62 protein-coding genes and 1 other RNA gene (1 of these 63 running past the window's edge) are annotated in these 54730 nt (G+C 63.5%); 39 read left to right on the forward strand and 24 right to left on the reverse strand.

Features of this window, described 5'->3' with window-relative positions; genetic code table 11:
- The first annotated feature begins 64 nt into the window (after positions 1-64).
- The 9 genes from FJ417_RS07005 (at position 65) to FJ417_RS07045 (ending at position 11043) form a co-directional block, all read left to right on the forward strand.
- The gene (locus FJ417_RS07005) at positions 65-967 is read left to right on the forward strand and encodes a branched-chain amino acid ABC transporter permease LivH (protein ID WP_140646539.1); all 903 of its coding nucleotides are present in this window, start codon (positions 65-67) and stop codon (positions 965-967) included.
- Positions 968-971: 4 nt separating this feature from the next.
- Entirely contained in the window at positions 972-2567 is a 1596-nt protein-coding gene (gene livM / locus FJ417_RS07010; protein ID WP_140782956.1) for a high-affinity branched-chain amino acid ABC transporter permease LivM, read from the forward strand.
- A complete protein-coding gene (locus FJ417_RS07015; RefSeq protein ID WP_140782957.1) occupies positions 2567-3976 on the forward strand; it encodes an ATP-binding cassette domain-containing protein in 1410 nt (469 codons plus the stop codon). The genes livM and FJ417_RS07015 overlap by 1 nt, the downstream gene beginning before the upstream one ends.
- Positions 3976-4704, forward strand: coding sequence for an ABC transporter ATP-binding protein (locus FJ417_RS07020; protein WP_140646542.1), 729 nt, complete (start codon positions 3976-3978; stop codon positions 4702-4704). Before FJ417_RS07015 ends, FJ417_RS07020 begins: the two co-directional genes overlap by 1 nt.
- A gap of 17 nt (positions 4705-4721) precedes the next feature.
- Positions 4722-5069, forward strand: a complete 348-nt coding sequence (locus FJ417_RS07025; RefSeq protein ID WP_140646543.1) for a DUF6867 family protein — start codon at positions 4722-4724, stop codon at positions 5067-5069.
- A 136-nt stretch (positions 5070-5205) separates the two neighbouring features.
- Entirely contained in the window at positions 5206-6324 is a 1119-nt protein-coding gene (locus FJ417_RS07030) for a branched-chain amino acid ABC transporter substrate-binding protein (RefSeq protein WP_140646544.1), read from the forward strand.
- A gap of 295 nt (positions 6325-6619) precedes the next feature.
- Positions 6620-10078, forward strand: coding sequence for a pyruvate carboxylase (gene pyc, locus FJ417_RS07035; protein WP_140782958.1), 3459 nt, complete (start codon positions 6620-6622; stop codon positions 10076-10078).
- 232 nt (positions 10079-10310) lie between these two features.
- Complete coding sequence (locus FJ417_RS07040) at positions 10311-10571, forward strand: DUF2312 domain-containing protein (protein ID WP_095767239.1); 261 nt, start codon at positions 10311-10313, stop codon at positions 10569-10571.
- Positions 10572-10593: 22 nt separating this feature from the next.
- Entirely contained in the window at positions 10594-11043 is a 450-nt protein-coding gene (locus FJ417_RS07045) for a hypothetical protein (protein ID WP_140704496.1), read from the forward strand.
- Positions 11044-11065: 22 nt separating this feature from the next.
- Here the strand turns inward: FJ417_RS07045 and FJ417_RS07050 are convergent, their stop codons facing one another.
- Positions 11066-11584, reverse strand: coding sequence for an arsenate reductase ArsC (locus tag FJ417_RS07050; RefSeq protein WP_140654823.1), 519 nt, complete (start codon positions 11582-11584; stop codon positions 11066-11068).
- 160 nt (positions 11585-11744) lie between these two features.
- On the opposite strand from FJ417_RS07050, the gene FJ417_RS07055 reads away from it, so the two are divergent.
- Positions 11745-12086 carry a hypothetical protein gene (locus FJ417_RS07055; RefSeq protein WP_140782959.1) on the forward strand — a complete coding sequence of 114 codons (342 nt, stop codon included), beginning with the start codon at positions 11745-11747 and terminating at the stop codon, positions 12084-12086.
- A 113-nt stretch (positions 12087-12199) separates the two neighbouring features.
- Here FJ417_RS07055 and msrB read toward each other — a convergent pair whose 3' ends face one another.
- From msrB to FJ417_RS07075, 4 genes are all read right to left on the reverse strand, one after another.
- On the reverse strand, positions 12200-12604 hold the full coding sequence (msrB, locus tag FJ417_RS07060; protein WP_140646549.1) for a peptide-methionine (R)-S-oxide reductase MsrB: 405 nt from the start codon (positions 12602-12604) through the stop codon (positions 12200-12202).
- Positions 12605-12697: 93 nt separating this feature from the next.
- On the reverse strand, positions 12698-13888 hold the full coding sequence (locus FJ417_RS07065; protein ID WP_140782960.1) for a VWA domain-containing protein: 1191 nt from the start codon (positions 13886-13888) through the stop codon (positions 12698-12700).
- 7 nt (positions 13889-13895) lie between these two features.
- Entirely contained in the window at positions 13896-14342 is a 447-nt protein-coding gene (locus tag FJ417_RS07070) for a GNAT family N-acetyltransferase (RefSeq protein WP_140782961.1), read from the reverse strand.
- A gap of 88 nt (positions 14343-14430) precedes the next feature.
- Complete coding sequence (locus tag FJ417_RS07075) at positions 14431-15270, reverse strand: MoxR family ATPase (RefSeq protein ID WP_140646552.1); 840 nt, start codon at positions 15268-15270, stop codon at positions 14431-14433.
- 162 nt (positions 15271-15432) lie between these two features.
- Between FJ417_RS07075 and ssrS the strand changes: the two genes are divergently transcribed.
- The 5 genes from ssrS to FJ417_RS07100 all read left to right on the forward strand — a co-directional run bounded on the left by ssrS (position 15433) and on the right by FJ417_RS07100 (position 18657).
- Positions 15433-15588, forward strand: a non-coding RNA gene (ssrS, locus tag FJ417_RS07080) — 6S RNA.
- A gap of 82 nt (positions 15589-15670) precedes the next feature.
- Entirely contained in the window at positions 15671-16255 is a 585-nt protein-coding gene (locus tag FJ417_RS07085) for a 5-formyltetrahydrofolate cyclo-ligase (RefSeq protein ID WP_140782962.1), read from the forward strand.
- Positions 16256-16423: 168 nt separating this feature from the next.
- Positions 16424-16948 (forward strand): DUF3592 domain-containing protein, encoded by a 525-nt coding sequence (locus tag FJ417_RS07090; RefSeq protein WP_140782963.1) that lies wholly within the window; start codon positions 16424-16426, stop codon positions 16946-16948.
- Between the two features lie 49 nt (positions 16949-16997).
- Positions 16998-17822 carry a YmdB family metallophosphoesterase gene (locus FJ417_RS07095; RefSeq protein ID WP_140646555.1) on the forward strand — a complete coding sequence of 275 codons (825 nt, stop codon included), beginning with the start codon at positions 16998-17000 and terminating at the stop codon, positions 17820-17822.
- A 70-nt stretch (positions 17823-17892) separates the two neighbouring features.
- The gene (locus tag FJ417_RS07100; protein WP_140782964.1) at positions 17893-18657 is read left to right on the forward strand and encodes a TerC family protein; all 765 of its coding nucleotides are present in this window, start codon (positions 17893-17895) and stop codon (positions 18655-18657) included.
- Here the strand turns inward: FJ417_RS07100 and FJ417_RS07105 are convergent.
- Genes FJ417_RS07105 through FJ417_RS07115 form a run of 3 tightly spaced genes read right to left on the reverse strand, consistent with a single transcriptional unit; the run spans position 18654 to position 20053 of the window.
- Positions 18654-19118, reverse strand: a complete 465-nt coding sequence (locus FJ417_RS07105; protein WP_140654843.1) for an SRPBCC family protein — start codon at positions 19116-19118, stop codon at positions 18654-18656. The genes FJ417_RS07100 and FJ417_RS07105 overlap by 4 nt on opposite strands.
- A gap of 16 nt (positions 19119-19134) precedes the next feature.
- Entirely contained in the window at positions 19135-19527 is a 393-nt protein-coding gene (locus FJ417_RS07110) for a VOC family protein (RefSeq protein ID WP_140782965.1), read from the reverse strand.
- A 43-nt stretch (positions 19528-19570) separates the two neighbouring features.
- Positions 19571-20053 carry an SRPBCC domain-containing protein gene (locus FJ417_RS07115; protein WP_140782966.1) on the reverse strand — a complete coding sequence of 161 codons (483 nt, stop codon included), beginning with the start codon at positions 20051-20053 and terminating at the stop codon, positions 19571-19573.
- Between the two features lie 51 nt (positions 20054-20104).
- On the opposite strand from FJ417_RS07115, the gene FJ417_RS07120 reads away from it, so the two are divergent.
- The 3 genes from FJ417_RS07120 to FJ417_RS07130 all read left to right on the forward strand — a co-directional run bounded on the left by FJ417_RS07120 (position 20105) and on the right by FJ417_RS07130 (position 21702).
- Entirely contained in the window at positions 20105-20428 is a 324-nt protein-coding gene (locus tag FJ417_RS07120; RefSeq protein ID WP_140646560.1) for a helix-turn-helix domain-containing protein, read from the forward strand.
- Between the two features lie 204 nt (positions 20429-20632).
- Entirely contained in the window at positions 20633-21382 is a 750-nt protein-coding gene (locus tag FJ417_RS07125; protein WP_140782967.1) for a YebC/PmpR family DNA-binding transcriptional regulator, read from the forward strand.
- A gap of 11 nt (positions 21383-21393) precedes the next feature.
- Positions 21394-21702: a SelT/SelW/SelH family protein gene (locus tag FJ417_RS07130; RefSeq protein ID WP_140782968.1), complete on the forward strand. Its 309-nt coding sequence runs from the start codon at positions 21394-21396 to the stop codon at positions 21700-21702.
- Between the two features lie 33 nt (positions 21703-21735).
- On the opposite strand, the gene FJ417_RS07135 is transcribed toward FJ417_RS07130, so the two are convergent.
- Complete coding sequence (locus tag FJ417_RS07135) at positions 21736-22212, reverse strand: DUF1772 domain-containing protein (protein WP_140782969.1); 477 nt, start codon at positions 22210-22212, stop codon at positions 21736-21738.
- 128 nt (positions 22213-22340) lie between these two features.
- On the opposite strand from FJ417_RS07135, the gene FJ417_RS07140 reads away from it, so the two are divergent.
- Positions 22341-22982 (forward strand): TetR/AcrR family transcriptional regulator, encoded by a 642-nt coding sequence (locus FJ417_RS07140; protein ID WP_140782970.1) that lies wholly within the window; start codon positions 22341-22343, stop codon positions 22980-22982.
- Between the two features lie 303 nt (positions 22983-23285).
- Here FJ417_RS07140 and rpmE read toward each other — a convergent pair whose 3' ends face one another.
- Positions 23286-23507 carry a 50S ribosomal protein L31 gene (gene rpmE, locus FJ417_RS07145; RefSeq protein WP_027166741.1) on the reverse strand — a complete coding sequence of 74 codons (222 nt, stop codon included), beginning with the start codon at positions 23505-23507 and terminating at the stop codon, positions 23286-23288.
- Between the two features lie 206 nt (positions 23508-23713).
- Between rpmE and FJ417_RS07150 the strand changes: the two genes are divergently transcribed.
- Entirely contained in the window at positions 23714-25516 is a 1803-nt protein-coding gene (locus FJ417_RS07150) for an ABC transporter transmembrane domain-containing protein (protein WP_140782971.1), read from the forward strand.
- A gap of 7 nt (positions 25517-25523) precedes the next feature.
- On the opposite strand, the gene FJ417_RS07155 is transcribed toward FJ417_RS07150, so the two are convergent.
- The 3 genes from FJ417_RS07155 to FJ417_RS07165 all read right to left on the reverse strand — a co-directional run bounded on the left by FJ417_RS07155 (position 25524) and on the right by FJ417_RS07165 (position 27815).
- Complete coding sequence (locus FJ417_RS07155) at positions 25524-25850, reverse strand: VapC toxin family PIN domain ribonuclease (protein WP_246687410.1); 327 nt, start codon at positions 25848-25850, stop codon at positions 25524-25526.
- 100 nt (positions 25851-25950) lie between these two features.
- Entirely contained in the window at positions 25951-26229 is a 279-nt protein-coding gene (locus tag FJ417_RS07160) for a hypothetical protein (RefSeq protein ID WP_140646566.1), read from the reverse strand.
- Between the two features lie 98 nt (positions 26230-26327).
- Positions 26328-27815: a carboxypeptidase M32 gene (locus FJ417_RS07165; protein ID WP_140782972.1), complete on the reverse strand. Its 1488-nt coding sequence runs from the start codon at positions 27813-27815 to the stop codon at positions 26328-26330.
- 148 nt (positions 27816-27963) lie between these two features.
- Here FJ417_RS07165 and FJ417_RS07170 point away from each other — a divergent pair, with 148 nt between their 5' ends.
- On the forward strand, positions 27964-28317 hold the full coding sequence (locus FJ417_RS07170) for a DUF1304 domain-containing protein (RefSeq protein WP_140782973.1): 354 nt from the start codon (positions 27964-27966) through the stop codon (positions 28315-28317).
- A gap of 106 nt (positions 28318-28423) precedes the next feature.
- Here FJ417_RS07170 and FJ417_RS07175 read toward each other — a convergent pair whose 3' ends face one another.
- The 8 genes from FJ417_RS07175 to FJ417_RS07210 all read right to left on the reverse strand — a co-directional run bounded on the left by FJ417_RS07175 (position 28424) and on the right by FJ417_RS07210 (position 35555).
- Entirely contained in the window at positions 28424-28849 is a 426-nt protein-coding gene (locus FJ417_RS07175; RefSeq protein ID WP_140645873.1) for a hypothetical protein, read from the reverse strand.
- A gap of 355 nt (positions 28850-29204) precedes the next feature.
- Complete coding sequence (locus tag FJ417_RS07180) at positions 29205-30233, reverse strand: peptidoglycan -binding protein (protein WP_140645872.1); 1029 nt, start codon at positions 30231-30233, stop codon at positions 29205-29207.
- A 1-nt stretch (position 30234) separates the two neighbouring features.
- Positions 30235-31257 (reverse strand): MotA/TolQ/ExbB proton channel family protein, encoded by a 1023-nt coding sequence (locus tag FJ417_RS07185; protein ID WP_140645871.1) that lies wholly within the window; start codon positions 31255-31257, stop codon positions 30235-30237.
- A gap of 111 nt (positions 31258-31368) precedes the next feature.
- Complete coding sequence (locus FJ417_RS07190) at positions 31369-32061, reverse strand: hemolysin III family protein (protein ID WP_140782974.1); 693 nt, start codon at positions 32059-32061, stop codon at positions 31369-31371.
- A gap of 192 nt (positions 32062-32253) precedes the next feature.
- Positions 32254-33054, reverse strand: a complete 801-nt coding sequence (locus FJ417_RS07195; protein ID WP_140782975.1) for an inositol monophosphatase family protein — start codon at positions 33052-33054, stop codon at positions 32254-32256.
- Positions 33055-33077: 23 nt separating this feature from the next.
- Positions 33078-33644: an elongation factor P gene (efp, locus tag FJ417_RS07200; protein WP_140645868.1), complete on the reverse strand. Its 567-nt coding sequence runs from the start codon at positions 33642-33644 to the stop codon at positions 33078-33080.
- A 143-nt stretch (positions 33645-33787) separates the two neighbouring features.
- Complete coding sequence (locus FJ417_RS07205; protein WP_181183168.1) at positions 33788-34906, reverse strand: tetratricopeptide repeat protein; 1119 nt, start codon at positions 34904-34906, stop codon at positions 33788-33790.
- A 1-nt stretch (position 34907) separates the two neighbouring features.
- A complete protein-coding gene (locus FJ417_RS07210) occupies positions 34908-35555 on the reverse strand; it encodes a thiamine phosphate synthase (protein ID WP_140782976.1) in 648 nt (215 codons plus the stop codon).
- A gap of 211 nt (positions 35556-35766) precedes the next feature.
- On the opposite strand from FJ417_RS07210, the gene FJ417_RS07215 reads away from it, so the two are divergent.
- Both FJ417_RS07215 and FJ417_RS07220 read left to right on the forward strand, forming a co-directional pair.
- Positions 35767-36495 carry a class I SAM-dependent methyltransferase gene (locus tag FJ417_RS07215; protein ID WP_140782977.1) on the forward strand — a complete coding sequence of 243 codons (729 nt, stop codon included), beginning with the start codon at positions 35767-35769 and terminating at the stop codon, positions 36493-36495.
- A gap of 146 nt (positions 36496-36641) precedes the next feature.
- Positions 36642-37040, forward strand: a complete 399-nt coding sequence (locus FJ417_RS07220) for a GFA family protein (protein ID WP_140782978.1) — start codon at positions 36642-36644, stop codon at positions 37038-37040.
- Positions 37041-37075: 35 nt separating this feature from the next.
- Here FJ417_RS07220 and FJ417_RS07225 read toward each other — a convergent pair whose 3' ends face one another.
- Positions 37076-37534 carry a GNAT family N-acetyltransferase gene (locus FJ417_RS07225; RefSeq protein ID WP_140783018.1) on the reverse strand — a complete coding sequence of 153 codons (459 nt, stop codon included), beginning with the start codon at positions 37532-37534 and terminating at the stop codon, positions 37076-37078.
- A 163-nt stretch (positions 37535-37697) separates the two neighbouring features.
- Between FJ417_RS07225 and FJ417_RS07230 the strand changes: the two genes are divergently transcribed.
- Complete coding sequence (locus FJ417_RS07230; RefSeq protein WP_140783019.1) at positions 37698-38468, forward strand: sulfite exporter TauE/SafE family protein; 771 nt, start codon at positions 37698-37700, stop codon at positions 38466-38468.
- A 31-nt stretch (positions 38469-38499) separates the two neighbouring features.
- On the opposite strand, the gene FJ417_RS07235 is transcribed toward FJ417_RS07230, so the two are convergent.
- The gene (locus FJ417_RS07235; RefSeq protein WP_140654895.1) at positions 38500-39051 is read right to left on the reverse strand and encodes a DUF2269 family protein; all 552 of its coding nucleotides are present in this window, start codon (positions 39049-39051) and stop codon (positions 38500-38502) included.
- Positions 39052-39611: 560 nt separating this feature from the next.
- Here FJ417_RS07235 and FJ417_RS07240 point away from each other — a divergent pair.
- The 6 genes from FJ417_RS07240 to FJ417_RS07265 all read left to right on the forward strand — a co-directional run bounded on the left by FJ417_RS07240 (position 39612) and on the right by FJ417_RS07265 (position 45008).
- Complete coding sequence (locus FJ417_RS07240) at positions 39612-40142, forward strand: DUF1465 family protein (RefSeq protein WP_140654898.1); 531 nt, start codon at positions 39612-39614, stop codon at positions 40140-40142.
- A 311-nt stretch (positions 40143-40453) separates the two neighbouring features.
- Positions 40454-41518, forward strand: coding sequence for a glycosyltransferase family 2 protein (locus tag FJ417_RS07245; protein WP_140704547.1), 1065 nt, complete (start codon positions 40454-40456; stop codon positions 41516-41518).
- Positions 41519-41750: 232 nt separating this feature from the next.
- Positions 41751-42260 carry a crossover junction endodeoxyribonuclease RuvC gene (gene ruvC / locus FJ417_RS07250; RefSeq protein WP_140704551.1) on the forward strand — a complete coding sequence of 170 codons (510 nt, stop codon included), beginning with the start codon at positions 41751-41753 and terminating at the stop codon, positions 42258-42260.
- Between the two features lie 10 nt (positions 42261-42270).
- The gene (gene ruvA / locus FJ417_RS07255; protein WP_140782979.1) at positions 42271-42891 is read left to right on the forward strand and encodes a Holliday junction branch migration protein RuvA; all 621 of its coding nucleotides are present in this window, start codon (positions 42271-42273) and stop codon (positions 42889-42891) included.
- A gap of 43 nt (positions 42892-42934) precedes the next feature.
- A complete protein-coding gene (gene ruvB, locus FJ417_RS07260; protein ID WP_140782980.1) occupies positions 42935-43972 on the forward strand; it encodes a Holliday junction branch migration DNA helicase RuvB in 1038 nt (345 codons plus the stop codon).
- 133 nt (positions 43973-44105) lie between these two features.
- Positions 44106-45008, forward strand: coding sequence for a metallophosphoesterase (locus tag FJ417_RS07265; RefSeq protein WP_140704554.1), 903 nt, complete (start codon positions 44106-44108; stop codon positions 45006-45008).
- Positions 45009-45104: 96 nt separating this feature from the next.
- Here FJ417_RS07265 and FJ417_RS07270 read toward each other — a convergent pair whose 3' ends face one another.
- Positions 45105-46355, reverse strand: a complete 1251-nt coding sequence (locus tag FJ417_RS07270) for a cellulase family glycosylhydrolase (protein WP_140782981.1) — start codon at positions 46353-46355, stop codon at positions 45105-45107.
- 131 nt (positions 46356-46486) lie between these two features.
- On the opposite strand from FJ417_RS07270, the gene ybgC reads away from it, so the two are divergent.
- The 9 genes from ybgC to tilS all read left to right on the forward strand — a co-directional run.
- Complete coding sequence (ybgC, locus tag FJ417_RS07275) at positions 46487-46960, forward strand: tol-pal system-associated acyl-CoA thioesterase (protein ID WP_140782982.1); 474 nt, start codon at positions 46487-46489, stop codon at positions 46958-46960.
- Positions 46961-47269: 309 nt separating this feature from the next.
- Entirely contained in the window at positions 47270-47980 is a 711-nt protein-coding gene (gene tolQ / locus FJ417_RS07280; RefSeq protein WP_140645855.1) for a protein TolQ, read from the forward strand.
- 9 nt (positions 47981-47989) lie between these two features.
- Positions 47990-48448 carry a protein TolR gene (tolR, locus tag FJ417_RS07285; RefSeq protein WP_140782983.1) on the forward strand — a complete coding sequence of 153 codons (459 nt, stop codon included), beginning with the start codon at positions 47990-47992 and terminating at the stop codon, positions 48446-48448.
- Between the two features lie 7 nt (positions 48449-48455).
- Entirely contained in the window at positions 48456-49610 is a 1155-nt protein-coding gene (locus FJ417_RS07290) for an energy transducer TonB (protein ID WP_140782984.1), read from the forward strand.
- A 66-nt stretch (positions 49611-49676) separates the two neighbouring features.
- Positions 49677-50963 (forward strand): Tol-Pal system beta propeller repeat protein TolB, encoded by a 1287-nt coding sequence (gene tolB, locus FJ417_RS07295; RefSeq protein WP_226892221.1) that lies wholly within the window; start codon positions 49677-49679, stop codon positions 50961-50963.
- 49 nt (positions 50964-51012) lie between these two features.
- Positions 51013-51390, forward strand: coding sequence for a four helix bundle protein (locus FJ417_RS07300; protein ID WP_140704563.1), 378 nt, complete (start codon positions 51013-51015; stop codon positions 51388-51390).
- Between the two features lie 243 nt (positions 51391-51633).
- On the forward strand, positions 51634-52140 hold the full coding sequence (pal, locus tag FJ417_RS07305) for a peptidoglycan-associated lipoprotein Pal (protein WP_126080754.1): 507 nt from the start codon (positions 51634-51636) through the stop codon (positions 52138-52140).
- A 210-nt stretch (positions 52141-52350) separates the two neighbouring features.
- Positions 52351-53517, forward strand: coding sequence for a tol-pal system protein YbgF (gene ybgF / locus FJ417_RS07310; RefSeq protein ID WP_140782985.1), 1167 nt, complete (start codon positions 52351-52353; stop codon positions 53515-53517).
- Positions 53511-54730, forward strand: the 5' portion of a protein-coding gene (tilS, locus tag FJ417_RS07315; RefSeq protein WP_246687411.1) for a tRNA lysidine(34) synthetase TilS. Its footprint extends 157 nt past the window's final position; only the first 1220 of its 1377 coding nucleotides appear in the window; its start codon is at positions 53511-53513; its stop codon lies beyond the right edge, outside the window. Before ybgF ends, tilS begins: the two co-directional genes overlap by 7 nt.

The following is a 54730-nucleotide window of genomic DNA, read 5'->3' on the forward strand; positions in this document are numbered from 1 at the left end:
GACTAGGGGAAATACGAAAAGGAATGCGTCCTGAAAGGCGACATTCCAGGGGAGCCGCATAAATATGCAGTACTTCGTCCAGCAGCTTATCAATGGGCTGACGTTGGGATCGATCTATGGCCTGATCGCGATCGGCTATACGATGGTCTATGGCATCATCGGCATGATCAATTTCGCCCATGGCGACATCTTCATGGTCGGCGCCTTCACCGCGCTCATTGTCTTCCTGATCCTTGGCGCATTGTTCTATTCGGTGCCGGTCGTGGTGGCGCTTCTGATCATGATGATCGTGGCGATGCTGCTCACCAGCCTCTACAACTGGACGATCGAAAAAGTGGCTTATCGGCCGCTGCGCGGATCGTTCCGGCTGGCGCCGCTGATCACCGCCATCGGCATGTCGATCGCGCTGTCCAATTTCGTGCAGGTCACGCAAGGCCCGCGCAACAAGCCGATCCCGCCGATGGTGTCGCAGGTTTACACGATCGACGGCATCAGCATCTCGCTGAAGCAGATCATCATCGTGCTGGTCACCGCCGCGCTGCTGGTGATCTTCTGGTATCTCGTCAACAGGACGGCGCTCGGGCGGGCGCAACGCGCCTGCGAGCAGGATCGCAAGATGGCGGCGCTGCTCGGCATCGACGTCGACCGCACCATCTCCATCACCTTCATCATGGGGGCCGCCCTTGCCGCCGTCGCCGGCACGCTGTTCCTGATGTATTACGGCGTCGTGGTGTTCTCGGACGGCTTCGTGCCGGGCGTGAAGGCCTTTACGGCAGCCGTGCTGGGCGGCATCGGCTCGCTGCCCGGCGCGGTGCTCGGCGGACTGCTCATCGGCTTCATCGAGAGCATGTGGTCGGCTTATTTCTCGATCGACTACAAGGACGTCGCCGCCTTCTCGATCCTGGCGATCGTGCTCATCTTCCTGCCCTCCGGCATCCTCGGCCGGCCTGAAGTCGAAAAGGTCTGATCTCATGGCCGTTACCGTGTCTTCGGAGCGCGACACCGTCGCTACTCCAGTCCAGCGCGCTTTTCGCGAAGCGCTCTATGCAGGCGCCATCTCGCTTGGACTGTTCGTGCTGTTCATCGGTCTCAGGACAGACCAGAACATCAGCAACGAACTGATCCTGGTGCAGCGCTGGGGCCTGCTGGCCATCGTGGTCATCGCCACTGCCGTGGGCCGCTTCCTGTATATCGCCTATGGCCAGCCTTTCGTGGCCAGCCTGAAGATCGCCGACATCGACACAGGCCTGCTGCCCGACACCATGGCGGCACGCTTCTTCAGGACGCCCTACTTCATGGCAGCGGTCGTTGTCGCAGCCTTGCTGTTTGTGCTGGCCGGCTCGCTCGACGGGCCGCTCGGACCCGACCTTGCCGGCTACGCACGCTTCGTGCGGGCGCTGGCGATCATCTATGCCATCGCCTGGGTAATGTATTACTTTCGGGCCTTCATCCACGCCCACTTCTCGGCGTTGGGCATCAGCGCGCTGGCGCTCTATCCGATCGTCGTCGTGCTGGTGCTTGCGCTGATGACAGGATCGATGGCGGGAGGCTTTCAGGGTTCTCTGAAGTGGGTCGACAATTTCGGCATACAGATCCTGATCTACGTGATGCTGGCCTGGGGGCTGAACATCGTCATCGGCCTCGCTGGCCTGCTCGATCTCGGTTATGTCGCTTTCTACGCTGTCGGCGCATACGCCTACGCCCTGCTCGGCACGCATTTCGGCCTGTCGTTCTGGATCCTGCTTCCAGCCGCGGGCTGCATGGCCGCCTTCTGGGGCGTCATGCTCGGCTTCCCGGTGCTCAGGCTGCGCGGCGATTATCTGGCGATCGTGACGCTGGCCTTCGGCGAGATCATCCGCCTCGTCCTGATCAACTGGCGCGAAGTGACCAACGGCTCGGCCGGCATATCCGGCATTCCCAAAGTCTCCTTCTTCGGACTGATGTCGTTCAACGTCTCTGATCCGAACTACATCGCCAAGGTGCTGCACATCGCCACATCGAGCGCCTATTACAAGATCTTCCTTTACTATCTGATCCTCGGACTCTGTCTTTTGACCGCCTTCGTTACCATCAGGCTGCGCCGGTTGCCGGTCGGCAGGGCGTGGGAAGCGCTACGTGAGGACGAGATCGCCTGCCGCTCGCTCGGCATCAACACCACCACCACCAAGCTGACGGCATTCGCCACCGGCGCCATGTTCGGCGGCTTCGCCGGCTCGTTCTTCGCCGCACGCCAAGGTTTCGTCAGCCCCGAATCCTTCGTCTTCCTGGAATCTGCGATAGTCCTTGCCATCGTCGTGCTCGGTGGCATGGGTTCACTGGTCGGCATCGCCGTAGCGGCACTGGTGATGATCGGCGGCACTGAAGCGTTGCGAGAACTCGACTTCCTGAAGCGGGTCTTCGGTCCCGATTTCACGCCTGAACTGTACCGCATGCTTCTGTTCGGCATGGCCATGGTCATCGTCATGCTATGGAAGCCGCGGGGTTTCGTCGGCAGCCGAGAACCGACAGCCTTCCTGAAGGAGCGAAGAGCGGTTTCAAGCTCCTTCACCAAGGAGGGTCACGGCTGATGAACGCGTCCCCTTCCTCGAAAGACTTCATCCTGCAGGTCGAGCATCTGTCGATGAAGTTCGGCGGCCTGGTCGCCATCGGCGACCTGTCGTTCCAGGCCAGGCGCGGCGAGATCACGGCGCTGATCGGGCCGAACGGCGCCGGCAAGACCACGGTGTTCAACTGCATCACCGGCTTCTACAAGCCGTCTGAGGGCATGATCACTCTCAACCGGAACGACGGCTCGACCTATCTGCTCGAGCGCCTGCCCAACCACGAGATCCCGGCGCGCGCCAAGGTGGCGCGCACTTTCCAGAACATCCGCCTGTTCTCGGGCATGACGCTGCTGGAGAACCTTCTGGTCGCGCAGCACAACAAGCTGATGAAGGCTTCGGGCTATACGCTTCTTGGCCTCTTCGGCTTTCCGAGCTATCGCCAGGCCTCGGCCGAGTCGATCGAGCTCGCCAGGCACTGGCTGGAGAAGGCAGATCTCGTCGACCGCGCCGACGATCCCGCCGGCGACCTGCCCTATGGCGCGCAGCGGCGCCTGGAAATCGCGCGCGCCATGTGCACGGGGCCGGAGCTTCTGTGCCTGGACGAGCCGGCCGCCGGCCTCAATCCGAAGGAATCGGCGGCGCTCAACGAGCTGTTGATGGGCATCAAGAGCACCGGCACGTCGATCCTGCTCATCGAGCACGACATGTCGGTGGTGATGCAGATCTCCGATCACGTCGTGGTGCTCGAATACGGCCGAAAGATCTCCGACGGCAATCCGCAGTCGGTGCGCACCGATCCGCGCGTCATCGCCGCCTATCTCGGCGTCGACGACGAGGAGGTGCAAGAAGTGCTGACCGAAGTCGGCGACGAGGACGTCATAGAGCAGCTCGACACCGGGCCGGATGCGGCGCATGGGCCGGGAAATTCCGCTTCGATGATGGCGGGGCCGGTTTCCGACAGCGTCGAACACGCCGATGAGGGCGAGCGGGTCACGGTGTCGAAGGGCGCCTCGAAAGCGGCGCAGGTCGATGCGCGCGCCGCGGCGATCGCCAGCAAGCCGATCGCGGCTCCGGCCGCGCCGAAGCCGGCGGCGAAGAAACCGGCCGCAAAAGCGCCGGCGAAAAAGGCAGCCGCAAAGGCCCCGGCCGCGAAAGCCGGCGGCATCTCCAATCGCCTCGACGCGCCGCGTGGCGGCAAGGCGGACAGTCTGATCCGCATCAAGGGTATCGGCCCGGTCAATGAGCGGAAGCTGAACGAGCACGGAATCTTCCATTTCGACCAGATAGCGGCCTGGAAGAAGGCCGACATCGAGGCGGCGGAGGCCTATCTCGCCTTTGACGGGCGTATTGCTCGCGAAGACTGGATCGGCCAGGCGAAGACGCTGGCGAAGGAAGTGGCGGCCAAGCCCGCGACGCGTGGAGGGCGTAAATAATGGCCGGCACAACGCTGCTCGACATCAAGGGTGTCGAGACCTACTACGGCAACATTCGCGCGCTGAACGGCGTCGATGTCAGCGTCAACCAGGGTGAGATCGTGGCGCTGATCGGTGCCAACGGCGCCGGCAAGTCGACGCTGATGATGACCATCTTCGGCGCGCCGCGCGCCCGCACCGGCACCATCACCTTCGCCGGCACGAACATCACCAAGATGCCGACGCATGAGATCGCACGCCTGCGTATCGCCCAGTCGCCGGAAGGACGCCGCATCTTCCCGCGCATGACGGTGATGGAAAACCTGCAGATGGGCGCCAGCCTCGACAACCTCAAACATTATGACGAGGACGTCGAGAAGGTGTTCACGCTGTTCCCTCGGCTGAAGGAACGCATCGGCCAGCGTGGCGGCACGCTGTCGGGCGGCGAGCAGCAGATGTTGTCGATCGGGCGCGCCCTGATGGCGCGGCCTAAACTGCTTCTGCTCGACGAGCCGTCGCTTGGTCTCGCGCCGCTGATCGTCAAGCAGATCTTCGATGCCATCCGCGAACTCAACAAGACGCAAGGGTTGACCGTGTTCCTGGTCGAGCAGAACGCCTTTGGGGCGCTCAAACTCGCCACGCGAGGCTATGTCATGGTCAACGGCAATGTGACGATGAGCGGCACCGGCAAGGAACTGCTCGCCAATCCGGAAGTGCGCGCCGCCTATCTCGAAGGCGGACATCACTGAGATCGAGGACATCAATCATGCAAGGCATTATCTACGAAGAAGCCTCGATCTGGCAGTTCCTGTTCGTCACCTGCCTGCTTGGCGGCTGGGCGGCATGGATGACCGGCAAGGCCGCCGCTCAGACTTGGAGCACCTACGTTCAGCTGTTCTTCTACATGCTCGGTCTCGGCATCGGCATCAGGTTCATCCATCACGCCTTGTTCGACGGCACGATGTTCTCACTGCATTACTATATCATCGATACCATCGTGCTGATGATATTGGGCTTCCTCGGCTATCAATACACGCGCACCAACCAAATGGTCACACAGTATAACTGGCTCTACGAAAGAGCTTCCTTATTAAGCTGGAAACCGAAAGGTTGACGTTCACCATTACGCCGTTTCCGGCATGAATCGGCGTGACAAGTGCCTGAAAATCGGCATTCTATGCTTTCTGCGATAAGGGTGGGCATCGCATGAAAGTATCATCCACGCCCACTCCGTAAATGGGAGCGTTTCAATGAAAAAATCACTCTTGTCCGCCGTTGCGCTGACCGCGTTCGTCGCGTTCAGCGGCAGCGCGTGGGCCGCTGACATCCTGATCGGCGTCGCCGGTCCGATCACCGGCCCGAACGCCGCGTTCGGCGCACAGCTGCAAAAGGGCGCGGAACAGGCGATCGCCGACATCAACGCGGCGGGCGGCGTCAATGGCCAGCAGCTCAAGCTCGAGATCGGCGACGACGTCTCCGATCCCAAGCAGGGCATCTCGGTCGCCAACAAGTTCGTCGCCGACGGCGTCAAGTTCGTCGACGGCCATTTCAACTCCGGCGTCTCGATCCCGGCCTCGGAAGTCTACCAGGAAAACGGCATCCTCGAGATCACGCCGGCCGCGACCAACCCGAAGTTCACCGAGCGCGGCATGTGGAACACCTTCCGCACCTGCGGTCGTGACGACCAGCAGGGCAAGGTGGCCGGCGACTACATCGCCAAGAACTTCAAGGATGCCAAGATCGCCATCATCCACGACAAGACGCCTTATGGCCAGGGCCTCGCCGACGAGACCAAGAAGAACCTCAACGCCAACGGCATCACGGAAGTGTTGTACGAAGGCGTGAATGTCGGCGACAAGGACTTCTCCGCCCTCATCGCCAAGATGAAGGAAAACGGCGTCACGCTCATCTACTGGGGCGGCCTGCACACCGAAGCCGGTCTGATCATCCGTCAGTCGGCCGATCAGGGCCTGAAGGCGCCGCTGTTCTCGGGTGACGGCATCGTCTCCAACGAACTGGCTTCGATCGCGGGCGACGCCGTTGCCGGCACGCTCAACACCTTCGCTCCGGATCCGCGCAAGAATCCGGCCGCCAAGGAAGTGGTCGAGAAGTTCCGCGCCAACGGCTTCGAACCGGAAGCCTACACGCTCTACTCCTATGCCGCGGTGCAGATCATCGCCCAGGCCATCGCCAAGACCGGCTCGGCCGACGACGCGCAGAAGGTTGCGGAGACGATCAGGGCCAACACCTGGAAAACCGCTATCGGTGACATCGGCTACGACGCCAAGGGCGACATCACCCGTCCTGACTATGTCATCTATGAATGGAAGAAGGGCGACGACGGCAAGTACAGCTACTTCGAGAAATAAGCCGGCAAACCTAAAGCAGGTCGTGAGATCTGCTTTGGCCTACGTTTCGGAAATGCCCGGCGCTCGCGCCGGGCATTTTCGTTTGCGGGTGGGGCCGACCGGAAAGCTCCGCGCCGCGCGCTCGGGAATGCCCGTCGGCCGCCCGCTGACGGTGTTCGAAGAACGGCAATAACAGTTTGACGCAAACAAGCGACTTAAATCGTTTTAGGTGTCGCTCAAATTTGTTTGCACTGCAGCATTTTCACGCTAATCATTGCGCCGGTTCATCTTCCCTTACGCTGCTGGAGCCCAGTCCTTGGCCATCACGAAGATCCTCGTCGCCAACCGGTCCGAAATCGCCATCCGCGTGTTCCGCGCGGCCAACGAACTCGGCCTCAAAACCGTGGCGATCTGGGCGGAGGAGGACAAATATTCGCTGCACCGCTTCAAGGCCGACGAGAGCTACCAGGTCGGGCGCGGACCGCATCTGGCCAAGGACATGGGGCCGATCGAAAGCTACCTGTCGATCGAGGAGGTGATCCGGGTCGCCAGGCTGTCGGGCGCCGACGCCATTCACCCCGGTTACGGCCTGCTGTCGGAAAGCCCGGAATTCGCCGAGGCCTGCGCCGAGGCCGGCGTCACCTTCATCGGCCCGAAGCCGGAAACGATGCGCCGGCTGGGCAACAAGGTCGCCGCGCGCAACCTGGCGATCGAGGTCGGCGTGCCGGTCGTGCCGGCAACCGATCCGCTGCCCGACGACATGGACGAGGTCAAGAAGCTCGCCGCGACGATCGGCTATCCTGTGATGCTGAAGGCCTCGTGGGGCGGCGGCGGCCGCGGCATGCGCGCCATCCGCGCCGAGGCCGACCTCGCGCGCGAGGTCATGGAAGGCAAGCGCGAGGCCAAGGCGGCCTTCGGCAAGGACGAGGTCTATCTCGAAAAGCTGATCGAGCGCGCCCGCCATGTCGAGGTTCAGGTGCTGGGCGACACCCACCGCAATGCAGTGCACCTGTTCGAGCGCGACTGCTCGATCCAGCGCCGCAACCAGAAGGTCGTGGAGCGCGCGCCGGCGCCCTATCTCAGCGAAGAGCTGCGCCAGGAGCTTTGCGGCTATGCGCTGAAGATCGCGCGCGAGACCAGCTATATCGGCGCTGGCACGGTCGAGTTCCTGCAGGACGCCGACACCGGCAAGTTCTATTTCATCGAGGTCAATCCGCGCATCCAGGTCGAGCACACCGTCACCGAGCAGGTGACCGGCATCGACATCGTCAAGGCGCAGATCCATATCCTCGACGGCTTCGCCATCGGTACGAAGCAATCGGGCGTGCCGGCGCAGAAGGACATCAGGCTGAACGGCCACGCGCTGCAGTGCCGCATCACCACCGAGGATCCGGAGCACAATTTCATCCCGGACTATGGCCGCATCACCGCCTATCGCGAAGCGGCCGGCTTCGGCATCCGGCTCGACGGCGGCACCGCCTATTCGGGCGCGGTCATCACCCGCTTCTACGATCCGCTGCTGGAAAAGGTGACAGCCTGGGCGCCGACGCCCGGCGAGGCGATTTCGCGCATGAACCGGGCGCTGCGCGAGTTCCGCATCCGTGGCGTCGCCACCAACCTCACCTTCCTCGAAGCGATCATCAACCACCCGCGCTTCGCCGACAATTCCTACACGACCAGGTTCATCGACACGACGCCGGAGCTGTTCGAGCAGGTGAAGCGGCAGGACCGCGCCACCAAGCTGCTCAACTACCTGGCCGATGTCAGCGTCAACGGCCATCCCGAGACGCGCGGCCGGCCGATGCCGAAGGCGAATGCGGCCGCGCCAGTGGTTCCCTATCTCAACGGTCACGTCCCGGATGGCAGCAAGCAGAGGCTCGATGCGCTCGGCCCGGAGAAATTCGCGGCCTGGATGCGAGAGCAGCGACAGGTGCTGGTCACCGACACGACGATGCGCGACGGCCACCAGTCGCTGCTCGCCACGCGCATGCGAACGCATGACATCGTCGGCATCGCCGGCACTTACGCGCGGGCGTTGCCGCAGCTGCTTTCGCTGGAATGCTGGGGCGGCGCCACCTTCGACGTCGCCATGCGCTTCCTCACCGAGGACCCGTGGGAGCGGCTGAGCAAGGTGCGCGAGGCGGCGCCGAACCTTCTGCTGCAGATGCTTCTGCGCGGCGCCAACGGCGTCGGCTACACCAACTATCCCGACAATGTCGTCCAGCATTTCGTCCGCCAGGCGGCGAGCGGCGGCGTCGATCTGTTCCGCGTCTTCGATTGCCTGAACTGGGTGGAGAACATGCGGGTCGCCATGGACGCGGTCGGCGCCGAGGGCAAGCTGGTCGAAGCGGCGATATGCTACACCGGCGACATCCTCGATCCGGCGCGCGCCAAATACGACCTCAAATACTATGTCGGGCTGGCCAAGGAGTTGGAGGCTGCCGGCGCGCATATCATTGCCGTCAAGGACATGGCCGGTCTGCTGAAGCCAGCCGCGGCGCGCGTGCTGTTCAAGGCGCTGCGCGAGGCGACCGACCTGCCGATCCATTTCCACACGCACGATACGTCAGGCCTCTCGGCGGCGACGGTGCTGGCGGCGGTGGAGAGCGGCGCCGACGCCATCGACGCGGCGATGGATTCCTTCTCCGGCAACACTTCGCAGCCCTGCCTCGGCTCGATCGTGGAGGCGCTGAAGGGCACCGAGCGCGATCCCGGTCTCGATCCGCAGTGGATCCGCCGCATCTCCTTCTACTGGGAAGCGGTGCGCAACCAGTACGCCGCCTTCGAGAGCGATCTCAAGGGACCTGCCTCGGAAGTCTACCTGCACGAAATGCCGGGCGGCCAGTTCACCAACCTCAAGGAACAGGCGCGCTCGCTTGGGCTGGAGACGCGCTGGCATGAGGTCGCGCAGGCATATCACGACGTCAATTTGATGTTCGGCGACATCGTCAAGGTGACGCCGTCGTCCAAGGTGGTCGGCGACATGGCGCTGATGATGGTCAGCCAGGATCTCACCGTCGCCGATGTCGAGAATCCGGCCAAGGACATCGCCTTCCCGGATTCGGTCGTGTCGATGCTGCGTGGCGATCTCGGCCAGTCGCCGGGCGGCTGGCCGGCAGCGCTGCAGAAGAAGGCTCTGAAGGGCGAGAAGCCGATCACCGTTCGGCCCGGCTCGCTGCTGAAAGCAGCCGACCTCAAGGCCAGCCGCAAGGACATCGAGACGAAGCTCGACCGCAAGCTCTCGGAATACGAGTTCGCGTCGTGGCTGATGTACCCGAAGGTGTTCACCGACTTCGCCGCGGCGCAGGAGACCTATGGGCCGGTGAGCGTGCTGCCGACGCCGACCTATTTCTACGGCATGAAGTCGGAAGACGAGATCTTCCTCGACATCGAGAAGGGCAAGACCCTGGTGGTTCGCTGCCAGGCGTTCGGCGATGTCGACGACAAGGGCATGGTCACCGTGTTTTTCGAGCTCAACGGCCAGCCGCGCCGCGTCAAGGTGCCCGACAGGGCGCATGGCGCTTCCGCCGCCAAGGCGCGCCGTAAGGCCGAGCCCGGCAATGAGGGGCATGTCGGCGCGCCGATGCCGGGCGTCGTGTCGGCGCTTGCCGTGGCGGCCGGACAGGCGGTCAAGGCTGGCGACGTGCTGCTGTCGATCGAGGCGATGAAGATGGAAACCGCGCTCCACGCCGAACGCGACGGCGAGATCGCCGAGGTGCTGGTCAAGGCCGGCGACCAGATCGATGCGAAGGATCTCTTGATCGCCTTCAAATAAGGTGTGTCGATATTCAGGCGACGCCGGCCTGCAAACGGCGGCTTCCCTGCGCTTCTCGGTATCCGCCATTTTCGACTCGGCCTGACCTGAATATCGGCGCACCTTAAGATGTGCCCAGCCGTCCGCAGCCGCTCGACAAGTGTCTTGACCCGCCGCGTCCGCTCGGGCAGGGAACCCGCTCCAATTCGCCGTGGCGGGAATCGCCATGGCTCCAGAAGACGCGGAGAGAAAAATGGCCGACGAAATCACCGAGACCAGCCAGACTGTAGCCGCCGGCCAGCTGCGCACCATCATCGAGCGCATCGAGCGGCTCGAGGAAGAAAAGAAGACGATCTCCGACGACATCAAGGATGTCTATGCCGAGGCCAAGGGCACCGGCTTCGACACCAAGGCGATCCGCACGATCGTGCGGCTGCGCAAGAAGGACCAGGCCGAGCGCCAGGAAGAAGAGTCGATCCTGGATCTCTACAAGGCCGCCCTCGGCATGGCGTAAGCCTCATGGCCGGAGGCCGGCCATGAACGAATTCGACTTCGGCGGCCGTCGCGCCTCGGAGTTCCGCCATCGCGGCTTCTGGGCGCTGTTCGCGGAGAGGCATCCGGAAGAAAGGGGAAGGATGGCGCGGCGCGGGCCGTGGTTCTGGCAGCGTGGGCTGCCGGACTTCGCCCTGGTCCTTTCGATGTATGTCGCGCCGGCGCAGAACCATGTCGGCGTCTTCTTCGGGCGCAATGAGAAGTTCGGCGCCACGGAGTCCTGGTCACGGCTGAAACCGTTCCAGCCGGCGATCGAGGCCAGGCTGAAGCTCAGGCCCGAACAGAGCTGTGAGGGTCTCGGCATCAACTCGATGTGGCGGGTGAACTGCTACGCCGAGGACAACTGGCCGGCCATGACCGACTGGCTGGTGAGGGAATGCTCACGTTTCGAAGAAGCCGTTGTCGAGGTGCTCGGAGACGAAGGCCTGCCGTAAGATTGACTGCCTACCGCTGCGCTTACGCGCCTTCAGCTCGCCGCCGCCCATCGCGGCCGATCTCATCCAGACGCTGCTGCAGGGCCAGGTGATCGAGCGATGTTATCGGCAGGTTCGTGAACAGCGCGATGCGGTTGCCCACCATGCGATAGGCCTCGGCGAAAGCGAAATGCTGCTCGGCTTCAGTGCCACTGGCCTTGGAGGGATCGGGGACAGCCCAAAGCGCGGTCATCGGATGGCCTGGCCAGACCGGACAGCTTTCATTCGCTGTGGTGTCGCAGAGGGTGAAGACGAAGTCCATCTCCGGTGTGTCCGGCCCTGAAAATTCGTCCCAGCTCTTCGACCGGGCAAACGACGTGTCGTGGCCCATGCTCTCCAACAACTGAATCGCATGGGGATGGACGGTGCCTTTCGGTCGCGAGCCAGCAGAATAGCCCTTGAAGCGGCCGGCCCCGAGCTTGTTAAGTATGGCTTCGGCCATGATCGAACGGGCCGAATTGGCATTGCAGAGAAAGAGAACGTTGTAGACCTGATCGCTCATTCCGAACTCCTGGGTGTTGCGGCGAAAACGACAGAATACGATATGGGTCACGTGTCTGTGATCGTACAGGTTTTGGCGGCGGATTCTGCGGCATCAGCATCAAATTTCGCAGCATCATCCCGCCGAAACCCCCGGCGCTCCGCTCAACGAGGCTTGATTGATGGGTGACTTCGACTCCACGGGCGTGACAGCGCTAATCGATCACAAAGCCGGCTTCTTGCGCTCACGCTGGAGGGGCGAAGCGCCGCTCGACCGGCTGTTCTGGCGTGACATGCTGCTTGTCGGGACCATCTTGAGCATCGCCTCTTCGGCGCTGGCGCTGATCCTGCTCGGGTTGAAGCTGCCGCTCTGGCTGGTACTGGCGGTGCATTTCCTCCCCGTTCCCTACACCATCTTCTTGACGGTCGCCGTCTGGAGAACGGCGGAGAAGAGCGGCGGCTTGAAGGCGCAGCTGATGATGCTGGGTTCGGCGCTCTGGCTGATCGCGACGGCCGTTGTTTGAGAATCTTCTCTATTGAGGAATTCCTAACGGAAACCGCGTCACACCTTTCCTGGAATTGCTCCATACGAAAAAGGGCGGCCGAGGCCGCCCTTTGCGAAGTCATTCCCGAGGCTTCAGGCTGCCGGCTCGAAGCGCAGCGCCACGCCATTGATGCAATAGCGCAGGCCGGTCGGCGGCGGGCCATCCTCGAAGACATGGCCGAGATGGCTGCCGCAGCGCGCGCAATGGCATTCGGTGCGGACCATGCCGTAGCTGCGGTCGACGGTGGTGTCGATCGAGCCCGGGACCGGATCGTTGAAGCTCGGCCAGCCGGTGCCGCTCTCGAACTTCAGCTTGGATTCGAAGAGCGGCTGGTCGCAGCCGACGCAGTAGAAGGTGCCGGCGCGCTTCTCGTAGAGCAGGGCGCAGCTGCCGGGGCGCTCGGTGCCGTGGTTGCGCATCACGGCATATTGCTCCGGCGTCAGCCGGGCGCGCCACTCGGCATCGGTGCGGGTGACGGGATAGGCGTGGGTATCCATGGAATCTCCTCGGCCTTGGCGGCTCGTTGTTGCTTGCAACGGGTATTCGTTGGAACATAGGCATTTGTTACAAACGCCGCCAGTGAAAGCGCGCTAGTGCTTGCGCGACAACTGTCTTGTCGCTGCCTCAAGCCCGGCCAATGTCAGCGGGAACATGCGGCCGCTGAAGATGTCGCCGATCAACTGGATCGAATGCGTGTAGCGCCAGTTCTTCTCGGCTTCCGGGTTTAGCCAGATCGCGTTCGGCCACTGCTGCAGCAGGCGCGCCAGCCACACACTTCCGGCCTCCGGATTCCAATGCTCGACCGAGCCGCCTGGGTGCGCGATCTCGTAGGGGCTCATCGAAGCGTCGCCGACGACGATCACCTTGTAGTCAGGCCCGTATTTGTGGATGAGGTCGAAGGTCGGGATCGTCTCGGCCAGCCGCCGCCGATTGTCCTTCCAGACGCGCTCGTAGAGGCAGTTGTGGAAGTAGAAATATTCGAGCTGGCGAAACTCGGCGCGCGCGGCCGAGAACAGTTCCTCGACGCCGCGGATGTGGTCGTCCATCGAGCCGCCGACATCGAAGAACATCAAAAGCTTCACCGCGTTGCGTCGCTCGGGCCGGGTTTTGACGTCGAGATAGCCGTGCTCGGCGGTGGCGTGGATGGTGCCGGGAAGGTCGAACTCCTCGTCGGCGCCCTCGCGCACCCAACGGCGCAGCCGCTTCAGCGCCACCTTGATGTTGCGGGTGCCGAGCTCGACGGTGTCGTCGAAATTCCTGAATTCGCGCTTGTCCCAGACTTTTACCGCGCGACGATGGCGGCTTTCATCCTGGCCAATGCGCACGCCTTCCGGGTTGTAACCATAGGCGCCGAAGGGCGAGGTCCCGCCGGTGCCGATCCATTTCGAGCCGCCCTGGTGGCGGCCCTTCTGTTCCTCGAGGCGCTGCTTCAGCGTCTCCATCAGCTTGTCGAAGCCGCCGAGCGCTTCGACCAGCTTCTTTTCCTCCTCGGTCAGATGCTTCTCGGCCAGCCGGCGCAGCCACTCTTCCGGGATGTTGGCGACATCGACGGCGTCGGGACCGCCGAGCGCCTCGACGCCTTTGAAGACATGCGCAAACACCTGGTCGAAACGGTCGATGTGGCGCTCGTCCTTCACCAGGGCCGAGCGCGCGAGGTAGTAGAAAGCTTCGACGTCATAATCGACGAGCCCGGCTTCCAGCCCTTCCAGCAGCGACAGATATTCCCTGAGCGAAACGGGAACCCGCGCAGCCTTCAGTTCGAGGAAGAAGGGGATGAACATCGGCCCCTTATAGCAGGTCGAACTCGATGAAGCCCGTTCGCCGCGCCACATGATCGTAGAGCCGGCGCGCCGTGGCGTTGGTCTCGTGCGTCATCCAGTAGACGTTTTTCACCCCAATCTTGCCGGCCTCGTCTTGCACCGCTTTGATGAGCGCGGCGCCCACGCCCTTGCCGCGCACCTCAGGGTCGGCGAACAGGTCCTGCAGGTAGCAATTGTTTTTCTCGGACCAACCGGAGCGGTGATAGAGATAATGGGTGAGGCCGACGGCCTTGCCGTCGAGCGTGGCAATGAAACCCTTCGGCTCGAACTCGCCATCCGTGAACAGGCGCTTCCAGGTGATCGCGTAGACCTCTGCCGGCAGCTTCGTCTCGTAGAAAGTCAGATAGTCGGTCCAAAGCCGGCGCCAGTCGGCGTGGTCGGACTGCGCGAGCGGGCGGATGATGATCTCGGACATTTTTTCCTCCAACATTTTGACCCGAAGCTGCGGCAACGGCCGCTCGCCGGCAACGGTCCACGGACGGGAAAGCGCTATTGCTGCCGGCTTACTGCTGGCGTCTGGCCATAAAGGCCAGGCGCTCGAACAGGTGCACGTCCTGCTCGTTCTTCAACAGCGCGCCGTGCAGCTTCGGCAGCATGTTCTTCGGATCGGCGCGCAGATCCTCGGGCGCGATGTCGTCGGCGACCAGCAGACGGATCCAGTCGAGCGCCTCGGAGGTAGACGGCTTCTTCTTCAGGCCCGGTACCTCGCGGATCTCGTAGAACTGCGTGAGGGCTGCCCGCACCAGATTCTGCTTGATGCCGGGGTAATGCACCTCGACGATGCGGTGCAGCGTGTCGATGTCGGGGAAGCGGATGTAGTGGAAGAAGCAGCGGCGCAGGAAAGCGTCCGGCAGTTCCTTCTCATTGTTCGAGGTGATGATGACGATCGGCCTGAACTCGGCGCGGATCGTCTCGCCTGTCTCGTAGACGAAGAACTCCATCCGGTCGAGTTCCTGCAGGAGGTCGTTGGGGAATTCGATGTCGGCCTTGTCGATCTCGTCGATCAAAAGCACGACTTTCCTTTGCGCCGCGAAGGCGTCCCACAACTTGCCGCGCTTGATGTAGTTGGCGATGTCGTTGAAGCGCTCGTCGCCGAGCTGGCTGTCGCGCAGCCGCGAGACGGCGTCATATTCGTAGAGGCCCTGCTGCGCCTTGGTGGTGGACTTGACGTTCCATTCGATGAACTCGAGCCCTAGCGCCGATGCCACCTGGCGGGCGAGCTCGGTCTTGCCGGTGCCGGGCTCGCCCTTGACCAGCAAGGGCCGTTCCAGCGCGATCGCGGCGTTGACCGCGACCATCAGATCCTTGTCGGCGACATAGGCCGCGGTGCCTTCGAAACGCATCTTTTCTCCTGTCCGTGCGGCGGGACCGTAAGGAGGCTGGACGGGCCGCGCAAGGGCGGTTGCGGAAGAGCTCCCTATCAGGATGGTCTGCAAGACGAATTAGGCGCGAATGGTTGCCCGTTTCACTGGCGCTCGGCTAACCATCGGCCTATATTTGTTTCCGGCGGTCTGCGCTTCCCGGCAGGAGAAACTTATCCCCGGGGCCTTATCGATCCTTAGGGAGCTGTCCCTGGGAAGACCCGTGGGTTTTCTCACACGGCGCCCACCTACTTTGTAGGCACCCGGGATCGACCTCTCCACCGGTTGTGTGGATCGTCACTCTCCCGTTTTCGGGAGACATGCGGTAGAAAACGTCGCTCCTGAAACTCCATTCAAATCTGACCTTTTCTAGCCTCGGCGCATGTCACCTTCCAGAGACCTGAAAAAACAGCTTCGCAAGGAAGCGCTGGCGCGCCGCGATGCGCTCGACGAATTCTGGCGGGTGGAAATCGCGCTTGAAATGGCCGAGACCGCGAAGGAAAAAATCGACTTCGAGCCCGGCCGGGTCGTCTCCGGCTTCTGGCCGATGCGCTCGGAGGTCGATGTGCGGCCGCTGATGTTCGCGATGCGCGAAAAGGGCGCCAGGCTCTGCCTGCCGGCAATTCTCGACAAGACCACGATCGTCTTCCGCGAACTGGTGCGCGGCGCGCCGATGGTCGAGATGGGGTTCGGCACCGTCGGGCCGCATGAAGAGGCGGAAGTGCTCGACCCCACGCTCATGCTGGTGCCGCTCGCCGCCTTTGACGCCCGCGGTCACCGCATAGGCTATGGCGCCGGCTATTACGACCGTGCCATCGCCAGGCTGGCCGACAAGGGCATCGTGCCCAGGCTGATCGGCATCGCCTTCGACTGCCAGGAAGTGCCGCTGGTGCCGAACGAAGACCACGACGTCATCATTCAGGAAATACTGACCGAGAGCGGGTTGCGCCGCTTCGATATCGCTTAAAGCGCGTCGCGCTGAAACGAATTCAGGCGCGCTTTAGATTTTGTCGGTCGCCCCAAAAGCGCTGCGCTTTTTTGGGCGACATGCATTGAACTGTCGCGACCTGCTTAACGCGTTTCCAACAAACGTCGGCTATATTCCTGAAAAATAGTCCAGCTCGACGGAGTCGTGGTGTTTATTCTTGCGCGCTATTTGCTGATGCCGTTCGCGTTGATCTCGGCGATACTATTTTTGATGGCATTGCACATCATAGCAACTGCCCTGCACCACCAGTCCGCCTGGCAGCGGACGGTCGCCACCGTAACGGATGTCAGTCCTTACAGCGAAATGCAGGCGAACGGCCTCAAAACGGACGGCATCAATGTCGCCTTGGCTTACGTCGCCAATGATGCGCCGATGACATGGTCCGGCAAGGGCAAGGACATCGGCCTCTACAAGGCAGCCAAGGGCGACCAGATGGAATTCTACTACGATCCCGCCGATCCAGCGAACCTTGATACGGGCGCGATGAAGGGATGGCGCGGCGGGCTGCTGCTGCTTGCCGTCACCGGCGGGTTCGCCGCTTTCTATCTCTGGTTCTTCTGGTTGCGAGGACGGAACGCACCGCCGGCCTTGCCGATCCCCTCGGCTACCCGCGTCTCGGGCGCGAGCGCAACGCCGACCGAACAGCAACGCGCCACTTTTGGACGGCGTTAGGACCTCGGTGCCGCTTGCCTAGCGTCCACAGCTCTGGATAGAAGTGGCTATGAGACTCCTCTTCCTCGGCGACATGGTTGGCAAGACGGGACGCACGGCGGTTTGGGAACAGCTGCCGGGGCTGATTTCCGACTTCAAGCTCGATTTCGTCATCGTCAATGGCGAGAACGCCGCCGGCGGCTTCGGCATAACCGAAGAAATCTTTCGCGAGACGCTCGCGGCGGGCGCGGATGTCGTCACCACCGGCAACCATGTCTGGGACCAGCGCGACGCGCTGATCTTCGCGCCGCGCGAGGAGCGCTTCCTGCGGCCTTCGAATTTTCCCAAGGGCACGCCGGGGCGCGGCTCGGGCGTCTACATCGCCCGCAATGGCGCGCGCGTGCTGGTCGCCAACATCATGGGCCGCGTCTTCATGCACCCGGAGCTCGACGACCCGTTCCAGGCCGGCGAGCGCGAGCTGGCCGCCTGTCCGCTTGGCGAGCAGGCCGATGCGGTCATCGTCGATTTCCACGCAGAGGCGACCTCGGAGAAAATGTGCTTCGCGCATTTCGTCGACGGCCGCGCCAGCCTCGTGGTCGGCACGCATACGCATCAGCCGACCGCCGACCATCAGATCCTCAATGGCGGCACCGCCTATATTTCGGACGCCGGCATGTGCGGCGATTACGATTCCTCGCTCGGCATGGACAAGGAAGAACCGCTCAACCGGTTTCTTTCCAAGGTGCCGAAGGGCCGTTTCGAGGCGGCATCCGGGCCTGCGACGCTCTGCGGCGTCGGCGTCGATATTTCCGACCGCACCGGGCTTGCCGAAAAAATCGCGCCGTTTCGTCGCGGGCCGCGGCTGGAAGAAACGGCGCCGTCCTTCTGGCCGTGACATTGATATAGGTGCGCAGAGTACCTAATTGCCGGCAACACTGCTCTAGATCGTAGAGGGGACGACCTCCATGCAGCTTGTCGAATTTCTGGCGCCGCACTTTCACTTTGTTTCCGATCCGACCGCATGGGTCGCGCTTTTGACCCTGGTGGTGCTCGAGGTCGTGCTCGGCATCGACAATCTGATCTTTATCTCGATCCTGACCAACAAGCTTCCGGAAGCGCAGCGCGCCCGCGCGCGCCGGCTCGGCATCTCGGCGGCGCTGATCATGCGCCTCGTCCTGCTCGCCACCATCTCGATCATCGTGCAGCTGACGGCGCCGGTGTTCACAGCCTTCGGCCACGGCTTTTCCTGGCGCGACCTGATCCTGATCGCCGGCGGCCTGTTCCTGGTCTGGAAGGCGACCAAGGAGATCCATCACACGGTCGACCCGCAGGACCATCAGGATACGATGGTGGGCACGCTGCAGATGAGCCTTGCCGGCGCGATCTTCCAGATCCTGCTGCTCGACCTCGTCTTCTCGATCGATTCCATCATCACCGCCGTCGGCATGACCGACGAGATCGCCATCATGTATATCGCGGTGATCGTGGCGGTGAGCGTGATGATGCTGGCGGCGACGCCGCTCGCCAATTTCATCGCCAAGAACCCCTCTATCGTCATGCTGGCGCTGGGCTTCCTGTTGATGATCGGCATGACGCTGATCGCCGACGGCATGGGCTACCATGTGCCCAAGGGCTACATCTACGCCGCCATGGGTTTTTCAGCCCTGGTCGAGGGCCTCAACATGCTGGCACGGCATCGCAAGAAGCAGAGGTCGGGCGAGGGGCATTAGGCCGAAATGCCCTTCGGGTGACGGTCGCCGATCAGGCCGAGCGTCAGGCCCTGTTCCAGCCATGCCTTGGCGCCGGCGAGCACCAGAGAGAAGCCGCCGGTCGAGTCGATTGCCTGCTTGACCTGCTCGTCGGCGGAGCCGGCGAAGCCGAAATTGCGGACCTCGAGGAAGGTCGCCTCATCGGGCATTTTGGTGAAGGTCCAGACGACGGTGGTCGGCGGATCGCTCCATTGCATGACGATCTTCTCGTTGGGGACGATCTCGCTGACCTCGACCCTGGTCGAGACCCCGTACATGCGCCACTCCCACTCGACCGTCTTGCCTTCGTCCAGTCGGCCGCTCGAATGCGTGAACCAGAATTTCGTGGTGATCGCCGGATCGACAATCGCCTCGAAGACGTCGGCGACCGGCCGCCGGATCAGCATGGCGGTTTCGGCGGTGGGGGCGCGCTTCAATTCCACAGTACCCTCCTCGATGTCAGGACAAGTTGATCTGCCAGGAGACGCCGAACCGGTCGTTGAGCCAGGCGAAACGCTGGCTGAAGCCGTAATTGCCTGGTGGCATCAGAAATCCACCATCCTTGGAAAGAACGCCGACGATCCGCTCCAGTTCCTGCCCGGAAGAACAGTCGACAAAGAAGGAGAAGGACGGCGTGAAAGTGAAGGCGTGATGGACGGGGCTGTTGTAGATCCTGATCTCGACGCCGCCGACCAAAGCGCGCGCCAGCTTGAGCGTTCCCTCCGCCCCATCCTCACCCGAACCGTAGCGCGCGATGTCGAGGACACGGCTATCGGGAATGGTCCCGCAATAGAGGGTCATGGCCTCCTCGCCGTTTCCCTCAAACATCAGGAATGGTGTTGCTTTCGTCATCGGGGCGACCTCCTGCTGCGGGATATCGGGACTTGACGCAGGCTCAGATGTTGGTCTCGTTGGCCGGCTCGCCCCTCATCTCGCTGCGGTAGTAGCCGTCGCGCAGATTGATGCCGTATTCGAGATAGGCCTTCATGCAGGCGAGCATCTGCGACCAGCCCTCGCAGTTGAGGTAGGACTTCTTCAGGCCGACCTCGCCTTCGCGCCAGCCTTGCTCGGCGATGGTGACGAAGGTGCCGCCGTCCTCCAGCGGCTCGAAATTCATCTCGATGCGGGTCTTGTAGGCGGGTTTGCCGTCGGTATCGGTGGCGTCCCAGCGCAGCACGATGCGCTTGTCCTTCGTCACTTCGTCGACCTCCACCGGCACCATCTTCCACCAGGTGACGGTGGTGCCGGCGACAAGCGGAGCGGAAGCGCCGCCAATGGTGGTGAAATAACCGCTGAGCTTCGTCGGGTTGACGACGGCGTCGAAGACCTCGGCGACGGGTTTGCCGATGCGTCCGGAAATCCTGAATCCAAGCGACATATCCACAGCTCCTTCCTTGCTTGCCAAAACGATATGTTATATAAACATAACATGTCAAGCGAAACCGTGGACGATCATGTTTTCAAGGCCTTGGCGCATTCGCGCCGGCGCGAATTGCTGGATCGGCTGAAGGACCAGCCGCAGACCACCGGCGCGCTATGCGGGGCTTTTCCGGACATGGACCGTTGCACGGTGATGATGCACCTGAAAGTCCTCGAGGAGGCCGACCTGATCGTTGCCAAGCGTGAGGGGCGCGAGCGCTGGAACCATCTCAATGCGCTGCCGATCAAGCAGATCCACGACCGCTGGATCAGCCAGTATGCCGGTCACGCCATCAGCATTCTCGACCGGTTGAAGTCCGATCTGGAGGGGTGAGCGGGCCGGTTCAACGTTGGAGTGACGGCGCGGCTGGACGAATTGAGCCGATTTATCTATAAGCCGGCCATTCCGACAAAGAGCGCCGCGTGCCTTCGCAGGCATGTCCGGGACGTTCTGAAAGATTGACTTCGAGCATTTTGCCGAAGACGAGGTGATGACACCCCGCTTCGAGATGCTCTAGCCGAACACGACAGGGGTGCCATGGCTGGCCATTCGCAGTTCAAGAACATCATGCACCGCAAGGGCCGCCAGGACGCGGTGCGGTCGAAAATGTTTTCCAAGCTGGCGCGTGAAATCACCGTCGCCGCCAAGAGCGGGACGCCCGATGTATCGATGAATCCGCGGCTTCGCCTCGCCGTGCAGAACGCCAAGGCGGTGTCGATGCCGAAGGACAACATCCAGCGCGCCATCAACAAGGCGTCGATGGGCGATGCCGAAAACTACGAGGCGGTGCGTTATGAAGGTTACGGTCCCGGCGGCGTCGCGCTGATCGTCGAGGCGCTGACCGACAACCGCAACCGCTCGGCCTCCAATGTGCGCGCCGCCTTCACCAAGGCCGGCGGAGCGCTCGGCGAAACCGGCTCGGTGTCGTTCATGTGGAACCGCGTCGGCGAGATCTACTATCCGGCCTCGGCCGGCAGCGCCGACAAGGTCATGGAAGCGGCGATCGAAGCCGGCGCGGATGACGTCGAGTCCGACGAGGAAGGCCACACCATCTATTGCGCCTTCGAAAACCTCGGCGACGTGTCCAAGGCGCTGGAAGCCGCGCTCGGCGAAGCGGAATCGGTAAAGCCGATCTGGCAGCCGCAGAACAACGTTCCGGTCGACGAAGAGCGGGCGCAATCGCTGATGAAGCTGGTCGCCACCCTCGAGGACGACGACGACGTGCAGAGCGTCTACGCCAATTTCGAGGTCGACGACGAAACCATGGCCAAGCTCAGCGCGGCCTGAGCCAAGTCACCATGAGCGAGAAGCCGCTTCCCACCATCCGCATCACCTACTGCACGCAATGCCACTGGCTGTTGCGTGCCGGCTGGATGGCGCAGGAACTGCTTTCGACCTTCGGCACCGATCTCGGCGAGGTGATGCTGGTGCCAGGCACCGGCGGCATTTTCACCGTTTCCTGCAACGACGTGCTCATCTGGGAGCGCAAGCGCGACGGCGGTTTTCCGGATGCGGCGAAGCTGAAGCAGCTGGTCCGCGACGTCATCGACCCAGAGCGTGACCTCGGCCACGCCGATCGCAAGGATCATAAAAAAGACTCCGCCTGAGCCGGAGCCTTTTGCATTCGCGGGTTGCCGTCTTCAGGTCAATGCCATGATGAAGCAGGCCATTGCCGCGATGGCGGTGATGGTGCGGACGTGATTCCACATCACCCACTCATTCAGATGGTTCGCCCATACGGCGGCGCCGTTGGCGCTCGCAGGATCGACGGCGGCGAGTGCGTCGTTGAGCGGCACGTTGAAGATCATGGTTACGATCGGATTGCCGACGAAATAGAGCATCGCGCCGGCAAGCAGCCAGTAGGAGCCCGACTGGCTCCAGCCGAAGAAAACGCCGGCAATCAGCACCAGGCAGATGAGGCCGGTGCCGAACAGCGCCGTCATGAAGGTCGGGGTGATCACCGTGATGTTGATCGAATTCATCGCGGCGATGCCGCTCGGGACGGACAGTCGGGCAAGGGCCGCCATGACGAAATTCGAGAAGGCAAAGAAGACGCCGCCGACGACGCCCGAGCCGATCGCGGCGATGAAGGTGAGGGTGGGAAGAAGTTTCATCATCTTAGTTGCTCCAGACGCCGGGTTTTGCTCGATTCCGAAAGGCGAGTAATCCTCATATTTGCAAAACGTGATAAACCCTCGTATTTTGTGAGTCAAGCCAGTTTTCGAGAAATCCCCCGGACAGAACCATGGATGAAAAAGTTACCGCCAAGCCGGACCAGGCGGCCATTGCTTCGCCGCGCCGGTCGCCTACGCAGCAGCGCAGCCGCGAGCGGGTCGAGCGCATGCTCGCGGCCGCCTCGGCGCTGATTGCCGAGCAAGGCAGCGATGCCATGCGCATGGGCGAGGTGGCGGAAAGGGCTGGGGTGTCGATCGGCTCGCTCTACCAGTTCTTCCCGGACAAGCGGGCGATCGTCTGGGCGCTTGCCGAGCGCTACACCGCCGAAAGCCAGGCCTGCATTGCGACGGCGCTCAAGGATGTCCGCGATGCCGAGGGAATGAAACGGGCGTTTTCGGAGCTGGTGGACATCTACTACCAGTTGTTCCTGGCCGAGCCGGTGATGCGCGACATCTGGTCGGGTACGCAGGCCGACAAGGCGTTGCGCGAACTGGAACTCGCCGACAGCCGGGCCAATGCCGAATTTTTGGTCGCGGTGCTGAAGCGGCTGCGTCCCCATGCCGATCCAGTGGAACTGGAAACGACGGCGTTCCTCGTCTGGCAGATGGGCGAGGCCGCGGTGCGGCTGGCGATCTCCGTCGACCGCGAGGAGGGCGACAGGCTTGTCGCGGCCTACAAGCGCATGGCGCTTAGGGAGTTTGTGGGGGAGTAGCGGCGGCTAAGGCGATTTGCGAAGACGACGGCGGGAGCGTCTCTCTCCCGTCTCTATACGAGGAAGGATGCCGGCAGGCAGGTGAGGGGCGGCGCACACCTATGACGTTGGCGTCGTCGAAAAAGCGCACTGTCATCGAATTCTGAATTTCTCGCACCTTGGCCGGCCAATCGCCGAGGCTAGCGCTGCCCCTCATCCGCCTTTCGGGCACCTTCTCCCCGTAGAACGGGGAGAAGGAAGAAATGCGGCCAACAAAAAACCCGCCTCGAAGGCGGGTTTTCAAAGTCTGCTGATGTGTCCGGCTTAGAGGCCGAAGCCTTCGAAACGCTTCTTGAACTTCGACAGGCGGCCGCCGCGGTCGAGCAGGGTCTGCTGGCCGCCGGTCCAGGCCGGGTGCGTGGTCGGGTCGATGTCGAGGTTCATCGTGTCGCCTTCCTTGCCCCAGGTCGAACGGGTCTGGTATTCGGTGCCATCGGTCATGACGACCTTGATGGTGTGGTAGTCGGGATGGATATCGGCCTTCATTGTCGTGTTTCCTGGCTGCCGGCGCTGCTGACGGGCCTAAAGGCCTGCGTCGATGCGCCCCTTTTTTAAACTCGAAGCCGCAGCTAATGAAAAGCCACGGCTTCTAAAACGGTCGGCGAGCCTATACATCAGCCGGAATTGATTCACAAGGCCGCGGCGAGCGCATATTGAAGCGCGGTGCCGGCAAGCGGCCAGAGGAAACGCTCATGGCGGAAATCGGTGGCAGCGCAAGCGAGCGCAGACGCTCGGTCCGGCCGCTCCGCAGCCTTTTTCCCTATATCACCCGCTACCGGAAGCTCGCCATCGGCGCCATCATCTCGCTGATCGTGGCGGCAGTGACGACGCTTGCCTTGCCGATGGCTGTGCGGCGCATGATCGACCACGGTTTCCAGGCCGCGGGCTCCACCTTCATCGCGGAGTATTTCGCGGCACTGGTTCTGATGGCCGCGCTGCTCGCGGCCGCTTCGGCCAGCCGCTACTATTTCGTTATCACGCTCGGCGAACGGGTCGTCGCCGACATCCGCCGCGACGTTTTCTCCCATGTCACGACGCTGTCGCCGGCGTTTTTCGATCGTTCGCATTCGGGCGAGATCGTGTCGCGGCTTGCCGCCGACACCACGCAGGTGAAGTCGGCGGTCGGCGCCACCGCCTCGGTCGCGCTGCGCAACGTCATCCTCGGCCTCGGCGCGGTGGCGATGATGGTCGTCACCAGCCCGAAACTCTCCGGCCTGGTGATCGCGGCCATTCCGGTGATCGTGCTGCCGCTCGTCGCCTTCGGCCGTTCGGTGCGCCGCAAGTCCCGGCAAGCGCAGGACACGCTCGCCGAGGCCACCGCCTATGCCAGCGAGCAGATCGGCGCGGTGCGCACGCTGCAGGCCTTCACCAACGAGAAGCTGGTGACCGGCCGCTTCGCTGGCGCCGTCGATGCTGCCTTCGAGGCGGCGCGGGCCTCGGTGTTCGCGCGCTCGTTCCTGACCTTCTTTGCCATCTTCATGATCTTTTCCTCGGTGGTCGCGGTGCTGTGGTTCGGCTCGCGCGACGTGCTTGCCGGTACGCTGTCGGCCGGCACGCTCGGCCAGTTCCTGCTCTATTCGGTGTTTGCCGCCGGCGCGCTCGGCGCGTTGTCGGAGGTATGGAGCGAGCTGTCGCAGGCGGCGGGCGCCGCAGAGCGGCTGACCGAGATCCTGGCCGAGACGCCGGCGATCCAGCGGCCTGCCGACCCCGTTCCGTTGCCGGCCACGGCCAAGGGCGCGATCAGCTTCGACGACGTCTCCTTCTCTTATCCGGCGCGGCCGGACCGTGCCGCCGTGCATGGCCTGAGCTTCCAGGTGAAGCCCGGCGAGACGGTGGCGATCGTCGGGCCTTCGGGCGCCGGAAAAAGCACCGTCTTCTCGCTGATCCTGCGCTTCTACGATCCCGAGAGCGGCCGCGTCGTCCTCGACGGCGTCGACGTGCGCGAGGCCGATCCGGCGGCTGTCCGGCAGCGGATCGCGATCGTGCCGCAGGACGTCACCATCTTCGCCGCGAGCGTTCGCGACAATATCGGCTTCGGCAGGCAGGGCGCCAGCGACGCCGAGATCGAGGCCGCGGCGAAGGCGGCGCTTGCCGACGAATTCATCGCCAGGCTCGACAAGGGCTATGACAGCCAGGTCGGCGAGCGCGGCGTGACGCTGTCCGGCGGGCAGCGCCAGCGCATCGCGATCGCCCGCGCCATCCTGCGCGACGCGCCGATCCTCCTGCTCGACGAAGCGACCTCGGCGCTTGACGCCGAGAGCGAGACGCTGGTGCAAAGGGCGCTGGAGCGGCTGATGCGCGGCCGCACCACCATCGTCATCGCGCACCGGCTGGCGACGGTGCTGAAGGCCGACCGCATCCTGGTCATGGACGGCGGGCGCATCGTCGAGGAAGGCACGCATCAGAGCCTGGTGGCCAAGGGCGGCACCTATGCGCGGCTCGCGAAGCTCCAGTTCGAGACCGGAGCCAGCGCCTTCAAGGGCGCGGCGGAGTAGAGCAATCTTAGGGCGCTCGCCAATCGGCGAGAAGCACAATGCTGCCTAAATGTTTCGTTTTGGCAAAATGGCGCTGGTCGGCTGTCACCAATGTTGCGGCGCGATTGATTGCCATGGCGTGGTAAACGCAGTCGTTGAGCGTTGGATAGCCGCCGGCAGGGCTCAGCTGCGTCGCGATTTCCTGCGTTTTGGCCAGCTCGCCCATGTCCGGTTCCAAAAGGTGGAAACCGCCTTCCCGCAGCCCGGCGATCAGCGTTGCGACCATAACGAAGGATTGCTCATAGTGAAGCGCGGAAGATAGTGACTCGTAAAGTAAGATGCTGGGGGCGGCCATGGCGCGACCGTCTGCGATGTTTTTGCGAACAGGTTTCGCGCCTGTTCGCTACCATCCTCGTCCCGAAAGAGTTTGATGAAAATCGACGCGTCGACAATAATCACTTTTTCCGGCCTTCGAGGATGTCCTCTGGTCGGCCGTCCATCTCCTGGCGAATTCTACGCAGCACGTCGGTCGAGCTTTCGCCGCCTGTCGAGCCCGGTTTCAATTCCCGGATCATCTTTAAAGCACGCTCCTTTGCGGCATCTTTCAATGCCTTTGCGATTGCCTCCTCGACGAAACGGGATCGCTTGTTTTTCGGAACTTGGTTCTCGAGCGTCTCCTTGACCGCGCTGTCGATAGAAAACGTAGCGCGTTCCTTAGGACCTGAAGCGTTCATCTGCGCACCTCGTGGTCATAAGATATAGCAGCACGAAATCGTACGCAAATGGGCGATGAGCTCATTCTAGTTCTCTGACGTGGTAACGACCCGCCGACTTATGCAGTTCCGTAGCGTCTGCGCAGGTGCTCGGTGAAATAAGCGGCGTTGAGCTTCTCGCCGGTGGCGCGCTCGAGCAGGTCCGGCGTCGACCAGCGCGAGCCCTGCGACCAGATCTTTGCGCGACGCCACTCGTTGACGGCGCTGAAATCGCCCTTGGCGAGGTCCTCGTCGGCGGACGGATGCTCCCTGGTCAAGGCCGCCCATTGCTGCGCCGCCATCATGGCGCCTAGCGTGTAGGAGGGGAAATAACCGAAGGCGGCGCCCGGCCAATGCACGTCTTGCATCGGCCCGTCGGCCGGGTTGTCGATGGTCGAGAGGCCGAGATAGTCGCGCATCTTGGCGTCCCATGCCTCCGGCAGGTCGGCGACCTCCAGCCGGCCGGTCACAAGCTCCTGCTCGAGCTCGTAGCGCAGGATGACATGCAGCGGATAGGTGACCTCGTCGGCGTCGACGCGGATCAGGCCGCGCTCGACATGGTGGACATGCGGCAGGATGTCGTCGAGCGACCAGGCTTCGCCGAGGTGTTTTTCGACCACCGGCAACGCCCAGCGCCAGAACGCCGGGTTGCGGCCGATCTGCTTTTCGACGAACAGGCTCTGGCTCTCATGCACGGCCATGCCGCGCGCCTTGCCGAGCGGCCAATGCGACCAGGCTTTCGGCAGGTTCTGCTCGTAAAGCGCGTGGCCGGTCTCGTGCAGCACGCCCATCAGCGCCGACAGGAAGTCGGAGGTCTTGTAGCGGGTGGTGATGCGCACGTCGGTCGGCACGCCGCCGCAGAAGGGATGGTGCGACACCGACAGCGAGCCATGGGTGAGGTCGAAGCCGACGGCCGCCATCATGGCAAGGCCGAGCTCGCGCTGGCGGTCGACGGCATAGGTGCCCGACAGCGGCTTCAACGGATGTTTTGCCAGCCGTGCTTCCTGCATGGCCAGCGCACGCGGCAGGAAATCCTTGAGAAAGGCCTTCAGCTCGGCAAACACCGGCGTGATGTCGGCGGCGCGGTTGCCGGGATCATACTGCTCCATCAGCGCATCATAGGGGGCGAGGCCGAGGGCGTCGGCGCGCAGCGCCGCTTCCTCTCGCACCAGGGTCACGACGCCTTCCAGCGCCGGCAGGAAGCCGGCCCAGTCGTTCTTGGCGCGCAGGTCGCGCCAGAGTTGTTCGGAACGCATGCGCGCCACCGTCTGGCGCTCGACGAATTCGACAGGCAGGCAGGTGAGGTTGGTGTATTGGCGGCGCAACTCCCTGACCGCCGCCTGCTGCTCTTCGCTCAGCGGCTCGGCTTCGGCGGCCGCGATCCAGTCACCGATCTCCGGCGCGGTCGCCTGGGCGTGCAGCATGCCGGCAAGCGAGGACATCGCCTCGGCGCGCTTCTCGCCGCCGCCGACCGCCATATGTGTCGCCTCGTCGGCGCCGAGGATGGCTAAAGCATGCTCCAGCGCTTCGAGCTTGTGGCCGAGTTGGTCGAGTTTCTGGAAGGACATGGCGGGTTCCGGCTGCAAATGGGCTGGCGCGAAAAAGATACCAAGGCGCGAAGCTTGGCAACCCTGCTCGGCGAGGCCGGGGTCAACCTATCTCGCGCGGCGGCGTCGACGTGTGGTCAATGCTTGTCCGAACGAGCGGTGGGGAACAATGATCGGCAATATCCTGGTCGGGCTGGTGGCGCTGATCCACTGCTATATCGTCTACCTTGAGGTGGTGTTGTGGGACACGCCGCGCGGCCACAAGGCGTTCAAGCTGACGACGGAATTCGCCAGCGCCTCGAAGGTGCTTGCCGCAAATCAGGGGCTCTATAACGGCTTTCTCGCCGCCGGCCTGATCTGGGGACTCTATCTCGGCGCCGGCGGATTCCAGATCAAGATGTTCTTCCTCATCTGCGTCGCTATTGCCGGCCTCTACGGCGCGGCGACCGTCGGCCGCAAGACACTCTTCATCCAGACTGTGCCGGCGGTGCTCGCCATCATCGCGCTTTGGCTCGGCGTGTAATCGAAGCAGGACGCGATCCAAAAAGGACGCCCTCGGGGCCAGGTCCCGCGGGCGCCAGTTGGTCCCTTCCTGTGTGCCGGCCGTCTCCTTGAAATGGCGAACCGCTTCAGCCGTTCGGGTAATTGCCACCGCCGTCGCCGTCGCCCACCATGAAGCCGCTGCCGGTGTCGTTCATCAGCCTCTGGTCGACATTGTCGAGGCGCCGCAGCATCTCATGATATTGCGCGGACGGTATCCTGCCGTGATCCGAGGCCGCGACATGCTCCGCGGCCTGGCTGATATGCGCGGCGCGCATGTGCAGTCGGTGCGCTTCCGAAGCCGAAATGTTGTTTGCCTGCCGGGCATCGGTGATGCCCTGATCCACGCCCTGGATCTGATCGATCAGGCTGGTCACACGCGGGCCGATGAAATTGGCTGGAGGGGTCGCATCGAGAAGTCCCTTGTGGTGCCCGGCCGCATAGGCGCCGGCGAGCGGGGCCGCGATCAGAACCGCAGCGAGGATTGCAGTCTTGAGAGATGTTGAAGCGCGCATGGCGGCGCATCCTTCTACCAGGAAGGGAGCGGCCGCGCCGCGTCGCCTTCCGACCTTCCGGGCCGTCCGGTTCCGTCGCGTCGCGATGGGAGGCATCGCCGGCGGGACCCCGGCCCTGCGCGGCAAGTTAGGTGCGTCGATTCGCGATGTGTAATTAAAAAAAGATAATGTTTTCAGGCCTTGCCGCCGGAACTTGGCGCGCTAAGTATTCAGCCGACAAACAACTTCCCGTGACTTTGCGTGATCCTAAAGCGCGTCGCGATCTTTCAGATCCGCTCCGTACGCTTTAGGGTTTTGATTCTACGCATGTCTTTGTCCCGAAACCGGTTCCCGCTTTCGGGAGACATGCTTCAAATCACCGTTCGGTGAGCTTCAGTTCAATGCGGCGGTTCTTGCTGCGCGCCTCGTCGGTGTCGGCCGGGTCGAGCGGCTGGAATTCGCCGAAGCCGGCGGCCACCAGCCGGTTGGCCGGCACGCCGTTCTCGATCAGGAACTTCACGACGGACGTCGCGCGCGCGGTCGACAATTCCCAGTTGTCGCGGTAGCGGCCGGTGCCGGAGAGCGGCTGGTTGTCGGTGTGGCCGTCGACGCGCAGCACCCAGCTGATCTCGGGCGGGATTTCCTTCTGCAATTCGATGATGGCGTCGGCGAGCTTCTTCATCTCGACCTTGCCGGCGTCGTTGATCACGTCGGAGCCGGTCGGAAACAGCACCTCCGACTGGAAGACGAAGCGGTCGCCGACAATGCGGATGTTCTCGCGGTCGGCGAGGATCTCGCGCAGCCGGCCGAAGAAATCGGAACGGTAGCGGTTGAGTTCCTGGACGCGCTGCGCCAGCGCGACGTTCAGGCGGCGGCCCAGATCGGCGATCTTGGTGTTGGAGACGCGGTCGCGCTGCTCGGAGACGTTGAGCGCGTCTTCCAGCGCGCCGATCTGCTTGCGAAGAGCGGCGATCTGCTGGTTGAGGATCTCGACCTGGCTCAGCGCCTGCTGGCTGATCTGGCGCTGGTTGCCGAGTTCGCCGGACAGCTGGTCGGCGCGCTTGCTGGCCGCGTCGCCGGCGCCGGCGCCCTGCGCCAGCAATTGCTCGAGGCGGCTCTTTTCAGCCTGCGCCGCCGACAGCGATGCCTGCAGGTTGGCGAGCGAATCCTCCTTGTCCTGGCTGTTCGTGCGTTCCAGCGCGAGCAGCTGGGTCAGCTCGTTGATTTGCGAGTTGAGGCGGTTGAGCACCGTGTCCTTGCCGGAGATCTCGCGGCTGAGCAGGAACTGCGCCAGCACGAAGACGGTGAGCAGGAACATGATCGCCAAGAGCAGCGTCGACAAGGCATCGACGAAGCCCGGCCAGTAGTCGATGCGGCGGTCGGCGCGCCGTCTTGCCAGCGCCACGTCAGTGGACCCCTTGCTTCTTCAGCGCGTCGGCGATTTTTTCCAGCGTGTTGCGCATGGCCTTCTGCTCGTCGGACTGGGCTTCGACCCAGTCGCGCATGATCTGCTGCTCGGAGCGCATGTTCTTCACCAGCCCCGAGATGCCGTCGGCAAGATTGGCCATGGCGGTGGCGACGCGCGGATTGGAGCCGCCGCCATTCTCCTGCAGGCTGCGCAGCCGCTCCGACAGCAGGCGGATGTCCTCGGAGGATTCGGCTGTTTTCGACGTCTCGGACACGACGATGTCCGATGACAGATCGGTGACCGAAGATAGCCAGTTTTCGAGCTCGGTGTAGAAGCGGGTCTGGGCGCGGCCGGCCTGCAGGTCGAGGAAGCCGAGCACAAGCGAGCCGGAAAGGCCGAACAGCGAGGACGAGAACGCGGTGCCCATGCCGGCGAGCGGCGCCGACAGGCCCTGCTTGAGCGCGTCGAGCACGGCGGCGGCATCGCCGGTGCCCGGGTCCAGCGCCTCGATCGTCTCGCGGATCGAGGCGATGGTGTTGAGCAGGCCCCAGAAGGTGCCGAGCAGGCCGAGGAACACAAGCAGGCCGACCAGATAGCGCGAGGTGTCGCGGCTCTCGTCGAGGCGGGTGGCGATGGAATCCAGCATCGTGCGCATCGAGGAGGTCGAAAACGCGATCGTCGACGAGCGGCCGATCATCGCCTTCATCGGCGCCAACAGCACCGGCTCGGTGGTTTCGGAGCCGGCGCGGAAGGAATTGACCCAGCGCACCTCGCGGAACAGCCGCCCGACCTGGGCAAAAGCGAGCAGGATGCCCACCACAAGCACGCCGACGATCAGTCCGTTGAGGCCCGGATTAGAGGAGAAGGCGGTCGAGATCTGGCGGGTGAGGATGGCGGCGATGAAAGCGACGATGATCAGGAAGATCACCATGGTGAGCAGGAAGACCTGCGGGCTCGACAGCTTGTGCGGATCATAGACCAGGACGTCCGATCGCCTGCCGAAGGATCTGAGAAAAGCCATCCGTGCCCCGTTTCCGATGCCACCGCCGCAGAATTGCCGCGACTCTAAACGGAATTGTGACCAAATTGAATGGCGCTTGGCAATATGGCCCGATAGGCCGGCGCCACAGGCCTAGAACCGGTTGACCACCAAGCAGTCGACCATGGCGGCCAAATGCAGGCCGGCGCCGGTGACGACGAAGCCGTGCCAGACGGCATTGTGGAAGCGCAGGCCCTTCCAGGCGAAGAAGACGACGCCGCAGGAATAGACGATGCCGCCGGCTACGAGCAGCGCGACCGAGGTCGTCGGCAGCGTCTCGACCAACGGCCCGGCGAGTACCACGCCGCTCCAGCCGATGGCGAGATAGAAGACGATGGCCAGCCGGTCGTAGCGCCCGGGCAGGAACATCTTGATGGCGATGCCGGCCGCTGCCGCGCTCCACACGACGACGATCATGGGCAGCGCCAGCGGCGTGTTGTGGAGTTGGGCGAGGAAGGGCGTGTAGGTGGCGGCGATCAGGAGATAGATCGCCGCGTGATCGAAGCGGCGCAGGATCCATTTCGCCGGCCACGAGACCGGCCACAGATTGTAAGTGAGCGAAACCGACAGCACGGTGAGCAGCGACACCACGTAAAAGACGGCTGCGGTGTATTCGCCTGGACCGGAATGAAAAGCGGCAAGCGCCAGGAAAGTCGAGCCGGCAGCGATCGCCAGCACGATGCCCACTGCATGCACGATGCCGTCGGCGATTATCTCGGCGCGCGAATAATGCCAGCGCCCCACAAAGGGGATGTCAAGCTGGGTATCTGGCCGCACATCGTTCATAAAATGGTCCTGCTGTCCCTTGATCTGGGCAGTCGCGGACCAGTATTTCAAGTTTCGGTTGCGGTTTTGCGACTGCGGAGCGGCGCGTCCTTTCGACGCGCAAAGGACACGGCAGCACTTTGATTTGCACACGATCCTTCCCGAAAATCGATTCCGACTTTCGCAGTAAGGGCGCTTCGCGTGCGCCGCCTCTCAGCGCGACGACAGCGGCTTCTTCACGGTCTTGAGAAGCGCGCGCTGGATGACCTCATTGCCGGCGACGACCTCGCCGCTGTCCAGCATGTCCTGTCCGCCATCCATATCGGAGACGAAGCCGCCGGCTTCGCGCACCAGAAGGATGCCCGCGGCGATGTCCCAGGACGACAGGCCGGTTTCCCAGAAGCCGTCCATGCGGCCGGCCGCGACATAGGCGAGATCGAGCGCGGCGGAGCCAAGGCGGCGTACGCCGGAGACTTCGGCCATGACGTTGCGCAGCTCGATCAGGAAATTGCCGTGCTGGCCACGGCCGAGATGCGGCACGCCGCAGCCGATCACCGCGTCGGTCAGCTTGGAGCGCCCGGCAACGCGCAGCCGACGGTCGTTCATGAAGGCGCCGCCGCCGCGCTCGGCCGTGTAGAGTTCGTCCATCGCCGGATTGTAGACGACGCCGGCGACGATCTGGCCCTGGCGCTCGAGCGCGATCGACACCGAGAAGACCGGAATGCCGTGCAGGAAGTTGGTGGTGCCGTCGAGCGGGTCGACGATCCAGCGGTGCTGGGCGTCCTCGCCTTCGACCGCGCCGCGTTCCTCCATCAGGAACGCATAGCCCGGCCGCGCCTTGGAAAGCTCGGTGAAGACGATCTCTTCGGCCTTGCGGTCGGCCTGGCTGACATAGTCGCCCGGGCCTTTCATCGAGACCTGCAGGTTCTGCACCTCGCCGAAGTCGCGCGACAGCGAGCGGCCGGCCTTCATCGCGGCCTGGACCATGACGTTGAGGAGAGCGGAACGCGCCATTTTTTCTTCCTGCTTTTTTGCCGTTAATCCGCGCGGCGCATGTAGGTGATTTCGTTGGTGTCGACGATGATGCGCTCGCCGGCCGAGATGAAGGGCGGCACCAGCACGCGGATGCCGTTCTCCAGCACCGCCGGCTTGTAGGAGGAGGCGGCCGTCTGGCCCCTAACCACCGGGTCGGCCTCGGTGATGGTCAGCGTCACCTGGTCGGGCAGCGAAATGCCGATCGGCCGCTCCTCGTAAAGCTGCACCGTCACCATCATGCCGTCCTGCAGGAAGGCGGCGCGCTCGCCAACGAAGTCCTTGGCCAGTTCGAGCTGCTCGTAGCTTTCGGTATCCATGAAGACCAGGGCGTCGCCCTGCTCGTAGAGGAACGAAAAATCCTTCAGATCGAGTCGGATCTGCTCGACGGTCTCGGCCGAGCGGAAGCGCTCGTTGAGCTTGGTGCCGTTGATCAGGTTCTTCAGCTCGACCTGATTGTAGGCGCCGCCCTTGCCAGGCTTGACGGTGTTGGTCTTGACCGCCACCCACAGCCCGCCATCGTGCTCGATGACATAGCCGGGACGGATTTCGTTGCCACTGATCTTGGCCATGATGAACTGATCCGGAATGAGATTTTTCTGGCGCGGGTCGCGCTTTGGCGCCTCCAAGACCACAAATTGCACGCAGTAGCAAGGGAGGGAGGCAAGGGAGGGGACCCAACCGAGCCCGGACATTGCGTCCGTGGCACCATGCGTCAACGCAGGCGATTTGCCTTTTGCAGCGCCTGCTTGGTCTGGTCGTCGTCGAGGCCCTGCAGGAAATCGTCCATCCGCGGGTCGACCAGGCCGGCGCGGCGGGCGACGATGTACCAGGCGCCGGCAAGGATCAGGTCCGGATCGGTGCCGATGCCGCCCATATAGAGCTTGGCGAGGCGGTTCTGGGCGGCGACATTGCCGCCCTCCGCCGCCCGCTTCATCCAGGCAAAGCCCGATTTCAGGTCGCGCCCGCCGCCGCGTCCCTCAATCATCCAGGCGGCGAGGTCGATCTGCGCGGTGTCGTAGTTCTGCCTCGCGGCTTGCGCCAGCAGACGACGCGCCTGGGCGTCGTCATGCGGCTTGCCGCCGACGCCGTTGGCGTAGAGCTGCGCCATCGCATATTGCGCATCGGCAAGGCCGGTGGCGGCGGCGCGCTCGTAGTAGACGGCGGCCTTCACCAGGCCGTCATCGCCCGGATCCTGCTGGACGAGCAACTGGGCGAAATTGAACTGCGCAAGCCGGTTGCCGGCCTCGGCCGAGGCCTGCATCAGCGCGAAGGCGCCCTTTTCGTCCTTCTTCACATAACGGCCGTCGAGCAGCATCAGCGCATATTGGAACTGTGCCTCCGACACGCCCTGTTCGGCGGCCAGCGCATACCATTTGCCGGCCTCGGCCGGATTGAGCGGCACGCCCAGTCCGCGCGACAGGATTTCGGCCACCAGCGTCTCGGCCGCCGGATCGCCGTTCTTGGCCCGGTCCATGGCGAGGTTGTAGGCGGTCTTGTACAGCCCGCGCTGGAAGGCGCCGTAGGCGGCATCCGGCTGCTTGGCGCCGAAGCGGTCGGGATTGACGGCGTCGGCCGATGGCGGCGTCATGGTGGCCGGTTGCGGCAAGGTGTTTTGGATCGGCTTGTCGATGTGCGTGGCGGTGCCGAACCTGCTCGCATTCGGCTCGCCGGCATCCGGCGTTGCCGCGTTCGGCGTGACCGTATTCGGTGTGCCGGAGTCCGGAGTGCCGGCATCCGGCCGCTGCTGTGGCAGCGGGACGGTCTCTGTCGCTATCGCGGCCTGCGCAAACAAGGCGGCCAGGACAACCAGAGAAAGGACACGCAGGCGCATGTCAGTCCTCGAAACGCGGCGCGGTTTCATCGAGCAGGGCGTTGGCGGCGGCGATCGCCGCCCGCGGGTCACGCCCGTCGGCAAAGACGGCGCTGGACAGCGCCACGAACTCGGCGCCGGTCGCGGCCACCGTCTCGACGGAAGCAAGCTCGGAGCCGGCCATGACGATGCAGGGGATCGAAATCATCTCCGCCCACCATTTGCCGAGGGTGAGGTTGCGGTGGTGCGGCTCCGGCTTGTTGTCATAGCCGAAACGGCCGAAGAACATATAGTCGGGCCGCTCCTCGCCGAGCTCCAGCGCCTCGTCGCGCGTCTTGGCGCCGCCGACGCCGACCATCATCTTGCCGGCCAGGCGCTCGATCGTCTCGGCCAGTTCCGCCGACTTCACTTCGACATGGATGGCGTCGGCCTGGACGCGCCCGGCGATGCGGCTGTCGCCGGCGATGATGACGGCGACGCCGGCACTTTGAGCGATCGGCACTATCCTTTCGGCGAAGGCCTGGAAGGAGGCGTCGTCCATGCCGTTGTCGGGCAGGATCAGCGAGGCGACGTCACCCCCCTCGAACGCCGCGCAGATCTGCTCGGCAGGCACGAGCGGCGGCGCGATCAGCACGATGCGGCAGCGGTTGGGCGGAGTTAAATCGTTCATTGGCCTTCGATCCCGGTTTCGCCTATGCCGGGCGAAGATGGTTGCATTGCGGCATAGAGCAAAGGGGGCGGCTTGAACAGCAGCCGCGCGGCGCCAGGGCCAAAATGCTTAACCACGGCTGTGGCTTGCGTCGCCCATTCGGGTTCCGAGGATGGCGTTGGAAGCCGAGGGGAGGTCCGCTAGATATACAGGCAAAAAGCAGGAAAGGCACATGGCGCAAAACATCTACGACCGTCCGGATTTCTTCGACGGCTATAGCCGTCTCGGCCGCTCGGTCGAGGGCCTGGACGGCGCGCCCGAATGGCCGGCGCTGCGCGCCATGTTGCCCGACGTCCATGGGCTGAGCATCGTCGATCTCGGTTGCGGGTTCGGCTGGTTCTGCCGCTGGGCGCGCTCGCATGGCGCGAGCGAAGTCCTCGGCCTCGACCTGTCGGAAAAGATGCTTGCGCGGGCACGCGCCGCCGGCTCCGACGATGCCGTCACCTATCGGCGCGCCGACCTCGACGAGCTCAGTCTGCCAAAGGCCCGTTTCGACCTCGCCTACAGCTCGCTTGCCTTGCATTATGTCGGCGATGCCGCAGGCTTGTTCGCGACCGTCCACCAGGCCCTGGTTCCCGGCGGAACCTTCGTCTTCTCGACGGAACATCCGATCTACATGGCGCCGACCAACCCGGGCTGGTCCGTCGATGCCGCGGGCAGGAAGACATGGCCGGTCGACCGGTATCTGGTCGAGGGACCGCGTGCCACAGACTGGTTCACCAAGGGCGTGGTCAAACACCACCGCACCATCGGCACGACGCTCAATTTGCTGATCCAGGCCGGATTCAGCATCGGGCATGTCGAGGAATTTTGCCCGTCGGACGCGCAGATCGCCGCCCGGCCGGAACTGGCCGAGGAACTCGAGCGGCCGATGTTCCTGCTGGTCCAGGCGCGGCGGTGATGAACTCAGCTTGAAGCTAACCTCGCGCACCCGGCCACATTCGCCAGCGCCGAATGTCGGGATCCGGCGCAAGTTCGGCGCATTCCTTGGCGACTCCCGCACGCCCCCGGCACTAAGCTGTGCTCGCTGCCTCAAGGAGGTTTCGCATGCGTGGCCATTGCTTATGTGGCGCTGTTGCCTTTGAAGTCGATGGCTCGGCACAGGCCTGCGTGGTTTGTCATTGTGAAAGTTGTCGGCGGCAATGTTCTGCGCCGATGACCGCCTATATTGGCGTCCTGGACGGCCAATGGCGATGGCTGGGCAAGCCACCGAAGGTATTCAACTCTTCTCCCGGCGTGGAAAGAACATTTTGCGATCACTGTGGCTCGCCGCTTTCCTTCCGCTCAAAGAACATGTCTGGTGTCATGCATTTCTTTGCGGCGGCGATGGCGGAGCCGGAAAAATTTGTGCCTACGCTACATGTCGCTTTCGAGAAAAAGCTCCCTTGGTTGAAACTCGCCGACGGCCTGCCGACGCGTTTTGGGCCTGACTATACGAAAGGCTAGAGGGGGCCGGCGCTTCCGTGAAACGCTGAGCCGCGCTAAAGCTCCAGCTTGTAGCCGATATGGCTGGCCTTGAAGCCAAGGCGCTCATAGAAGCGATGCGCCTCGATCCGGCTCTTGTTGGTCGTCAGCTGGACGACGCGGCAGCCGCGCTCGCGGCATTTGTCGATCGCCCATTCGAAGAGGCGCTGTCCCAAGCCCTCGCCGCGCCGCTCCGCCGCGACGCGCACCGCCTCGATCAGGCCGCGCCGGGCACCGCGCAGCGACAGCCCGGCGATAAAGGTGATCTGCAGCGTGCCGATGACGTCGTCGCCGTCGGTCATCACCGCGAGGACCTGGTTCGGATCGCCGTCTATCGCCGCGAAGGCGTCCAGATAGGCCCGCGACAGCGGCAGGCCGGCGTCTTCGCGGGCCTGACCGAGCGCGTCGTCGGCAAGCATCGCGACGATCGCAGCAATGTCCGCTTCGCGCGCCTTGCGAATGCTGATGGCGCTCATTTCCATACCTCGAGACAGCGAGCCGGCCGAACGACGAACCTTGGCCGTGCGGCAGGTCGTCGATATCAGGCCGGCAATAGCGGATGCCGGCATTAATGACTATCCGGGCGGCGCTGTTCTGCGCTATGGCTGAATTCCCGCCTTCTCCAACCTTCCCTTGCCGATGTCAGGCCTGCTCAGCGACCCGTGGTTCTATGCCGCCGCCATTCCGGCGGTGATCCTTGTCGGCCTGTCGAAAGGCGGCTTCGGCGGCGCCGTCGGTTTCGTCGGCGTGCCGTTGATGGCGCTGACCATCCCGCCGGTTCAGGCGGCCGCCATCCTGCTGCCGATCCTGTGCCTGATGGATGTGGTTTCCGTGTGGACCTGGTGGGGCGTCTACGACCGCAAGATGCTGGTCGACATGATGCCTGGCGCCGTCATCGGCATCGGGCTCGGCTGGCTGACAGCGGCTTTGGTCACACAGGAGATGGTGCGGCTGATCGTCGGCGCGGTCGCGCTGGTGTTCGTGCTGCGCTGGATCTACCTGCAGTTCCGCCATGGTGCCGACCATGCGGCGGAACCGAACCGCATTGCCGCCGCCTTCTGGGGCACGGTCGCCGGTTTCACCAGCTTCGTCGCCCATGTCGGCGGCCCGCCCTTCCAGGTCTATGCGCTGCCGATCCGGCTCGATCCGAAAGTGCTGTCGGGCACGGCGGCGATCTTCTTTGCCGCCACCAACGCGCTGAAGCTCATCCCCTATTTCGCGCTCGGCCAGTTCGACACCACCAACCTCACAGCGTCGGCGGTGCTGATGCCGCTGGCGCCGCTTTCCACCGTCGCCGGGGCGTGGTTGGTGCGCCGCATGCGGCCGGAGATCTTCTACCCGTTCACCTACGCCACCGTCGCGGTGGTCGCCGTCAAGTTGCTGTGGGATGGTATCGCCGGCTTGTGGTGAGGTGGCTATCAGTCCACCTCACCACGAGCATTCAGGCGGCGCTCGGCACCATCTGGCGGCTACCGCCGAAGGCGAGCGCGGCGCCCAGCGCAACCACCATGACCATGCCGGCAAGAATGCCGATGTCGTGCAAAGTGGGCTTCAGCACCATGTCGGCGATGATCACCAGCATCACCGCATAATCGAGGCGCGCCCAGTTCATCATGCGCTGGCCGATGGCAAGAACGGCCGGCGTCACGCCCTGCTCGGCGATCATGACACCCATGCGCTCGCCTGTCGGCTTGAAGACGAGCATGCCGATCGAGAAGGTCGTGGCATAGCCGACGAGGCCGATGGCGATCCACAGGTCGGTAAAGCCGACCCAGAAGCCGCACATGATGAGGCCAAAGACCAGCGTCAGCATCGACATCGGCGCGAAGAACTTGCCGCCGAGCTGCCCGCTGGCGCGCATAGCCTGCAGCTTGTCCTCGATGTTGCCGGCACGCTCGGCCAGCACGCCGAGCAGGAACAGCACGAAGCCGCCGCCGACCCACAAAACGGCCGAAACGATGTGAAGGAATTTGACGATCGAATACCAATCCATGATCTGCTCCCGGATATCCCGCATGATTTTGAGCGGCGCGGATTTGCGCGCCGCCTCAGAGGAGCGGGCTTTTGCGTGGCGCGTGTTTCGGAACGATGTCGCGGCGGCAGCCAACATGTTTCGAAGGCCGCGATGACAGCATCCGAAATCCGGTTTCGGGCGATCCCGGGCGGCGAGGCCGGCTGTCCTGTTCCGGCACAGAAAAGCGCGGTCGCTTAAAAAATCGTCGCCGCGTTAAGGGTTCATTAAGCTTTACGGGCGTTTACTATGCGCATCCAGTTTTGCTGGATTCTTACCGAGTGGTTGGAGCCACTTTGTTTGACGCCTCCCTGTTAAACTCCTGAGAGCCGCCTTATCCGCGGCTCTTTTTTTGTCCGCGGGCGGCAAGCCGGGTGCCATCCGCTTGCGGATGGCTGGAACGAGGCCGGCGTTAACCGTTTGTTAAACATGCGCTTGCCTTCATGGGCATCGAAGCGCATTTTCAAGCCTCAGTCATTTAGGGTGCGGGCCGCGTCGGCAAGGATTGCCGAATCGGCCGACGGCAGTGCAGGGGCGTATCGATGAACGAGCCTTCGAAGGGCAGCGCGAAGACCATCAAATTGGCGGAGCGCCGGGTTTTCTCCCAATCCTTCAAGCCGCTCTACCAGGAAGGCATGGGGCTGGTCGAGCAGGCCGCCGAATATCTCGATGGCAAGGGCAGGCTCGAAGCCAAGAAATTGTCGCGCACGGCGGCGACACTCTATGCGGCCGAGTCGATGCGGCTGACCACAAGGCTCATGCAGGTCGCCTCCTGGCTGCTTTTGCAGCGGGCGGCGAATTCCGGCGAGATGACGCGCGACCAGGTGGCCTCGGAGAAATCCAAGGTGCGACTCGACACCGCCTCCGCGCATGACGAGGCGCTCGGCTGGAAAGAGCTGCCCAAGGATTTTCTGGACCTCGTGACGCGCTCGCTGCGCCTTCAGGCGCTGGTGCGGCGCATGGACGAGGAAATCTATGGCGGCGTCATCAACGAGACGCACGCCCCCAGCCGGCGGGCCAACCCGGTTTCCGACCAGATCAGTCTCTTGAATACGGCTTTCGCGCGCGGCTGAAACCGCGTTTGCAACAAACGCCGCGATAGCGGCGCGCGGGAAGCGGGAACCCACATCGTTCAATCGAGGCGCGATCTGGCGAGCCGCGATCGTGGCCGCAAGTCGAGCGCCTGCGACCCCGACTGCTCTTCGATACCGCGGGTAACCGTCGTTGCATCGAAGGCCATGCCGGCCTTCGCGAGAAATATTGCCCTTGTCTTGAAGCGATGGGCTCCTAGTTGGAGCCGTTCGCCGCAGCCGGGTCGACCTGAGCCGGTTTTGCAAGAAAATCACCGTCACTGTGACCAAAGCAGATTGCGAGGCTTGATCCCGTGCATTCGCCATTGGACCGCATCCCGGTATCGATCATCATCCCCAATTATAACTACGAACAGTTTCTTGGACGCGCCATCGACAGCGCGTTGGAACAGGACCACCGAAATGTCGAGGTCGTGGTCGTCGACGACGCATCGACGGACGCGTCGGTAGCCGTCATCGAATCCTACGGCGACAAGATCCGCTCGTGCCTCAGGCGCAGGAATGGCGGACATGCCGCTGCGTTCAATACGGGGTTCGAGGCGAGCACCGGGGAGATCGTTCTTTTCCTCGACGCCGACGATTATCTCTATCCGAACGCCGTCTCCGAGGTCCTGGACGAGTGGGACGCGGATGTCGCCCAGGCGCAATTCAGACTGCATCTCGTCGATGAGGACCAACATATCAAGGATGTCTTTCCACCCCCGGAACAGCCATTCGACTCGGGCGACGTCGTCCCGGAATTGTTGCGCAAGGGGCGCTACCGTACGACGGTGACGAGCGGGCTGGCGTTCGACCGTGAGGCGCTGGACCCGATAATGCCCATGCCCGAAAGCGATTTCCGGCAAGGCGCCGATGGCTATCTCGCAACGCTCGCGCCGCTGCACGGGGAGGTGAAATCCATCGACACCTGCCTTGGCGCCTACCGCATCCACGGCTCCAACCATTCGGTCTTTGCCGAAAAGCTTGCCGAGCGGGCGCGCTGGCGCGTGGCGCATGACTTCCGGCGCCTTGAAGCCTTGTCCGACCGGGCGGCCGAGATCGGTCTGACCGTACCGCCGGATGCCGGCCTTCGCGATCCGGTTCATCTGGAAGAGCGACTGGCCTCGCTTTGCGTCGACGAGCCCCGGCATCCGGTCACGACCGACTCCCGGCTGGGACTGGCAAAAGCGGGCGCCGCCGCCAGTCTGGAAATGAACGCATCCTGGCGGCGGCGGGCTGCGCTGGCAGCCTGGTTCCTCTGCATCGGGCTCCTGCCGCGGCGCATGGGAAATGCAGTCCTGGCATGGAAGCTGGTCGCGTCGTCGAGACCGGCATTTCTCACGCGGCTGTCGAAAACCATCCGTCGCGTGACGAACTAAAGTGCGTAGCGCTGAAGCGGATTCAGGCGACGCGCTTTAAAAGGCTTTGTTTCCATGCATGTCGCAAAACCGCTGCACACTTTTGCGCGACACGCATTAGGTCCGGGATTTCGGACCTGCCAGCCCGTGAACGCCAGCTGATGGGATTTCGAATGCGTTCTTAAGATCGCGATTGTTTCTGGTTTGTTCACATTTCGCTGGCATCGCTTGCCGCCACGGCTAGACTTGGCGCATGGGGGAAGCGATTCGCATCATCGGCATCGATCCGGGGCTGAGGCGCACCGGTTGGGGTATTATCGACAGCGTGGGCAATTCGCTGCGCTTCGTCGCGTCCGGCACGGTGAGGTCCGACGAAAAGGAGTCGTTGGCGACAAGACTCTGCCAGCTGCATGACGGTTTGGCCGAGGTGCTGCACCAAGCCATGCCGCATGAGGCAGCGGTCGAGCAGACGTTCGTCAATAAGGACGCCACGGCGACGCTGAAGCTCGGCCAGGCGCGCGGTATTGCCATGCTGGTGCCGGCGCGTGCCGGACTGGTGGTCGCCGAATATGCCCCCAATGCCGTCAAGAAGGCGGTTATCGGCGTCGGCCACGGCGAGAAGAAGCAAATCCATATGATGGTCAAGGTGCTGATGCCGAAGGCGATCTTCGACACCGACGATGCTGCCGACGCTTTGGCCATCGCCATCTGCCATGCGCATCACCGCCAAAGCGTCGCCTACCGGATGGCAGCGCTGGCGTGAGGGGACAATCATGATCGGCAAGCTCAAGGGCACGCTGGACGAGATCGACGAGGACTCCTGCCTCGTCGACGTGCATGGCGTCGGCTATGTCGCGCATTGCTCGGCGCGCACGCTGGCGTCGCTGCCGTCGCCCGGCGAGGCGGTGGTGCTGTTCATCGAGACCTATGTGCGCGAGGACATGATCCGGCTCTACGGCTTTCAGTCGGCGCTGGAGCGCGAGTGGTTCCGACTTTTGATGAACAATGTGCAGGGCGTCGGTGCCAAGGTGGCGCTGGCCATCCTGTCGACGCTGGCGCCGGCCGACCTCGCCAATGCGATCGCGCTGCGCGACATCGCCATGGTCTCCAGAGCGCCAGGCGTCGGCAAGAAGGTGGCGGAGCGCATCGTCACCGAATTGCGCACCAAGGCGCCTGCCTATGCGGGCGCGGCCAGCGGCACGATCGGCTTCAAGCAGGAACTCGGCGAAGGCGTCGCGGCGGCACCGATTACGGATGCGGTCTCGGCGCTGGTCAATCTCGGCTATTCGCGCGACATCGCGGCGAACGCGGTTGCGGCAGCGCTGAAATCGGCCGGCGAGGGCGCGGATGCGTCCAAGCTGATCCGCTTCGGCCTTAAGGAACTGGCGCGGTGAGGCGGCGCTTGTTCCGTTGTCGGTCCTATGCAAGGAAGGCGGCATGAGCCTTTCGCCCCGCCTCATTGCCCCCGACAAGCGCGGTGAGGATGCCGACCAGACCTTGCGGCCGCAGTCGCTCGACGAGTTCGTCGGCCAGGCGGCGGTGCGCGCCAATCTCAAGGTCTTCGTCGATGCCGCCAAGGGCCGCGGCGAGGCGCTCGACCATGTGCTGTTCGTCGGTCCGCCGGGGCTCGGCAAGACGACGCTGGCGCAGATCATGGCGCGCGAGCTCGGCGTCAATTTCCGCTCGACCTCGGGTCCGGTTATCGCCAAGGCGGGCGATCTGGCGGCGCTGCTCACCAATCTGGAGGAGCGCGACGTGCTCTTCATCGACGAGATCCATCGGCTCAATCCGGCGGTCGAGGAAATCCTCTATCCGGCGATGGAGGATTTCCAGCTCGACCTGATCATCGGCGAGGGGCCGGCGGCGCGCTCGGTCAAGATCGACCTTGCCCGTTTCACGCTGGTCGCGGCGACGACCCGGCTTGGGCTCCTGACCAATCCGCTGCGCGATCGCTTCGGCATTCCCGTCCGGCTCAATTTCTATACGGTCGAGGAGCTGGAGCAGATCGTGCGGCGCGGCGCCCGCATCCTGTCGATGCCGCTTGGTGACGATGGCGCGCTGGAGATCGCGCGCCGCGCGCGCGGCACGCCGCGCATCGCCGGCCGGCTGCTGCGCCGGGTGCGCGATTTCGCCAGCGTCGCGGGGGACGGCCATGTCGACAGGAAGATCGCCGACGAGGCGCTGACAAGGCTGGAGGTCGACGCGCTTGGCCTCGACGCGCTCGACCGCCGCTATCTGTCGATGATCGCGCGCAATTTCGGCGGCGGACCGGTCGGCATCGAGACGATCGCGGCCGGGCTCTCCGAGCCGCGAGACGCGATCGAGGACATCATCGAGCCCTATCTGATCCAGCAGGGCTTCATCCAGCGCACGCCGCGCGGCCGCGTTCTGACTGCCAATGCCTGGCGCCATCTCGGGCTCGACCCGCCCAAGGATATCGCCCAGCAGCAGATCAGCCTGTTCCAGGAAGAGTAACGCATATTTGTTCGCCGTTTGGCCGCGTAACGGCCCGTTTGCGCAGAATCTGCTCGCCTCGGCCTAGCTGAGGGCGTAATTGCCCCCTTTAAGGCAGCTTCCTGATAGAATCCCAAGGGGCTTGGGCCGATCCATGATCACCAGACGTGGTTTCCTGCGCCTTGTCGGCGGCTCGGCCTTCAGCCTGGTGTCGCTTGGCGCTTATGCCGTCGGCATCGAGCCGATGCTGCTGACCCATGTGAAGCGCTACACGCTGACGCCGCCGCACTGGCCGGCCGGACTCAAGTTGCGCGTCGTGGCGCTTGCCGACATCCATGCCTGCCGGCCCTGGATGACGCCGGAACGGATCGCAGCACTTGCTGAGGAAGCCAATGCGTTGCAGCCGGACCTCATCGTCATGCTTGGCGACTATCCCGCCGGGACCCGGCTGGTGACCGGCTGGGTAAACGCGTCGGAATGGGCGCCCGCGCTGGCAGGGCTCAAGGCGCCGCTCGGCGTGTGGTCTATCCTCGGCAATCACGACTGGTGGGATGATCGCTCGGCGCAAGCGGCCGGGGCAGGGCCGACGATTTCGCGAAAGGCGCTGGAGGCTGTCGGCATTCCGGTGCTGGAGAACGACGTCGTACGCCTGGAAAAGGACGGCCAGGGCTTCTGGATAGCCGGCCTGGCCGACCAGATCGCCCTGTTGCCGGACAAGGCCAAGGGCCGCAGGGGGCTCACCGGTCTCGACGACCTTCCCGGCACGCTGGCCAAGGTTGGCGACACTGCTCCCATCATCCTGCTCGCGCATGAGCCGGATATTTTTCCGAAAGTGCCCTGGAGGGTTTCGCTGACGCTGTCCGGTCATACGCATGGCGGGCAGGTGCGGCTGTTCGGCTATTCGCCGGTGGTGCCTTCCGCCTACGGTAACCGTTACGCCTACGGCCATGTCGTCGAGAACGATCGCAACCTGATTGTCTCAGGCGGACTGGGCTTCAGCATCGCGCCGATACGTTTCGGGGTGCGGCCGGAGATCCTGCAGATCGATCTCGGCTAATACATGTCGCGCAAAAGTGTGCAGCGGTATGCATGAAAACAAAGGCTTAAAGCGCGTCGCCTGAATCCGCTTCAGCGCGACGCGCTTTAGCTCAGCTTACCGAAGCGCTCGGATGGCGTTCATCACGTCCGGCTCCGCCTTCTCGCCGTCGAACGCGTCGACGACGCCGAAGGCGCCGCCATAGCTCCACACCGACCAGGAAAAGCCATGCGCCTCGGCGCGGGCGATCATGTCGCGCACATAGGCCGCGCGGTAGGCGGCCGGCATGACGAAGCCGTTGCCGTATTCCTGGCGGATCATGCCGAATTCGCCGAGCGTGATGTCCTGCGGCTTGACGCCGTTTGCCTTCGCCCAGGCGTCGACCATCGCGAACGGCGCATCCATCAGGCCAAGCAGCTTTTCGGGGCTGTCCATCGTCGCCACCTGCTCGTCGAGATAGGCGAGCAGGCCGCTCCGCCGCGCCCAAGGCGCCTCGGCCTTGATCCGGTCGCGGATCGTGTCCAGCGTCATGCCCAACTGCGCCTTCGGAACGGCCGTCAGCGGGTAAGGCAGGCCGGTGACGTAGGGGATGAAGTCGCCGGCCCAGCTTGCGCCCTGATGCGTCAGAAGAAACGGATCGTAGGAGTGGAAGGTCCAGATGACGTTGTCATCGGCGATCGTCCTGGGATCGATTCTGGCCAGCGACTCCGCGTTCGAATAGCAGCCGCCGCTCAACACCAGCGTGAGCCGGGCGGCGGCGGCGCGCGCGGCGGCGAACAAGCGCTTCTGCAGGTCGGGCCAAAGATTGGTGCCGCTCGCGTCGCAATCGACCAGCGGCTCATTCATCAATTCCAGCGCGACAAGCTTCGGATCCTCCTTGGCCAGCGTCCGCGCCATCTTGCGCACCAGCTCGGTATAGGCATCGAAGACGGCCGGATCGTGCATGACCTCGCTCATGCCGATCTTGCGATTGCCGCCGGCGGGGATCAGATGCAGGTCGACGATCACCTTGAGGCCGGCGCGGTTGACCATGCGCGCCGAGTCCAGCACGCTGCCATAGAGGTCGTCGCGAAGGGCCGCGGTCTGATCCGAGAGAAAGGGCGCGGGATCGACCGGCATGCGCAGGAAGTCGAAGCCTGCATCCTTGAGCGCCTTGAGGTCGTCCTCGTTGAGGAATTTGCGCCATTCCGGATAGGGCAGGATCATCTGGCGGTCGCCCCATCTGTCCTCGTTCGGCCAGGTCACCCACTGGTCGAGATTGAGGCCGCGTTTCATCGAGAACGTCGCCGCTCCGGCGGGCAACGCCAAAGCGGCAAACGCAAGCAGCGCCGCCATCAAGGTCTTGATCATCGTGCCCAACAATGCCATCCCGTTTGCGCGCGAAAACAGTGCGTGTCGCCCAAAAGTGTGCAGCGGTTTTGGGATAACGACACGCATAGAAAAAATGCCTAGGGCCCGAGGGCTTTAGGTGCCTGTTCGGGCCTGAAAAGGAAAGCGCGATGGACGATCATGGTGAATCGGCGGCGCTGAGCGCCGGGCTTTCCGGCGCGCTGATGGATTTCGGCCATCGGCTGATGGCCCGGGTCTACTATGCCGACACCGATTTCTCCGGCGTCGTCTATCATGCGCGCTATCTCGAATTCCTCGAACGCGGGCGCTCCGACTATCTGCGGCTGACCGGCGTCCATCACACCGAACTCCTGGACGGCAAGCATGGCGAGCGCATCGTCTGGGTGGTCCGGCGCATGGAGATCGACTTCCGTTCGCCGGCGCGCATGGACGATATCCTGACCATCGACACGCGCACCGACGACATTTCCGGCGCCCGCATCTTCATGGGCCAGCAATTGAAGCGCGGCGGCGATGTGCTGGTCGAGGCCAGGGTCGAAGCGGCGATCGTCGGCGAAAGCGGCCGGCCAAAGCGTTTCCCGAAGGAGTGGGTCGCCGCCTTTATGCCAAGGGCCAAGGCCTGACCCTTCGGTTGCCGGCACAATCTCGAAGCCGATAACCAGACGGCTCCTGTGGCCGGACGGCTGCAGCCATGCGCGGCAATGCGCCGCGCCTTACGTCCTAACCCATCCTTAACCATAACGGTTCATGAAGGAATTGGCGAAGATTGGCGCAATTCGTGCGCCTTCCTTTCACCAATATTTGCCTCGAAAAGGCCGCGAAACGGTGCATTCGGGGCGTAGCCCGCAAGCTTCACGCTTCGCGCGATCGGACCAAAGGGATGCCATGGGCCAGCCGCCAGCGATGCCCGGATAATCTTAAGGACTTAAGTCATGGAAAACATCGCACTCGCCGATCCGGCAGCGCATTTATCGATCTGGGCGCTGTTCATGCAGGCCGGCTGGGTGGTCAAGCTGGTCATGATCGGCCTGCTCTGCGCCTCGATCTGGACCTGGGCCATCATCATCGACAAGCTCGTCGCCTATGGCCGGATGAAGTTGGCATTGAACCGCTTCGAGCAGATCTTCTGGTCCGGGCAATCGCTTGAAGAACTCTATCGGACGCTGGCCGACCGCAAGACCACCGGCATGGGCGCGATCTTCGTCGCCGCCATGCGCGAATGGAAGAAGAGTTTCGAAAAGGGCGCGAAATCGGCGCTGGCGCTGCAGACCCGCATCGACAAGGCGATGGACCTGGCGCTGACGCGTGAAATGGAGAAGCTGGAGGGTCGCCTCGGCTTCCTCGCCACCACCGGCTCGGCCGCACCCTTCATCGGGCTGTTCGGCACCGTCATCGGCATCATGACGTCGTTCCAGGCGATCGCCGCCTCGAAGAACACCAGCCTCTCGGTGGTGGCGCCGGGTATCGCCGAGGCTCTGCTGGCGACCGCGATCGGCCTGCTCGCGGCCATTCCCGCGGTCATCGCCTACAACAAGCTGTCATCGGACGCGAACAAACTCGGCGTGCGCATGGAAGGGTTCGCGGACGAGTTCTCCGCCATACTCTCGCGCCAAATCGATGAAAAAGTAGCGCAGAAGACCTGAGGAACGATCATGGGGATGTCTGCAGGCGCAGGTGGCGTGGGGCGAGGCGGGCGCGGCCATAGGCGGCGTGGCCGTCACCATGCCCTGATATCCGAAATCAACGTCACGCCGATGGTCGACGTGATGCTGGTGCTGTTGATCATCTTCATGGTCGCGGCGCCGCTGCTCACCGTCGGGGTTCCGATCGACCTGCCGGACACGCAGGCCAAGGCGATGAATGTCGACACCCAGCCGATCACCGTTTCGATCGACGCCGCGGGCAAGATTTTCCTGCAGGAGACCGAGATTCCGATCGAGGAACTGGTGGCCAAGCTGCAGGCGATTTCCAAGACCGGCTATGACGAGCGCATCTTCATCCGCGGCGACAAGTCGACCGACTATGGCACGGCGATGAAGGTCATGGCTCGCATTTCGGCGGCCGGCTACAAGAATATCGGCCTGGTCTCGCTGCAGGAACAGGATCAGTAGACGCCAAATGCGGACCGGCCTCACCTCTTCGGTGATACTGCATGCGGTGGTGCTGGCCTTCGGGCTGTTCACGCTGTCGTCGCCGCCGGCCATGCCTGCCAGCGACGTGGAGTCGGTGGCGGTCGACATCGTGCCGATGGAAGCCGTGGCACAGACGCTGCAGGGCGACAAGAAGGCGGTCATGCATGACAAGCCGGCGCCGCTGCCGACCAAGCGTCCCGATGTCGTGCCCGACGCCCAGAAGGTCGGCGAGAACACCGTCGATACCGACAAGCCGGTGACGGACGAAGCCAAGCCCAAGCCGGTCGAGAAGACAGCGGCGCCGCCGCCCGCGCCGACGCCGACCGAGAAGCCCGCGGTCGAGGACGTGCAGAAGCCGCAGGAGAAGCCGAAGCCGACGCCGGCGACCGAGGTAGCCCCGACGCCGACGCCGAAGGAAGAAGTCAAGCCCGAGCCGGTCAAGCAGACGGAACCGAAGCCGACGCCGGCCAAGGAACCGACGCCCGCGCCGCAGCCGGACAAGACCGCGGCCATCCAAAAGGAAGAGGTCAAGCCCGACGCCGTCGCAGAGGCGATCTCGCAGGATCAGCCGACGGAAGAGGCAAAGCTTCCGGATTCCGCGCCGGCGCCGGAAGCGCGGCCGAAGCCCCAGCCGGCCCAGGCCGAGAGCGCCAAGGCGCCGGATCGCAAGGATGCGGAAAAGCCGGTCAAGGAGGCTTCCTCGAAGCCGAAGTCAGACGAGAAGCAGTTCAACGCCGACGAGATAACGGCCCTGCTCGATAAGCAGAAGCCGTCCGGCGGCGGCGCCAAGCGCTCGACCCAGCAGGCCTCGCTCGGCGGCGAAAAGGACCAGGGCCAGAAGCTCTCCAAGTCGGAGCAGGGGGCGTTGGAGGATCAACTCGGTGGTTGCTGGACCCTTCCGGTGGGCCTCGAAGGTTCCGAGAACTTCACCGTGGTCATCCGTTTCAACCTGAATGCCTCCGGCAAGCTGGAGGGCCGCCCGACCGTTGAGAAGTCAAGCGGCAACCCTCAGTTCGACGCCAGCGCGGTTCGCGCCGTGCAGAAATGCGACGTCGCCGGACTGCAGGTTCCCGCCGGGAAGCAAGACATATGGTCCGACGTTCGCGTCAACTTCGACCCGAGAGCGATGCTCGGTCTTTAGCCTGAGCGTCCGAGAAATCAGCAAGAGAAGCGAGAAGACATGCAATCCATCCTCAAGCCGCTCCTGATGGTCGCCGCGATGGCGATGGGCATAAATGCTGCCGTCACCTTGCCTGCCCGAGCAACCCTCGAGCTCAACGTCAACAAAGGCAATGTCGAGCCGATGCCGATCGCCATCCCTGACTTTCAGGGAGGGCTTGGACCGCAGATATCGGAGATCGTCGCAGCCGACCTGAAGCGGTCAGGGCTGTTCGCGCCGATCGACAAGGCCGCCTTTGTCGAAAAGATCACGAATCCGGATGCCCAGCCTCGTTTCGACGACTGGAAGGTCATCAATGCGCAGGCGCTGGTGACCGGCAGCGTGAGCAAGGAGGCGGATGGCCGCATTCGCGCCCAGTACCGGCTGTGGGATATTTTCGGCAATCAGCAGTTGGCCGGCGAGCAGTTTTTCGCCAACGACGCCAACCAACGCCGTGTCGCGCACATCATCGCCGATGCGATCTATGAGAAGATCACCGGCGAAAAGGGTTATTTCGACACCCGCGTCGTCTTCGTCGACGAGTCCGGCGCCAAGAACGCCCGCAAGAAGCGGCTCGCCATCATGGACCAGGACGGCGCCAATGTGCGCTACCTGTCGGACGGCCGCGCGATCGTTCTGACGCCGCGCTTCTCGCCGAACCGGCAGGAAATCACCTACATGTCCTATGAAAGCGGGCAGCCGAAGGTCTATCTGCTGCAGATCGAGACCGGACAGCGCGAGCTGGTGGGCAACTTCCCCGGCATGACGTTCGCGCCGCGCTTTTCGCCCGACGGCCAGAAGGTGATCATGAGCCTGCTGCGCGACGACGGCAATTCCAACATCTTCGCCATGGATCTGAGGAGCCGTTCGACGACGCGGCTCACCGATTCGACCGCGATCGACACTTCTCCTTCCTATTCGCCGGACGGCTCGCAGATCGTCTTCACCTCCGACCGCGGCGGCGGCAGCGGCCGTTCGCAGATTTACGTCATGGGCGCGGACGGCTCCAATCCGCACCGCATCTCCTTCGGCGACGGCGTCTATTCGACGCCCGTCTGGTCGCCGCGCGGCGACCTCATCGCCTTCACCAAGCAGAGCGGCGGCGAATTCCAGATCGGCGTCATGAAGACCGACGGCTCGGGCGAGCGCATCCTGTCCTCCGGCTTCCAGCAGGAGGGTCCGACCTGGGCGCCGAATGGTCGCGTGCTGATGTTCTTCCGCGACACCGCCGGCGGTCCCAAGCTGGTCTCGGTCGATCTCACCGGCCGCAACGAACAGCAGATTCCGACCGCGAACTATGCGTCGGACCCGGCGTGGTCGCCGCTTTTGGAGTGAGGGGGAAGAAAGAGGAATTGAAGAACTGAAGAAATTGAAGAATTGAAGAATGGAGAAAGAGGGTAGCTACATCAAGCGCGCGAAGGATCTGGAGGTCTATAGGCGTGCTTATGCAGTTTCCCTCGACGTCCATAAAGCCACACTCGTTTTCCCGAAAATCGAGCAATACGCGCTGGCTGATCAGATGCGTCGATCCAGCAAGGCGATATGCGCCAATCTGGCTGAGGGCTTCGCCAAACAGACCCATTCCAGGCCCGAATTCGCGCGGTTCATCTCGATGGCTCTGGGATCGTGCAGCGAAATGGAAACGTGGATTTCTTACGCGTTCGACCTTGACTACATCACACAAGCGCAGCGCAGCGAATGGCTGCAATCATATGCTCACATCCATGGAATGCTGGTGAATCTGAGGGAAAGATTGAAGTGACCCTTTTCGCCAATTCTTCAATTCCTCAATTCTTCAATTCCCCTTTTTTCACAACCCGGTCGCGTTTTAGCCGCATTTCCGCCTAGGGTCCGCGCGCAATGTCGCCCCTTGGAAAGCGTGGGGCCAAGCGGTCGCGGACGGCGGCTCGAAACCAAACATTAACCGTGTTTCTTGAATGCCGGTTAACCCAAACGTGGTTACTGGGTGATCAACGAAATCACTCGAATGCGAAGGAGAGGCGGCATGGGCCGTATCGCAGCACTTACCCGAAACCCGGCCATGATCGCGCTGGTGGCGGCTCTCGCCATTACCGGTTGCGCCTCGAAGAAGACCCCGAACAGCGCGGCCGATCTCGGCCTCAACGGTGCCGGTGCCGCTACGCCGGGTTCGGCGCAGGACTTCACCGTCAACATCGGCGACCGCATCTTCTTCGATACCGATTCCTCGTCGATCCGCGCCGATGCGCAGACCACGCTGGCCCGCCAGGCGCAGTGGCTCAACCAGTACCGCCAGTACGCGATCGTCATCGAAGGCCATGCCGACGAGCGCGGCACGCGTGAGTACAATCTGGCGCTGGGCGCCCGCCGCGCCGCCGCCACGCGCGACTTCCTGGTCTCCAAGGGCGTCTCCGCCGGCCGCTTGAAGACGATCTCCTACGGCAAGGAGCGTCCGGTCGCGGTCTGCGACGACATCTCCTGCTGGTCGCAGAACCGCCGCGCCGTCACCACGCTTTCCGGCGCCGGCTCCTGATCGATTTTCGCCAAGGGCGCCAGGCGTCCCAGGCGACAAAAATACAACATCCCAAAATGAAAGGCGGCCTCAGGGCCGCCTTTTTCATTTGCAACGGATTGAAACAAAATTTGGCCGAAGTCTCGCGTCCTGCTATGAGCGCGAGGGCGCTTTCTCCCACTGTTTGATTTGGAAAGGCGCATCAGGCCAACACCCACCGCGAGAGACAGAATGCATTTCAGAACGGTCCTGAGCGGCACGCTTGCGCTGCTGCTCGTATCAAGCCTCCCAAGCCTTGCCGCCTCGGCCGACAGTGCCGGGCGGGCCTCCGACAGCGGGTTCACCTTCCGTCTGCCGACGCTTGGCATCTTCGGCGACAAGAAGAAGCCGGAACAGGCGCAGATCGCGCAGCAGGATGGCGGCGCTGGCATGACTGGTCTGGAGGACCAGCTTCGCCAGATGAACGGCAAGATCGAGGAGCTCAATTTCCAGATCCTGCAGATGCAGGAACAGATGCGCAAGCAGCAGGAAGACAATGAGTTCCGTTTCCAGCAGCTCGAAGGCGGTTCGCAAGGAGGCGCCAAGCCGGCCGGGCAGAAGAAATCGGAAGCCGCGCCCCAGGACGGGGACAGCAACGACGGCAACACCAATCTCGGCGATACCGGCACCGGTCAATCCGGCACCGGCGACGCCGGAACCGACAACAGCGTCGCCCAGGCTCCGGCGACGCAGGCGCCGGCCGACACCGGCGCGCAAAACGGCGGCAAAAGCGTTGGCGACGTCATCGTGGAATCGCAGACCGGCGATCCCGGCAAGCTGATCACCGGCGCGCCGCCGAAGAATTTCGGCACCATCACCGTCGACAAGAACGGCAATGTGGTCAATGCCGAGACCGGTTCGCAGGCCGGCGCGCCGGCGGAAGCCCCGGCGGCCACCGCAAGCGCTCCTTCCGCCGAGACGCCGGCCAAGAAGAACAAGGCCGGCGACACGCAAGTTGCCGCGCTGCCGTCGACCAACGATCCCGACGAGCTCTACCGCAACTCCTACCAGTTCATCCTGTCGGGCGATTACCCGACCGCCGAGCAGGGTTTTCGCGATCATATCTCGCGCTTCCCCAAGGACGCCAAGGCGGCGGATGCGCATTACTGGCTGGGCGAGTCGCTGCTCGGCCAGCAGAAATACCGTGACGCGGCCGAGATATTCCTCGCCGCCAGCAAGGAATACCCGAAGGCCAAGAAGGCGCCCGACATGCTGCTCAAGCTCGGCGTTTCGCTGGTCGGCCTGAAGCAGAACGACGTGGCCTGCGCCACCTTCAGCGAGATCGGCAAGCGCTATCCCGATGTTTCCGGCGCGCTCAAGGAACGCATCAAGCAGGAAAAGGCGCTGGCGGCGTGCTGACGCCCGATACCAAAACTCACCTTTCAGACCACCTTTTCTCCGACCTAGACTTTTCGACCGGCGCCGTTGCGGCCGTGTCCGGCGGCAGCGACTCGACCGCCCTGCTTATTCTCCTCAAGGATTACTTCGATCGGACCGCATCGGGCGCCAGGCTGCTCGCGGTGACCGTCGATCATGGCCTAAGGCCAGGCTCGGCCGTCGAGGCGCGGCAGGTTGCCCGTTTCTGCGCCGAGCGCGGCATCGCGCATCGCATTCTTCCCTGGCGCGGCGACAAGCCGGCGACCGGTCTGCCGGCCGCCGCGCGCGAGGCGCGCTACAGGCTGCTTGCCGAAGCGGCCGGCGCCGAAGGCATCAAGCTGATCCTGACCGGCCATACCGCCGACGACCAGGCCGAGACGGTGCTGATGCGGCAGGCCCGCGACGAGGAAGGCCGGGGCCTGGCCGGCATGGCGCCCGCCACGCTGCACGACTGGCGGACATGGATCGTCCGGCCGCTGCTAGGCACCAGGCGCGGGGTGTTGCGCGAGATGCTGCGGGCTCGCGACATCGGCTGGATCGAGGACCCTACCAATGTCGATATCCGATTCGAGCGGCCGCGCGTGCGGGCAAAGCTCGGGCAGGGTGATGGCGAACGGCGGATCGCGGAAGCGTTGGCACGGTCGCAGCAGGCGGCTCTCGAGCGCCACGACATCGGCCGCCGCGCCGCCGTGCTCATCGACGCGTTTGCCGACAGGCCGGTTCCGGGCCTCATCCGCCTCGACCGCGAGTTTACCGAGCATGAGGATAGCCAAGCCGCCCTCTATGCGCTGCGCATCCTGTTGGCCGCTGTCGGCGGCATGTCGTTCCTCGCCGACAAGGCGCGCTGCGCCGCGCTGCTTTTCCGCCTGCGGTCGGCTCCGCTTTGCGCCACATTGTCGCGGACGGTGGTCGACGCGCGCCGAACCGGCATTTTCCTGCGCCGCGAGAACCGCAACCTGCCCGCTGCTCTGCCGCCGTCGGATAACCAGCTTTGGGACAACCGGCGACGCATCACTTTGAAAGACGGGCCGGGCGGCTTGGTGATCGCGCCGCTGGGGTCCGCCGCTGTCAGGAAAGCGCCTTTGAGCGAGGATATTCCACCAAGCCTTTCGCGCGCCGCGCTTGCCGCGGAGCCCGCGCTGTGGTCCGGAGACGAACGCCTTGATTTCACTGGCGGCGATGCCGGCCCGCGGGC

Origin of the sequence: Mesorhizobium sp. B3-1-7, from assembly GCF_006439385.1 — a bacterium.
In the GTDB taxonomy this organism is placed as follows: Bacteria; Pseudomonadota; Alphaproteobacteria; order Rhizobiales; family Rhizobiaceae; genus Mesorhizobium.

Bases quoted from the DNA above. Each gene is read 5' to 3' on its own strand.
- FJ417_RS07270 (WP_140782981.1), bottom strand. From the start codon at position 46,355: ATGGCATTGTTGGGCACGATGATCAAGACCTTGATGGCGGCGCTGCTT.
- livM (WP_140782956.1), top strand. From the start codon at position 972: ATGGCCGTTACCGTGTCTTCGGAGCGCGACACCGTCGCTACTCCAGTC.
- FJ417_RS07065 (WP_140782960.1), bottom strand. From the start codon at position 13,888: ATGTTCATCCCCTTCTTCCTCGAACTGAAGGCTGCGCGGGTTCCCGTT.
- ruvA (WP_140782979.1), top strand. From the start codon at position 42,271: ATGATCGGCAAGCTCAAGGGCACGCTGGACGAGATCGACGAGGACTCC.
- FJ417_RS07235 (WP_140654895.1), bottom strand. From the start codon at position 39,051: ATGGATTGGTATTCGATCGTCAAATTCCTTCACATCGTTTCGGCCGTT.
- FJ417_RS07240 (WP_140654898.1), top strand. From the start codon at position 39,612: ATGAACGAGCCTTCGAAGGGCAGCGCGAAGACCATCAAATTGGCGGAG.
- FJ417_RS07190 (WP_140782974.1), bottom strand. From the start codon at position 32,061: ATGAACGATGTGCGGCCAGATACCCAGCTTGACATCCCCTTTGTGGGG.
- ybgC (WP_140782982.1), top strand. From the start codon at position 46,487: ATGGACGATCATGGTGAATCGGCGGCGCTGAGCGCCGGGCTTTCCGGC.
- msrB (WP_140646549.1), bottom strand. From the start codon at position 12,604: ATGGATACCCACGCCTATCCCGTCACCCGCACCGATGCCGAGTGGCGC.
- FJ417_RS07210 (WP_140782976.1), bottom strand. From the start codon at position 35,555: ATGAACGATTTAACTCCGCCCAACCGCTGCCGCATCGTGCTGATCGCG.
- FJ417_RS07265 (WP_140704554.1), top strand. From the start codon at position 44,106: ATGATCACCAGACGTGGTTTCCTGCGCCTTGTCGGCGGCTCGGCCTTC.
- FJ417_RS07050 (WP_140654823.1), bottom strand. From the start codon at position 11,584: ATGAGCGATCAGGTCTACAACGTTCTCTTTCTCTGCAATGCCAATTCG.
- FJ417_RS07220 (WP_140782978.1), top strand. From the start codon at position 36,642: ATGCGTGGCCATTGCTTATGTGGCGCTGTTGCCTTTGAAGTCGATGGC.
- FJ417_RS07085 (WP_140782962.1), top strand. From the start codon at position 15,671: ATGTCACCTTCCAGAGACCTGAAAAAACAGCTTCGCAAGGAAGCGCTG.
- FJ417_RS07030 (WP_140646544.1), top strand. From the start codon at position 5,206: ATGAAAAAATCACTCTTGTCCGCCGTTGCGCTGACCGCGTTCGTCGCG.
- FJ417_RS07135 (WP_140782969.1), bottom strand. From the start codon at position 22,212: ATGATGAAACTTCTTCCCACCCTCACCTTCATCGCCGCGATCGGCTCG.
- efp (WP_140645868.1), bottom strand. From the start codon at position 33,644: ATGGCCAAGATCAGTGGCAACGAAATCCGTCCCGGCTATGTCATCGAG.
- FJ417_RS07020 (WP_140646542.1), top strand. From the start codon at position 3,976: ATGGCCGGCACAACGCTGCTCGACATCAAGGGTGTCGAGACCTACTAC.
- FJ417_RS07195 (WP_140782975.1), bottom strand. From the start codon at position 33,054: ATGGCGCGTTCCGCTCTCCTCAACGTCATGGTCCAGGCCGCGATGAAG.
- FJ417_RS07165 (WP_140782972.1), bottom strand. From the start codon at position 27,815: ATGTCCTTCCAGAAACTCGACCAACTCGGCCACAAGCTCGAAGCGCTG.
- FJ417_RS07160 (WP_140646566.1), bottom strand. From the start codon at position 26,229: ATGAACGCTTCAGGTCCTAAGGAACGCGCTACGTTTTCTATCGACAGC.
- FJ417_RS07115 (WP_140782966.1), bottom strand. From the start codon at position 20,053: ATGTCGCTTGGATTCAGGATTTCCGGACGCATCGGCAAACCCGTCGCC.
- FJ417_RS07045 (WP_140704496.1), top strand. From the start codon at position 10,594: ATGAACGAATTCGACTTCGGCGGCCGTCGCGCCTCGGAGTTCCGCCAT.
- FJ417_RS07075 (WP_140646552.1), bottom strand. From the start codon at position 15,270: ATGCGTTTCGAAGGCACCGCGGCCTATGTCGCCGACAAGGATCTGATG.
- FJ417_RS07040 (WP_095767239.1), top strand. From the start codon at position 10,311: ATGGCCGACGAAATCACCGAGACCAGCCAGACTGTAGCCGCCGGCCAG.
- rpmE (WP_027166741.1), bottom strand. From the start codon at position 23,507: ATGAAGGCCGATATCCATCCCGACTACCACACCATCAAGGTCGTCATG.
- FJ417_RS07055 (WP_140782959.1), top strand. From the start codon at position 11,745: ATGGGTGACTTCGACTCCACGGGCGTGACAGCGCTAATCGATCACAAA.
- FJ417_RS07225 (WP_140783018.1), bottom strand. From the start codon at position 37,534: ATGAGCGCCATCAGCATTCGCAAGGCGCGCGAAGCGGACATTGCTGCG.
- FJ417_RS07230 (WP_140783019.1), top strand. From the start codon at position 37,698: ATGTCAGGCCTGCTCAGCGACCCGTGGTTCTATGCCGCCGCCATTCCG.
- FJ417_RS07185 (WP_140645871.1), bottom strand. From the start codon at position 31,257: ATGGCTTTTCTCAGATCCTTCGGCAGGCGATCGGACGTCCTGGTCTAT.
- FJ417_RS07025 (WP_140646543.1), top strand. From the start codon at position 4,722: ATGCAAGGCATTATCTACGAAGAAGCCTCGATCTGGCAGTTCCTGTTC.
- FJ417_RS07215 (WP_140782977.1), top strand. From the start codon at position 35,767: ATGGCGCAAAACATCTACGACCGTCCGGATTTCTTCGACGGCTATAGC.
- ruvC (WP_140704551.1), top strand. From the start codon at position 41,751: ATGGGGGAAGCGATTCGCATCATCGGCATCGATCCGGGGCTGAGGCGC.
- FJ417_RS07015 (WP_140782957.1), top strand. From the start codon at position 2,567: ATGAACGCGTCCCCTTCCTCGAAAGACTTCATCCTGCAGGTCGAGCAT.
- FJ417_RS07175 (WP_140645873.1), bottom strand. From the start codon at position 28,849: ATGCGCGCTTCAACATCTCTCAAGACTGCAATCCTCGCTGCGGTTCTG.
- FJ417_RS07100 (WP_140782964.1), top strand. From the start codon at position 17,893: ATGCAGCTTGTCGAATTTCTGGCGCCGCACTTTCACTTTGTTTCCGAT.
- FJ417_RS07140 (WP_140782970.1), top strand. From the start codon at position 22,341: ATGGATGAAAAAGTTACCGCCAAGCCGGACCAGGCGGCCATTGCTTCG.
- FJ417_RS07205 (WP_181183168.1), bottom strand. From the start codon at position 34,906: ATGCGCCTGCGTGTCCTTTCTCTGGTTGTCCTGGCCGCCTTGTTTGCG.
- FJ417_RS07290 (WP_140782984.1), top strand. From the start codon at position 48,456: ATGCGGACCGGCCTCACCTCTTCGGTGATACTGCATGCGGTGGTGCTG.
- FJ417_RS07125 (WP_140782967.1), top strand. From the start codon at position 20,633: ATGGCTGGCCATTCGCAGTTCAAGAACATCATGCACCGCAAGGGCCGC.
- tolR (WP_140782983.1), top strand. From the start codon at position 47,990: ATGGGGATGTCTGCAGGCGCAGGTGGCGTGGGGCGAGGCGGGCGCGGC.
- FJ417_RS07155 (WP_246687410.1), bottom strand. From the start codon at position 25,850: ATGGCCGCCCCCAGCATCTTACTTTACGAGTCACTATCTTCCGCGCTT.
- FJ417_RS07120 (WP_140646560.1), top strand. From the start codon at position 20,105: ATGTCAAGCGAAACCGTGGACGATCATGTTTTCAAGGCCTTGGCGCAT.
- FJ417_RS07130 (WP_140782968.1), top strand. From the start codon at position 21,394: ATGAGCGAGAAGCCGCTTCCCACCATCCGCATCACCTACTGCACGCAA.
- ybgF (WP_140782985.1), top strand. From the start codon at position 52,351: ATGCATTTCAGAACGGTCCTGAGCGGCACGCTTGCGCTGCTGCTCGTA.
- FJ417_RS07005 (WP_140646539.1), top strand. From the start codon at position 65: ATGCAGTACTTCGTCCAGCAGCTTATCAATGGGCTGACGTTGGGATCG.
- FJ417_RS07150 (WP_140782971.1), top strand. From the start codon at position 23,714: ATGGCGGAAATCGGTGGCAGCGCAAGCGAGCGCAGACGCTCGGTCCGG.
- FJ417_RS07110 (WP_140782965.1), bottom strand. From the start codon at position 19,527: ATGACGAAAGCAACACCATTCCTGATGTTTGAGGGAAACGGCGAGGAG.
- ruvB (WP_140782980.1), top strand. From the start codon at position 42,935: ATGAGCCTTTCGCCCCGCCTCATTGCCCCCGACAAGCGCGGTGAGGAT.
- tolB (WP_226892221.1), top strand. From the start codon at position 49,677: ATGGTCGCCGCGATGGCGATGGGCATAAATGCTGCCGTCACCTTGCCT.
- FJ417_RS07300 (WP_140704563.1), top strand. From the start codon at position 51,013: ATGGAGAAAGAGGGTAGCTACATCAAGCGCGCGAAGGATCTGGAGGTC.
- FJ417_RS07070 (WP_140782961.1), bottom strand. From the start codon at position 14,342: ATGTCCGAGATCATCATCCGCCCGCTCGCGCAGTCCGACCACGCCGAC.
- tolQ (WP_140645855.1), top strand. From the start codon at position 47,270: ATGGAAAACATCGCACTCGCCGATCCGGCAGCGCATTTATCGATCTGG.
- FJ417_RS07095 (WP_140646555.1), top strand. From the start codon at position 16,998: ATGAGACTCCTCTTCCTCGGCGACATGGTTGGCAAGACGGGACGCACG.
- pal (WP_126080754.1), top strand. From the start codon at position 51,634: ATGGGCCGTATCGCAGCACTTACCCGAAACCCGGCCATGATCGCGCTG.
- FJ417_RS07170 (WP_140782973.1), top strand. From the start codon at position 27,964: ATGATCGGCAATATCCTGGTCGGGCTGGTGGCGCTGATCCACTGCTAT.